Here is a 42,352-nt window from a genome sequence, read left to right on the forward strand (position 1 = left end):
CGGTCGAGCGACAGCAAACAGGCCAGCAACGCCCCCAGCCAAAGAACACCGGGGGCGATGGTCGAAAGCAGCGAGGATTGTGGCCCAACAGCAAACGGTACCATCACGGTCACGATCAGAAAAAACGCCAGTCCCAGTCCAAAACCGCCGCCTGCACGGAAGGCCAGTTTCAGGTCGCGCAGTAAAAGGGCGATCACAGGAAGCCTCCGTCGAAATCGTCAATGGGTTTGGGTTTGGCTTTGTTGGGTCCCACGTCCAGAACCTCTCCGTCCAGGCCAAGATCGATATGGGTCGCAATAAGGGCCGACCCACCCTGTCCCAGATGGGCCCGCACCGCATCGGCAAACATCTGCACCGCGTTTTTGTCCAACGACACGGTGGGCTCATCCAGCATCCAGATCGGTCGTCCAGTCACCAGCATCCGGGCAAGCCCCAGCCGTCGCTTCTGACCAGCTGATAGATTACCGGCATGGCGATCGGCCAACTCGTTCAGATCAAACGCATCCAATGCGTCTTGTATACCGCTTGTCCCAAAGACCGAGGCCCAGAAGGTCAAGTTCTCGGTCACCGTCAGTGTCGGTTTCAACCCGTCCGAATGCGCCGCATAGGCAATTTGATCTTCGGCACCCTCAATGGTTCCTGCAAGCGGTGGCTGCAAACCTGCCAAAGTGCGCAGAAGGGTCGTTTTGCCGATCCCGTTCGGCCCACGCAAGATCAATGCCTTACCGGGCGGCAGTTGAAAGCTGAGACCTTCCAGCACTGGAATGCCCCCACGCGTGATCGACAGGTCGGATACAGTCAGAGTCATGAAACCCGCTTAGCGGATTGTTTGCAGGGGCAAAAGGCAAGATTTGCCGCAGGGTCGTCGCGACTTTGCCGAGTGGCGATGCCAAAAGGGGAGCCTGTCAAACAGGTATCAACGCAAGCGCGATCCGACGGCCTTCCGAAAGCAACACATTATAGGTGCGGCAGGCGGCAGGTGAGTTCATGATTTCGACACCGATTCCGGCGTCCTCCAGATCGGCACGCAGAGTTTGCGGAATGTGGGACACGTCTTTACCAGTGCCGATAAACAGGACGTCGATATCATCGGCGAGGTTCAGAAGCGATTGAACATCGTCATAGCCGCTCCAGCCCACAGGCCCTGCCGGGCCGGTCAGAACGGCACCTTCGAACACCTCTCCGCCAATACGAAAGAACCCGGGGCCGTAACCGTCCACTGGTTTTGCATCGCTAAAGGTCACTTGGTTCAGACGCATGTCGTTCCTCCGTCAATCCAGGATCGGCAGTCCGGACACCACCGCGATCAAAATGACCGAATAAGCCGCCACGCGATAGATGCGTTCCAGTTTGGGATCAAACACGGCTTTACCGATAAGCGTGGTGATCAGATAGGGCACCCCCAGCAAAAGGACAATCCACAGGATCGACATATCCGCCGCGCCTCTGATCAGGATGTTGAAGACAATCGCAATATCCAGCAATGCCAGGAAGATGATTGTATTGGCGCGAATTTTACGCACGTTCGTTGAACTGGCCAAATAGAAGACAATGACAACCGGGCCGGTCAGGCCAGTCATTCCGCCAACCACCCCAGCGCTGGCTCCGATGGCAAGTCGACCGGGCAGGCCCAGCCGCCCTTCCCAACGCCATCCGGTTATGACAGCAAACAGGGTCAGGCCGATGATACCGCAAGCAATCCAGCGCAGAATGATCGTGTCCACCTGCGCCATAATCCACAGCCCCAGCGGTACGGTAATGGCTGCCGCAATACCCAAAGTGCTGATTTCTGATTTGTCACATTCACGCCAAGCCTGCGGTGCCAGCGCACAGGTCGAAACAATACCTGTCGCTGCCATCAAGAACACCACATCTGCAATTGGCAGGAACTGAGTTGCGACCGGGACAAAGATCATCGCTGTCCCAAACCCTGTGAAGCCGCGGACAAGGCCCGCGGCTCCGATGGTCAGGATTAGCCAGTTCAGGCCCGGCAATGCCAGGGCCTGCTGTAATGCGTCAGGCATCAATGTTGGCAAACTGGTTGCCCGCCGTGTTCGACGGTTTGGACCAGTCGCGCTTGACCCCCAGCCACAACAGGATCGTCGAAGCGACGAAGACCGACGAATAGGTCCCGACGATAACACCCCAGATCATCGCAAAGACGAACCCTCGGATTACGTCTCCACCCAGCACGTAAAGTGAAATCAGCGCCAACAGAGTGGTGACCGAGGTCATGACTGTCCGGCTGAGGGTTTCGTTGATCGAGATGTTCAGAACCTCTTTGAGATCCTTTTTCTTATATTTGCGCAGGTTTTCCCGCACGCGGTCGAACACAACCACCGTGTCGTTCAGCGAATAGCCCACGATGGTCAGAAGCGCCGCGATAATCGCCAGATCGAACCGGATTTGCAGTTCCGAAAAAATGCCGATGGTCAGGATCACGTCGTGCACAAGGGCAGCCACGGCCCCCAGCGCAAATTGCCATTCGAAGCGCAGCCAGATGTACACAAGCACCGCGCCGATAGCCAGCGCAACGGCAATAACCGCAGTCTGGATCAACTCACCAGATACCTTTGGCCCGACCGACTCCACCGAGACAAACTGAATGTCAGGCACAACGGTTTGCAGTGCGCCCTCGACGGCGGTGATCGTGGAGGCCTCAACCGCTTCTGCATCCGCCTGCGCCTGAATTCGGATCATGGCGACGTTTTCGTCCGGGCCGAAGGTCGGATCGAAAATCTCGGTGATCGTCACATCACCCAGCTCCAAAGGCGCAATCGCGTCGCGGTAGAGCCCCACATCAATCGGTTGCGCGCTTTCCGTACGGATCGTTGTACCGCCACGGAAGTCGATACCGAAGTTCAAGCCCTGCAACATGAAAGAAGCAAACGCCACAACCATCATCAGGCCCGAAATGCCCAGCCAGATTTTCCAGCGGCTGAAGAAATCGAACGAGGTGTTCTGGGGTACGAGTTTCAGTCTCATGTCAAACCTCGATCATTTTCGGACGGCGGCGTTCGAACCACATGACGACCATCAGGCGCGTCACGAAGATCGCGGTAAAGACTGAGGTCAAAATGCCCAGCCCCAGCGTAATCGCAAAGCCACGCACCGGACCACTGCCCATGGCAAACAGGATGGTTGCAGTGATGAATGTGGTGACGTTGGCGTCTAAAATGGCCGACAGCGCCTTTTCATAACCCAGCTCAATAGCCCGCGCCGGGCCTTTGGCAGATTTCAGTTCCTCTCGGATCCGCTCAAAGATCAGCACATTGGCATCCACCGCCATACCGACTGTCAGAACAATGCCAGCGATACCCGGAAGGGTTAGCGTGGCTCCGATCAGGGACAGCAACCCGAACAGCAGGCCTACGTTGATGATCAGGGCGATGTTAGCAAAGATGCCAAACAGCCCATAGCTGAGGCCCATGAAAACCAGCACAGCCGCAAATGCCACGATGGTGGCAACTTTACCTGCATCAATACTGTCTTGCCCCAGCTCGGGACCAATGGTGCGCTCTTCCAGGAACTCCAGCCCGGCAGGCAACGCACCCGCCCTAAGCAGGATGGCCAGGTTGGTGCTTTCCTCAACGCTGAAGTTGCCGGTGATGATACCAGACCCGCCCGGGATATGGCTTTGGATCACAGGGGCGGAAATCACCTCGTCATCCAGCACAATGGCAAAAGGCGCGCCGATATTGTCGCGAGTATAGTCGCCAAACTTGCGCGCACCCGAGGTATTGAACCGGAAGCTGACCGCAGGGCGTCCATTCTGATCAAACGAAGGCTGTGCATCCACCAGTTCCTCACCCGTCACAACCGGAGCGGATTCAATGGTGTAAAACACGCCGTTTTCGTCAATCGAAGGCACAACCTCTTCACCGATCCCGACAGAGGCGTCCGGGTCGCTTCCACGTCCAGCGACAGGATTAAAGGTCAACTGAGCCGTGGTTCCGATAATTTCCTTAAGCTCTCCGGCACTGCCGATGCCCGGCACCTGGATCAGGATACGATCCGACCCCTGGCGCTGAATGGTGGGTTCGCGTGTACCCACCTCGTCAATCCGGCGGCGGATGATTTCAAGCGACTGACGCACGGTCCGGTCGTCCGACGCCAGCTTTTCCGCATCGGACAGTTGAACCACAATAGTGTCGCCGTCTGCGCGGGCCTCAATATCCGTGGCTCCGACACCGGTCAGGGTTTGCACCTGACGGGCCAGTCCGCGTACCACTTCCAGTGCGCGGGAGATCCCTTCGGGCTGGCTGATCCGAACACGAATCTCATCCGGGGCCGAGTCCTGACGGCGGACTGTGCCAACCGTCGCCCGTTCGTCACGCAGGGCATCCCGGATTTCGGGCCACATGGCCTCCATCCGGGATTCGTAAACGTCCTGCACCCGGACTTCAGCCAAAAGATGCGCCCCGCCGCGCAAATCCAGACCCAAATTAACCAGAGATGACGGCAGCCATGTGGGCCATTCCGCCGCCTGAGCTTGCATCTCGGGCGTGTCGTTGCCCAACTCGATGGCAACTTTTGCGTCGTTGGATTGTTCGACCCGCGTGTAGAACGCGTTTGGCAGGGCCATGAGCAAGCCGGTCACGCAGACCAGCCAGATCAGAACCCGCTTCCAGGTATCAATTTGCAGCATTACCCTGCCTTTTCAAGGGATTGTCGCGCGAACTTACTTCGCAGGTTCGGTCTTGTTCAGAACCTGAGCGATGGTCGATTTAACCACGCGGATCTTGACGCCCTCGGCGATCTCGACCTCGATCTCGTTCTCACCTTCCTTGACCTTGGAGACTTTGCCAATCACCCCACCCTGAGTAATCACCTGATCACCCCGGCGCACGGCTTCGACCATGGCCTGGTGTTCTTTCATTTTCTTCTGCTGCGGACGGATCAGCAGGAAATACATGATCGCGAAAATCAGGATCAGCGGGAGAAACTGGGCGATTGCGCCACCTTCCATGGGATATTCCTTTGTTCAGATCTTGCGGTACCGTTCCGCAAATTTGGCCGGAACCTATGCTTTGAAATGCCTGTTTGCAAGCAAAGGCGGTCATGTGTCCCACCTTAAACCGTCCAAGCCGCGACAACCGCAGACAAAGCGTTGCAGATATGTCCTATGCAGGTGCCCCTAATTGGCTATAGTCAGGTCTTAGGGGGGACAATGAGAGTTCGTTACAAGCCTTTCCAATCGTTGACGCTTTTGCTGTCCTTGCTGACCATTATTTTGTGGTTGGCAGCGCCACTAAAGGCTCAGGAAACACCTGCTGAAATAGCCGAGCCCGAGTCGGAAGAAACAGACAGTTTCAAAGCGCCGGTCATCGTGGACGGCGACATGTTGTTTTTCCTGCGCGGTTCCAGCGCCCTACCCGCGCCAGAGCGTGCAGAAAGCGTTCAAAACAAGATCATTGAGGTGGCCGAATCCTCGGAAAACCCTGCGGTTGATATCTCTTTCGAAGACACCGATTTGGGTATACGTATCCGTGCCGACGGCGTGATCGTTTCAATTGTGACTGTCGCAGATGCAGAGCTGGACCAGATGGAGCTGGATGTTCTCAGCTTCCTTCATGGTCAGGCGATCGAAGAAGCCATCCTCAACTATCGTTCTAATCGCACAGAGCAGGCACGCGTGTCAGGTGCGATTGAGGCCGCGGGATGGACCTTAGGATTTGTCGTCTTTGTGCTGGTTATACTGTGGCTGCACCGGCGGATCAGACGGCGCACTCTGAAGTTGGTAAAGCGGTATTTGAAGGACGTAGAAACCGCCACCGCGAAAAGCGTTCAAGCAGAGGCAATCGCCGCCCTGGTCCGGTACGGACTGAACTTCGTTTTGCTGGTGATCTTCTTTCTGGGTTTCTACTACTATCTATCCTTTGTGCTGTTGGCTTTTGCCGAAACACGCTATTTCGCGCAGCTTCTTCTTACTTACCTGACAGAACCTGTCCTTCTGATCTTCAAAGGCATCCTCAGCTACATACCCAACATGATTATGCTGGGCCTGATCACATGGGTCACGATGTACGTAATCAAAGGGATGCGCGTGTTCTTCGATGCGGTTGAAGCGGGCTCGTTCGATATGGGCGATTTCGAGAAACACTGGGTCAACCCGACATTCAATATCACCCGTGTCATCGTGATTCTGATCGCGCTGGTTTTTGCTGTCCCCTACATCCCCGGCTCGGACTCGGCGGCGTTTCAGGGGCTGACCATTCTGGTCGGTGCAATGCTGTCGCTGGGCGCTAACTCGGTCGTGTCCAACATGCTGGCGGGATTGTTCGTAATTTACCGAAGATCCACCTCAATCGGCGACCGGATCCAGATCGGAGATCACATCGGAGACGTGGTGCAGATCAAACTCATGGAAACGCATTTGAAGTCGATCAAGAACGAATTGATCTCGATTCCAAATGCGCAACTGATGAATTCAGACGTAGTGAATTTTTCAAAGAAGACCGATGGCAGCGGGCTGTTGCTGCACACAACGGTCGGCATCGGGTATGAAGAGCCGCCCGAAAAGGTCGAGGCGATGCTGATCGAGGCTGCCAATCGCACAAAAGGCATCAAGGCCAAGCCCGAACCATTCGTGTTGTGGACCGCGCTGGCCGACTACGCGATCAACTATCAGATCAACGGCTACACAACGCGCGGCAGTATCATTCCGAAAATCCGCTCGGACCTGCATCGCAACATTGTGGCCGTATTCAACGAGAATAACGTGCAGATCATGACGCCGTCTTACATGGCCGACCCGCCGGAACCAAAGATCCCGACAGAAGAATGGGATGGGCACTTGGCGCATGAAATCCACGACGGGGACGATAAGTCGTAACCGGTGCTACACCCTGCCCGACAGATGGTGCATAAGCGTTTTCAGTGATTCACGCATTTAAGGATCTGAGACATGCACGACATCCGCGCCATTCGCGAAAACCCTGCCGCCTTCGACGCCGCCCTTGCGCGCCGTGGGGACGCGCCGGTGTCGTCAGACCTGCTGCGGCTGGACGAAAGTCGCCGGGCCAAGATTCTGGCCGCCGAGACCGCGCAGGCTGAACAGAACAAAGCCAGCAAAGAGGTCGGTGCAGCCAAAGGTCGCGGTGACGAGGTAGAGTTCGAACGCCTTCGCGCGCTTGTCTCCCAAAAGAAGGCCGAGATCGCCCAGATGCAGACCGAGGCAAAGGATCTCGACGCGCTGTTGACCGATCAACTGGCCCGCATCGCCAATCTGCCTGCCGATGACGTGCCTCAAGGTGCGGATGAGGACGACAATGTCGAGGTGAATCGTTGGGGCACCCCGCGCACGTTCGCCTTTGCCCCGAAAGAGCATTTCGAAATCCCAGCCGTTGCCGCCGCGATGGATTTTGAAACGGCCGCCAAGACCAGCGGCAGCCGCTTTGTGAACCTGTCAAAGGGCGTCGCGCGCATCCATCGTGCGCTGGCCCAGTTCATGCTGGATACTCATATCGACAAGAACGGGCTGACCGAGATGCAGACCCCGGTTCTGGTTCGCGATGAGGCGATGTACGGGACAGACAAGCTGCCAAAATTCGGTGATGACAGCTATCAGACAACCAACGGCTGGTGGCTTATCCCGACGTCTGAGGTGACACTGACCTATTCGGTCGCAGGTGACATTCTGGATGAAGCTGCCCTGCCCATCCGCATGACGGCGCACACAGCTTGCTTTCGCTCCGAAGCCGGTAGCGCGGGCAAGGACACGTCAGGCATGCTGCGTCAGCACCAGTTCGAAAAGGTTGAAATGGTCTCGGTCACGCATCCCGACAAGTCGGATGACGAACAAAAGCGCATGCTGCGCTGCGCCGAGGACCTGCTGGAGCAATTGGGCGTTCCCTACCGCACCGTTGTTCTTTGCACCGGAGATATGGGTTTTGGTGCACGCCGTACATTCGACATCGAAGCATGGCTGCCCGGTCAGAACACGTATCGTGAGATCAGCTCGGTCTCGACCACCGGAGCGTTTCAGGCACGCCGCATGAACGCCCGATTCCGTCCCGAAGGTGGTGGAAAACCGGAATACGTTCATACGCTGAACGGCTCGGGTCTGGCCGTTGGGCGCTGCCTGATTGCTGTGTTGGAAAACGGCCAGAACGCGGACGGCAGTGTAACCCTTCCGCAAGCTCTCAGCCCTTATCTGGGTGGCAAACTGACGCTGCAACTGGACGGCACATTGGCATAAGAAAACCGACGCCCCATAAGGCGTCGGTCGCATATGATGAAAAGGCGGAGAAGACTTATTTCTTCGCCTTTTTCTTATCCTTTTTCTTGTCTTTCTGCTTACCGTCTTTTTTGTCGCCCTTTTTCCCGGCGTCTTTCTTTTTGTCGTCCTTCTTGGACTTCTTGCCCTTTTTGGACTTGGCTTTCACCTTGTCCTTGGCCTTGGAAAACGCAGCTTCCATTTCGGCGCGTTTCTTGGCAGCTTTCTCAGCCTTCGCTTTGGCCTTGGCCTTTTTGCGGGCCTTTGCCTCGGCGGCTTCAGCGGCTGCTTTTTCTTCTGCTGCCTTCTTCGCCGCCTCTTCGGCGCGTTTCTCGGCGGCGGCGGCTGCAACGGTCTTGCGGGCGGCCGTGCGTCGTGCCGCAGGCTTACGCGCCGCAGGTTTTTGAGCAGCAGGTTTACGGGCCGGAGCCCGGCGCGCAGCGGGTTTAGTGGGTGCGGGTTTAGCGGCAGCGGGTTTTGAAGCAGTAGCCTCTTTTGCCGCAGCTATGAGCACCGCAGCACGCGCCAGACCAATCCGGGGAACCTTGACCAGATCTTCGGGCTTGGCCTTGGCAATCGCCTCGGCTGTCTTAAAGCCGTTGGTGGACAAAGCCGTGGCAAGCGCTTCGCCCACACCTTTAACATCGGTCACTGCGGTCATTCCGGATCCTTTCTCTTTCTCCCTGCATTAACGTATATACACAAGATATACGCCACTTCAAGCCGCGGGTCCAAACCGCGCGACTCTGTTTAACTATGGGCCAAGTCCGCCGTGCGCCCTTTCTTTGGGAACGGCACCAAACGTTTGGCGTCCTCATCCCAAAGCTTGAGGTTCAGCGCTGCGACCGCCTCGGGGAACTTGATCCGACGCGGAGTATACTCGGGTGGCAGATTGTAATGGCAGGCACGCAGGCGATAAGACGGGATGCGTGCGTTGAAATGGTGAATGTCGTGCAAGGTGATGCAGGCCACTGCGGTGTCGAACCACCAGCCAAAATCCAATGCGGACGAGCCTTGCAGCGCCGCAAGTTGCGGATCCAGATCCGGGCGACGATCCCAGTAGGTGTCCTCGAAGTTGTGCTGAAGATAGACAAGGAACACACCCAGCATCCCACCCAGAAGTGAGAAAACAAGCCAGACCAGAATGCCGGTACTGCCGGCAATCAAATAAAGCAGCCCCAGAAAAACAACGATCGAAAGATTGTGCAGCAACACGCCTTTCAATCCGAACCGCATGGTGTTCTTGGGCCAGCGATACCGGATGAAATAGGTGAATAGTGCCCCAACCGGCACCAGGACAAAGGGGTTGCGATAAAGCCGATAGAAAAGGCGTTTGCTCCAATCGGCCTCGTTCCATTCGCGCAGGGTCATCGTGTGAATTTCGCCCGTCTCGCGATGTTCAAGATTGCCGATCCCTGCGTGGTGCAGATTGTGGTTCTGCTTCATCACCTCAAAGGGGGCAAAGGTAAACGGTGACAACCCATGCCCCGCCCATTCATTCTGCTGGCGCGTCTCGAACAGCGAATGATGGCCGCAATCATGTTGTAACACATAAAGCCGCACCGCCGAGAAGGCGAAGACCACACCCGCAGGAACCATAACATACCAGCGATCCACATATCCGATCGCCAGCGCCAGCGATGCAAAATACACCGCGAAAGTTCCAAAATAGCTCAGCGCTGCAAGCCTGTTGTCCTGAACAGCGTATTGCCGCGTATATTCCCTCAGATCCATCCAGCCCTCTCCCACGATGGCCTGTTAAATTTGAACTAAAAATATGACCTGGTTGAACAGGTGCAAGCAGCGCACACAAAAACAAATGCACGCAAGCGAATGCTAGCGTGCCGAAAAGGCGCTGTCACGTCTTTGCGCCGAAAATGCTGAAAATTGGCGCAGTTACGCGCGCCCCTTCAGATGCTTGGCCAGCGCGCCTGCGTTTTTCTTGCGGCGTCCTTTGTAGGGGTTCTTGTCCCCCTGCCCGCGCAGGGTCAAACGAATTGGGGTGCCCGGCATGTCGAAATCTTCACGCAATCCGTTGACCAGATAGCGTGTGTAGCTGGCCGGCATCTTGTCGGGGTGCGAGCACATCACAACAAAGCCCGGCGGGCGCGTTTTGGCCTGCGTCATGTAGCGCAGCTTGATCCGACGTCCTTGTGGCGCTGGAGGCGGGTGCTGCTCCAACATCGCAGTCAGCCAGCGGTTCAGTGCAGCGGTCGGCACCCGGCGGTTCCAGATGTCATGGGCACGCAGGATCGCTGCGCGCAGTCTTTCGAGGCCTCGGCCAGTCTTGGCAGACACAGTGATCAAAGGCGCGCCGCGCAATTGCGGCAGCAGACGGTCAAAAGACTCTTTGAGTTCGCGCAGTTTTTCCTGCTTGTTTTCTTCAACGTCCCATTTGTTGACTGCAACGACAACGGCCCGGCCCTCGCGCTCGGCCAGATCGGCGATGCGCAGGTCCTGTTGCTCAAACGGAATGGCCGCGTCCAGCAAGACCACGACAACCTCGGCGAATTTCACGGCGCGCAAACCGTCCGAGACCGACAGCTTTTCCAGCTTTTCCTGCACCTTCGCCTTTTTACGCATCCCCGCTGTATCGAAAATACGCATAGGCGTGCTTTCGCCATCCGGATCGGCCCAATCAATCCGCAGACTGATCGCATCGCGGGTGATCCCTGCCTCGGGTCCAGTCAGCAGGCGATCTTCACCGATGATCTTGTTGATCAACGTCGACTTCCCCGCATTCGGCCGCCCGACGACAGCCACTTGCAACGGCTTGGCAGAGGTGATCAGAGGCGTTTCACCCTCGCCCTCTTCATCCAGTTCAATATCGGTTTCCGGGGCTTCTTCGGCCTGTGTTTCTTCGGCCGCATCTGCCAGAGGCATAAGCTGGGCGTAAAGGTCCGTCATGCCCTCGCCGTGTTCGCCAGACAGGCGCACGGGTTCACCCAGACCCAGATTATAAGCTTCCAGAACCCCCGCGTCCGCAGCAGAACCTTCGGCTTTGTTGGCCGCCAAGATCACATGCTTCGAGCGCTTGCGAAGAATCTCGGCGAACATCTCGTCCGTTGGGGTCAGCCCTGTGCGCGCATCGATCATGAACAGGCACACATCGGCCATGTCCACCGCGCGTTCGGTCAGGCGGCGCATCCGCCCCTGAAGGCTGTCATCGGTTGCGTCCTCAAGACCCGCCGTGTCGATCACGGTAAAGCGCAGATCGCCCAGACGCCCTTCGCCTTCGCGCAGGTCGCGTGTCACGCCGGGTTGGTCGTCGACCAGGGCCAAGCGTTTGCCCACTAGGCGATTGAACAGAGTGGATTTGCCCACATTCGGGCGCCCCACGATGGCGAGGGTCAGCGACATGATACTCAACTTTCAAGACTCAAGATGCGCCCTTTAACGCATCTTTCCGTCAACGGAAAGCGTGTAGATCACCCTTGGTCGAAACGACATACAATGTTTGACCCGCCACAACCGGCGCCGTTGTGGCGCCTCCGGGCACTTCGACCTGATGAACCAGCGTTCCGTCGACCGGATTGAAGAACCGCAGATATCCGTCATTGGATGCAATCACAATACGGCCACCGGCGAGGATCGGACCGTAATGCGCAAAGATCGGGCCACGACGACCACGTTTGTCTTTCACAAAGCCCGGAAGATCCTGCGCCCAGACAACCGAGCCATCTGCCGCGTTCAGACGCACCAACTGGCTGCGGTCGCTGATCAGGAAAATGCTGTTGCCAGCAGGCCATACGGCGTCCACGGCCCCTTCGTCAGCTGTCCAACGGCGTTCGCCCGTTGCAACATCAAAGGCGACAGTCCGGCCCGAATGGTTACCAATATAGATCGTGTCCCCGGACACCATAGGACCGCCGGTCACATCGACAATTTGCGCGGCGGCCCGTCCTCGGCGCCCACCGGCAACCGATGCGTTCCAACGGCGAATGCCACCCCGACGGAACGTGGCGGCAACATCGCCCGAACCAAAAGCAAATACCGCCAAATCCGAGGCGATCACAGGCGCAGGTGCACCAAGTACGTTACCGACGCTGGGCGTGCCTTCGATTTGCCAGGCGATACGGCCATCCTTGGTTGCAATGGTCCATCCGGTTTCATCCCCGGCCACCAAATAGAGCAGACCGTCGTTGACAAGCGGTGCACCGCTTCCGGTGGCTTGCAAACGTTTCTGCCACCGAACAGCACCCGTTTTTGCATCAAGCGCAGTCAGGCGACCATAGCCAGACGAGACGTACAGAACGCCGTCGGCATAGGCCATGCCGCCACCTGTAGCATCGGAATCCCCGTCACTTGAGGGGATCAAATCCGTCTCCCAGGCAACCTGCCCCTGAGGCGTTACGGCTGAAACGATTGCTCCGGCATCCAGGGTATAGATCAACCCTCCCGCCACAACCGGCTCGGCGGTGATGCGTTGCTTGCGAGAGTCACCCTGACCGATCGAAGTGGACCAGATCCGCTGCGGCGTCGCGCGCAGTGCCGCATTTGTTGTACGGTACGCGGGCGTTCCCGGACTTTGCGACCAGCTGGCATTCGCCTGCTGTGATGGAAGGCTGATCGGCTGAGAGCCGCTTTTTTCGACTGTCTCCAAATCTGACAAGGGCCGGATGTCTTCGCGCTCTCCGGGGAGAATGGGCTCGGGTTCTTCACAGGCGGCCAATGCGGTCAAAGCCAGCGCCGCGACCGGCAGTCCCACGCGGGAGAATAGTCTAGTTACCATGATATTCCGAACTCGCCTGTCAAAATGTCTTTATTCACCGCCCGATCAGCCTTGTTGCGCCACCAGCGGTTCTGGTTCGCCGCCCAGCGCCACAATCAGTTGCGCTGCACGCTGTTGCAGGTCAATTCCAACCTCGGCATCCTGCCGCAGCGACTGCAACCGATCCAGCGCCGCCTCGACATTGCCCTCGGACACGTCGATCAATGCCAGTTGCTCTTCCGCAAGCAGACGCAGCGGGGCGCCAGGTGCCGCAAGCGCTTCGAACTGCTGCCGACGATCTGCTGCGGGTAACGTGTCGCTTTGCAGCAATAAGGCTTTAAAGCTTGCGATGGCACGGTAGATCTCGGGCAGATCGCCCTGAACTGCAATTGCATTCAGGCTGTTGACCGCATCTTCGCGCGATCCGGCGTTAATCTGCGCGGTTGCAAGCAACATGTTCAATACCGCGTCACCGCCGGGCGATACCGTCTCAATGCTCTGCAACTCAGAGGCCCGCCCATCGGATTCATTCTTGGTCAGAGCAGCAAGAATCGAGTCGCCCAGATCCTGTGCCTGCGCCGCATCCCGGGATTTGCGATATTCATTAAAGGCCGCACCGCCGACGATCAGCACAACGGCAACCACACCGACCCAGCCCCAGCGGCGCAACAGCAGATACATCCGGTCGCGGCGTACCTCTTCCGTGACCTCATCAATGAAACTGTCTGTGTCGCTCATTCCCTGCCCCCTGGGCTGTATGTCTTGTCTTGGTGCGCCATGTCATACCCCGGCACCAACGCCAAGCCAAGGGTCCGAATTTGTACATTTTCACCCTCAGGCATCACTCTTGCGAAAAAAAGTGAACCAAACTATTCAGTTCAGTGTAGAAAAGACATAGGCAAAGCCCCATTTCAAGGCATGAACGTCTCGTGTTCTTGGGCAAAGAATTCTAGGAGAATCCCCGTATGCGTTTGATTTCATTCATCAACGCCATTCTGGTCATTGTTGCTTTGTATTTTCTTGTGTTCGAGCGTGATGCGCTGTTTGCCTTCGCCGGACGTGGTGAGGGCGAAGAAACCGCGCAAAGTGAAGCCGCGGCAACCGAGACTTCTGAAATCGCGGCGGTGGGTGTTGTCGCCCTGCGTTCGCAGGCCCGCGAGATCGACAGCGCGGTCTTGTTGCGCGGTCAGACCAAAGCAAACCGGCAGGTCGAGGTTCTGTCGGAAACAACGTCGACCGTGATCTCTGAACCCAAGCGCAAAGGTGCTTTTGTCGAAGCCGGGGACATTCTGTGTGAACTTGATCCCGGCACGCGCCCCGCCCAACTGGCCGAAGCGATGGCCGGCAAGCTTGAGGCCGAAAGCCGTATTCCCGAAGCCGAAGCCCGCCTGCAGGAAGCCCATGCGCTGGTGGCCGAGGCCGAGATCAATCTGACCGCGTCACGCAAATTGGCGGAAACCGGCTTTGCGTCGGAAACCCGCCGGATTTCCAGCGAAGCCGCGATGAGTACCGCCAAAGCCGGGGTAAAGTCGGCCGAGGCCGGTTTGGAAGCCACCCGTGCCGGGATTGAAGCCGCAGCCGCAGCCGTTGAGGCCGCACAGCGCGAGGCCGGTCGCGTGATCATCACCTCGCCTTTCAAGGGCCTGCTGGAAAGCGACACCGCAGAACTGGGCAGCCTGATGCAGCCCGGATCGCTCTGCGCGACGGTCATTCAGCTGGATCCGATCAAGCTGGTGGGCTTTGTGCCCGAGACCGAGGTCAACCGCGTGGTTGTCGGTTCCGAAGCATCCGCGACGTTGGTCACAGGGCGGCAACTTAATGGGCGGGTGACGTACCTAAGCCGTTCAGCCGATGAGACAACGCGGACGTTCGAGGTAGAGATCACTGTCCCCAACCCGGATCTGACCATCCGTGACGGCCAGACCGCAACCATTCAAATCGCCGCCGAAGGCGCCAAGGCGCATCTGCTGCCGCAGTCCGCGCTGACGCTCAGCAATGAGGGTCAATTGGGGGTTCGCACGGTAGGCGCAGGCAACATTGTCGACTTCAAGCCCGTCCAAATTCTGCGCGACACTGCAGAAGGTGTCTGGATCGGCGGGCTGCCGGAAACGGCTGACATCATCGTGGTCGGGCAAGAGTTTGTGACCCGCGGCGTCACTGTGAAACCCACCTATCGGGAAGCATCACAATGACGGGTGTTGTTGCTTGGGCCGCGCATCGAGCCCGTATGGTCCTGGCGTTTATCGCCATCTCGTTGGTCATCGGCGGGTTTGCCTATGTCTCATTGCCGAAAGAGGGTGAGCCGGATATTGAAATCCCTGCCCTGTTTGTCTCGGTGCAGTTTCCCGGCATTTCGGCGGAAGATTCCGAAAACCTTCTGATCAAGCCGATGGAGACCGAACTGGCGGATCTCGATGGCCTCAAGGAAATGACGTCGACTGCCGCCGAAGGCTATGCGGGGGTCGCGCTGGAGTTTGATTTCGGCTGGGACAAAACCGCGATCATGGCCGACGTCCGCGACGCGATGAATTCGGCGCAGGCGGATTTTCCTGAAGGCGCGGAACAGTATTCGCTGACCGAGATCAACTTTTCAGAATTCCCCATCGTCATTGTTAACCTGACCGGCGCAGTTCCTGAACGCACAATGGCGCGCGTTGCCAAAGACTTGCAGGACGAGCTTGAGGCGCTGGATTCAGTGCTTGAGGCTGGTATAGCAGGTAATCGCGACGAGATGCTCGAGGTTGTCATCGATCCCTTACGGCTTGAGGCGTACAGTGTCACAGCAGATGAGCTGATCAATGTGGTTCGGAACAACAACCAGTTGATTGCAGCAGGTGAAGTTGAAACCGCGCAAGGCACGTTCTCGGTCAAGATTCCGTCGTCGTTCAAAACCGCGCAGGACGTGTATGGCTTGCCGATCAAGGTCAATGGCGACCGGGTTGTGACTCTGGGAGAGTTGGCGCAGATCAATTACACCTTCGAAGACCGCGCCGGCACGGCCCGGTTCAACGGTGAACCAACTGTTGCCCTGCAAGTGGTAAAGCGTAAGGGCTTCAACCTGATCGATACAGTTGCTCAGGTCAAAGAGACCATCGAGCAAGCCAAAACAAAGTGGCCACCTGAACTTCAGGCCGCCGTCGATCTGGGCACGTCCAACGACCAGAGCCGCATCGTGGGTTCGATGGTCAGCCAGTTGGAAGGCTCGGTTCTGACCGCGATTGCACTGGTGATGATCGTGGTGCTGGCCTCGCTGGGCACGCGGGCTGCGTTGTTGGTGGGTTTCGCGATCCCCACCTCATTCCTTCTGTGTTTTGCTTTCCTGGCGGTCATGGGCGTCAGCATTTCGAATATCGTGATGTTCGGTCTTATTCTGGCGGTCGGTATGCTGGTGGACGGTGCCATTGTCGTCGTGGAATACGCCGATAAACGCATCAAGCAGGGCGTCGGACCGATGCACGCCTATGTTGAGGCGGCGCAGCGCATGTTCTGGCCCATCGTGTCGTCGACTGCGACAACGCTTTGCGCCTTCCTGCCCATGCTGTTCTGGCCCGGCGTACCGGGTGAGTTCATGGGTATGCTGCCCGTCACGCTGATCTTTGTTCTGTCAGCTTCGCTGATCGTGGCGCTGATTTACCTGCCGGTCATGGGCGGTGTGTCAGGGCGGCTAAGCCGCGTCTTCGACCGCTCGTCGATCTGGTTGCGCGGGCGTACGCCTTGGTGGCTGCGGGCTGTGCTGGTGCCTCCTTCGCTGTACATGATCTTTCTCGGCGCGATGCAGACCCTGAACCCGGATTACCTGTTACCCGGCGGTTCAATCGCTGGTGCGCTTCTGTTCCTGTTCGGGGCCTTTGCAGGATCCGTGACCCTGAGCGCGGCCAGGATCGAACGCAAAGTGGAAGAGCGCGTTCACACAGCCGATGAACACACCCCATTTGGCCATGTGGTCAAGTTCCTCGTTGGCAATCCGATCATGCCCATCGTGTCGTTGGCCGCAGTGTTCTTTGCGGTCTATTCGGTGGCCTTCGTCTGGTTCCCGCAGGAATCCAGAGGCGTCGAATTTTTCGTGGAAAGCGAACCGGAACAAGCCACCGCCTATGTCCGCGCGCGGGGGAACATCTCGCTTGCGGAAAAAGATGGCATGGTCTTGGCAGCAGAGGATGTGATCGCCGCCCACCCGGCCGTGATCAACGTGTTCTCGTTCGCGGGTGAAGGCGGTCTGAACCAGAACAACGGGGGCGCTCAGGAACCTGCCGATACGGTGGGTCGTGTTCAGTTCGAGATTATCCCTTGGGAAGACCGACCCAACGTCTCGGAATCTGTTCTGTGGGGCCTGTTTGATCGTCACTTTGTTGCGCCTGAATTTGACGGTGACTTCGTGATTGACGAACTTAACGCGCAACTGGCTGAGATCCCCGGCATCGTTGTCGAGATCCTGCCATTGGAACAAGGCCCGGCCTCGGCCAAGCCCGTGCATCTGCGCATAAAGGGTGATGGGTGGGAGGATCTGACCTCGGCGACGCTCACCGCGCGCGAGGTTTTCGACACCACGCCGGGACTGATCAAGATCGAAGACACCCTTCCCTTGCCCGGCATCGACTGGCAAATCGATGTGGATGTCGCCAAGGCCGGTCGGTTCGGAGCTGACGTGGCCACGGTTGGAGCCATGGTACAGTTGGTGACACGCGGTATTCTGCTGGGCGAGATGCGCCCGGACAGCAATGATGAAGAGATTGAAATTCGCGTCCGCCTGCCAGAAGAAGATCGCGTGCTATCGACTTTGGACACACTCAAGGTTCGTACCCCGGACGGTTTGGTGCCACTGTCGAATTTCGTAAGTCGTAAGCCCGTGGCCAAACTGGCCGAGATAAACCGGGTTGACCAACAACGCTACTACGACGTCAAAGCAGATGTTGAACCAGGGTTAAGCAAGGTTACGACCGAAGGCCCCGACGGTGAACTCATCCGTCTTGCCGTGGTTCGGGAAGTTGCCGAAGGTTACACCCCGACTGGCACGGTCCTCAACAGCGGGGGCGGCAAGTCTTATGAGTTGGTTCACCTGACCGGCGCCGATAGCGTGGATCAACTCATCAGCACGGTTGAGGGCGGAGACGCACAGTTCGCGTTGATCAATCCAAATGAACGGATTGCGGTTCTGACCGAATGGCTTGAAACGGGTCCGTTTGCCAATTCGATCAGTTGGGAATGGACGGGCGATCAGGAAGAACAGGCAGAATCAGGCGCTTTCCTGGTAAACGCCTTCATGGGCGCGCTGGGGCTCATGTTCGTGATCCTGCTGGCCCAGTTCAATTCGTTCTACAATTCGGTGCTGGTGCTGTTGGCGGTTGTTCTGTCCACCACCGGGGTTCTGATCGGCATGATCGTGATGGAACAGCCGTTCTCGATCATCATGACAGGTACAGGCATCGTGGCTTTGGCGGGAATCGTGGTGAACAACAACATCGTTCTGATCGATACCTATCAAGAATACAGCACGTACATGCCCCGGATCGAAGCGATCATTCGAACTGCAGAATCGCGCATTCGTCCAGTTCTGCTGACCACCCTCACGACAATGGCCGGTCTGACGCCCATGATGTTCGGACTGTCGCTGGACTTTATCAATGGCGGCTATTCCATAGACAGCCCCACTGCCCTGTGGTGGAAGCAGTTGGCGACGGCGGTGGTCTTTGGTCTGGGTATTGCGACGGTTCTTACACTTATTGTGACGCCATCGCTTCTGGCGTTGCGGGTTTGGGTGACGACCTATGCCGTGTGGCTCAGCCGCTTGTTGGCGCGTGTCACCGCTGGCAGGTCTAGCCAGATTGCGCAGGATATGGCGATTGGCCGCTCTGCCCGCCAAATGCAGGCAACCGAGATTGTGTGGGGAGACATAGACAGTATCCCATCTTCCGAAGATCCGGACGCGGATGTTTCAGAACCACACCCACCAGGGCACCCCCTGAAGGCTGCTGAATGAGAAAAGGCGCGCCCACCGGCGCGCCTTTTTCAAAGGTGATGACCAACGGTTCAGATCTTCGTTCCAATAACACCGCCGTTTGACAACCCAAAAAAGAACGGGCGCTTAAACCCGGATGTTTTGAAAAACTCATCCGTTGCCTTGCGCGCGCCTTTCCAGTGCCCGTAGTCATCAATAATGACGATACCGCCGGGGGACAGGCGCGCGTACAAGGTTTCCAGCTCAAGCTTGGTTGATTCGTGCCAATCCGTATCCAGCCGAAGCACCGAAATCGTCTCAGGCAGGTTGGCCTCGTCTTTCAGCGTCTCCAACACATCACCCTTCCGGTAGACGAACATGTCAGGGTTCAGGTCAAAGGCCGTCACATTGGATTGGACATCTTCCAGCGAAGCCATGCACCAGGTTGAACCTTCTTCTGTCTTTTGACGCTCGAATTCCACAATCGCAGCCTCACCGTTCGGCCCGATATCCTCGGCAGTCGGTTCCGTCATACCGGCAAAAGTATCGAATAAATGGCAGGTTCGCACGTCATTGCGTTGCATGAAAACGCGCGCGGCAATAATGACGTTCCCGCCACGCCAAACGCCACACTCGACGAAATCACCTGGTATCTTTTGGTCCACCACATGCGCCGCAGCATGTGCAGTGGCAAAAGCACTTTGGCGGCCGACCATGGTCAGATGTTCTCGGCACACCCGACGCACAGTTCTGATTTCGGGCCGAGCAAGTTCCGATCCTTCCATTAATCCTCCTGTCTGCTGTTTCAGGCCTATCCGTTTTATGTTGATCAGCTTCAAACCGGATCAAGCCGGAATGCGCTACCCTCAAAGGTAAACAACCGGTCAGGATGCCAAGGCGTCAGCTTGTTGACGGCTCCAAAGCTGGGCATAGCGGCGCCCGCGGGCCAGTAACTCGTCATGCTTACCCTGTTCGATGATCTCGCCGGCCTCCAGAACCACAATCTGATCGGCCTCGGCGATGGTGCTCAGACGATGCGCGATGGTGATCACCGTCCGCCCCTCACCCGCGCGTGCCAGGGCATCTTTGATGTCCTGCTCAGTATCCGTATCCAGCGCCGAGGTCGCCTCGTCCAACAGCAGGATCGGTGGGTTCTTCAGCAAGGTACGTGCAATTCCGACACGTTGCTTTTCACCACCCGAAAGCTTCAGGCCACGCTCGCCCACCTTGGTGTCATACCCTTCGGGCAGTGAGGAAATGAAGTCGTGAATCTGTGCTGCCTTGGCCGCTGCTTCAACCTCGTCCATAGAGGCACCGTCGCGGCCGTAGGCAATATTGTAGCGGATCGTGTCGTTGAACAGCACCGTGTCTTGCGGCACGACACCGATGGCGGCATGCAGGCTGGTCTGGGTCACGTCGCGAATGTCCTGACCATCGATCTTCAGCGCCCCTTTGGTCACATCGTAGAACCGGAACAAGAGCCGCCCGATGGTCGATTTACCCGACCCTGTCGCCCCCACAATGGCCACGGTTTTTCCAGCCGGGACAGTCAACGACACGCCCTTGAGGATTTCACGCTCGGGATCATAGCCAAAATGCACGTCCTCAAGCGTGACTTCGCCGCCATTTACCTTCAGGTTCGGCGCGCAGGCTTTGTCTGTAACTTCGGCGGGTTGTTCAAGCAGGTCGAACATTTGCCCCATATCGACCAAGGATTGCCGGATTTCACGGTAGACCGTCCCAAGGAAGTTCAGCGGTACGGTAATCTGGATCATGTAAGCATTGACCATGACAAAATCGCCCACAGTCAGGTTGCCGTTCTGTACCCCGATTGCGGCCAGAACCATCACACCAATCAGACCGCAGGTGATTAGGAAGGATTGTCCGAAGTTCAGAAATGCCAATGAATAGGCCGTCTTCAGCGCGGCCCCCGCATAGGCCTTCATCGACACGTCGTACCGTTCAGCTTCGCGGGTTTCGGCGTTGAAATACTTGACGGTTTCAAAGTTCAGCAGGCTGTCGATGGCGCGCTGGTTGGCCTCGGTGTCCTGATCGTTCATCTCGCGCCGCAGCTTCACGCGCCATTCGGTCACGGCAAAAGTGAACCAGATGTAAAGGCCAATGGTGACGGCAACGACAACCAGATACCACACGTCGAACAGCCACATCAGGATGATGGCGACCAGCAACAGCTCCAGAATAAGCGGCCCGATCGAGAACAGCAGGAACCGCAGCAGGAACTCAACCCCTTTGACGCCCCGTTCGATGATACGGCTCAGCCCGCCAGTGCGACGCGTGACGTGATAGCGCATCGATAGGTTGTGGATGTGCTGAAACGTCTCAAGCGCCAGCGCCCTCAACGCGCGTTGTCCGACGGGGGCAAAGGCGGCATCCCGCAATTGCTGAAAGCCTACCGTCATCATTCGCGCCACACCGTAAGCCACAGTCAATCCAACTGCGCCCAGCGCCAATGGCGGCACACCCTCACCCGCCAGCGCGTCAACAGCGCCCTTGTACAGAATGGGCGTATAAACCGCGATCAGCTTGGCCAGCACAAGCATACCCATGGCGATGACAACGCGACGCTTTACCCACGGTTCGTCGTCGGGCCAGAGATAAGGGGCAACCTTGCGGATCGTCCGCCAGCCCGAGCTGCGTTCGTCATCCGACACCATGTCATCTGAAGTCCTAGGAGATGTGCGTCTCATCACGTGCCTTGTCTGCGGTCAGAGTTAGACCTCTGCCCATAAAAGGCCAGAAGGGCTGATTATTCCGGGATTGTAAAGATTTGCCCGGGATAGATCAGATCCGGATCGCGGATCAAGTCACGATTGGCTTCAAACAGTCGCACATATAAGACCCCGTCGCCAAACCGATCACGTGAGATGGCCCATAGCGTATCGCCCTGCTGCACCGTGACAGACCGGATTGCAGGAGTCGCTTGAGGCGTATCTGCCTGAGCCGTGCCCGTTGCAGCCTGAAGAACGTCAAGTGGTTCGCGTTTGAACGGAGTTTCGACCCGGCTAAGGACCGTCCCATCCGTGTTTACCGCATCTACCCGAAGCGTGTAGACACCAGGATCAATGCCTTCCAGATCGCTGCGCCAGGATCCATCTTGTTCCGGGGCAAGATCCGCGACCAGTCGGTTGTTCAAGTACAGCCGAATGGCGGCCCCATCCTGAACCCGCCCTGTCAACTGTACGTCGCCGGTGTCAGAATAGCCGATCGTGTCCAGGGCGACCTGCTCGGGCGGTGTGTCGCGTACGACTGGAGGCTGGACAAGTTCAACACCCTCTTCCCCTGATCGCAGCACCGCAACCTGCTGGTCCTGCTCTGGCGTTTCGGCGGGCAGATCAGCGGTTTCTACTGCCTCAGCCTCGGGTTCTGAAGTTTCAGGTTCCGCAACCTGTGCTGTGGTATTCGTGTCGGACTCGGTTTCATCAACCTCTGCGACCTGTTCTTCGTTCGACGTGCTCTGTTCGGGTTCGGGCGTTGCCTCGGCAACAGGTTCTTCTTCAATTGGCTTGGGCAAGGCGGCAATCAGATAATCATCGGATCGCGTCGCTTGCGTCCCGTCTGTGCTTTGCAAAACAAGTCCCTGCGCGGTGTCGCTGAAGGGGATTGTCACAAACTCAGCAAACTGACCGCTGCCATCCACGGTGAAGGAATGTGCGACTTCGCCGTTCAGTAGAACCTCTATCCGACTGCCGGGTTCTGCATCGCCCGACAACAGCGCAGTTCCGTCTGTTTCAACAAAAATCTGATCAAGGACCGGAGGCGTGGCTGGCGTGGGCGTAGTTTCTTCCTCTGCAGCCTCAGTCGTCTCGGCTTCTACCGGTGCTTCTACCTGCTCAACCGTATCTTCCTTGGGCGAAGAGGTTTCCTCGGTCTTCTCGAGGTCCGGCTCAGACGGTTCGGTGACTGCGGCCTCTTCCGTCACCTCAGCCTTGTCCGGCGCCGGTTCTGACGGTTCCGAAACAACAGGTGCAGAAGCTGTTTCTTGCGGCGCACTCTCCTCAGGTTGTGGCGCAGTGGTGAAGACACCCGAAAGATACAGGCCCCCCGCACCCAATACCGCAACAAGACCTGCAATCACCCCCCAGATGAAATTGCCCGAGCTTCCGTTTCCCGACTTGGCGTCCATTCTTTTCCTTTCGCGCCGCCGCACAAAAACTTTACGTTAAAAAGCTTTCCGGCGGACAGTTGAGGCAATCTATCAATCCCGCTATCACGGGTCAAAACCTCTGACACAACCCCGGAGCCCATGTTTGATGTCTCAGAAATCAGTCTGTGTGTATTGCGGGTCACGCAATGGTGCCGAGAAGTCTTATTCTGAAACCGCGCGGCAGTTCGGCATGCTGCTGGCACAGGAAGGCTGGCGGCTGGTTTATGGCGCCGGGGATGTGGGATTGATGGGCGAAGTGGCCCGTGCCGCGCAAAATGCCGGTGGTGAAACCTTTGGCGTCATTCCGGTGCATTTAGTTCAGCGTGAGGTCGGAAAGACCGATCTGACCCATTTCGTGATCACCGAGACGATGCACGAGCGCAAGAAGGTCATGATCATGAACGCCGACGCGGTGGTCGTTCTGCCCGGAGGGCCGGGCTCATTGGATGAATTGTTCGAAGCACTCACTTGGCGTCAGTTAGGGCTGCACGACAAGCCCATCGTCGTGGTGAACGTGAATGGCTATTGGGACGCGCTGCAGACGCTGCTGGGTCAGGTGATCGGACAAGGCTTTGCCGACGCGTCGCTGGCAGATTTCATCACATGGGTAGAAGATGCCGACGCGGCCATGGTCGCCTTGCGGAACAAGCTGAACTGACACCAGAAACGGTGCGGGCGGCAAAACCGCCCGACTTGTTGATCAGGCCAGTCGGGCCTTGGGTTGCAGGCTGTGGCGCACAACCTGCTCGACCTTGTGCAATGGGTGATTGGTCAGGGTCTTGTTGACCTCGGCCACGACCTTGCCCAGCACTTCGCTGTGCAAACGGCGGCGCAGCAGACCCAGAACATGGGGGCTGGCGACCAAAACCAACCGGTCATAAGCGCCTTTCAGCCCTTTGCGATTTAACAAATTCGCCAGATCCTGCACAAACAGGGACTTTGCATGGGTCTTCCACGTTGGGTCCTCTAAGGCTGATTTCTGCTTTGGCCCGCCGTCGTTGCGACGACCAGCGCGGTCAGTCGGCTTTGAGGCTGGGTTGTCCTGTTCCTCGACAGCGACGACGACAAGATTGGGATCGTCCGCATCGGTGATATTCTCCATCACCAACGCTTTCTCACCGTCTGCAACAATAACCCAAGTTCCCTGTGTAAGTGCGACCATTGCGATCTCCTGTTAAGGTTGTTCTCTGGGTATCCCTCGACCTGCCGGGCATACGGGTTCGTTGACGCACCAGCGGTGCGCAGCCCGGTCGTTGATTGAATTGGTGTGCGGTTCTCTCCCTCCGCCCTACAAAGATGTGCATTGCGGAACGGCAAACAAGATGCGGTTGTGCCGAAAAGAAACCCGTCGGCGGGTTTTCACCGGCGGATCATCATTCCTTTAGGCCGACATCTCTACGACAGTGATTTCGGGCGTCACGCCGAAACGCACCGGCAGGATCGAACATCCGATCCCCCCCGACACCACCAGATCACGCGCACCTTCGCGCACATGGCCATAAGCGAACCGGTTGCCAAACTTCGACGGCACCACAGGCGACCACCCAAACAGGCGCACTTGGCCGCCATGCGTATGCCCCGAAAGTGTCAGGGCCACCCGGTCTGGCACCTTAGGGAAAACATCCGGTTCATGCGCCATCAACACAACCGGGGAATCGTCGGTGATCTGTGCTATAGTTCCCTCCAGATCGTCCAGCCCCTTCGGTTTACCGTTGCGCCAGATCGCCAGTTGATCCTCAAGCCCTGCCAGCCAGATGCCGGGGGCTTCGAGTTTCACGGCGGTGTTAGACAAAACCGAAATGCCGTTCTGTTCCAGAGTCTCGGTATAGCGATTGGGCCCCGCCCCGCGACGCTGTGCTGGCTTGTCATCCCACCAGTCGTGATTGCCCAGCACGGCAAAGACACCGTTCTTTGCCTCTAAACCTGCCAATACAGGTGCCAGATCCTGCATCTCGACGGTTTCAGAGACCCCTTTGTGGCTTGCGAAGAAATCGCCCAGCAGCAGGACAACATCAGGTGCCAATGCGTTTGTACGGCGCACAACCTGCCTTATGCGATCCAGACCTACATAGGGTTCGCCCACGTGCAAATCGGACAGCACCGCAATCCTGAGCGGTGGCGCCGTCCAATCATCCCGTTTCACGCGCCATTTACGCACGCGCAGCCGCACTGCGGGTTCGATGAAAAACCCGTAGGCTGACGTGACAAGACCTGCCAGCGTCACCGCCAGCAGGCCCTTTATAAACCGACGTCGGTTCAATTCATTACATCCGCGATGCGACGTTTTCCCAGTTCACCAGATTGTCGAGGAAGTTCGACAAGTATGCCGGGCGCTTGTTGCGGAAGTCGATGTAGTACGAGTGCTCCCACACGTCGCAACCCAGCAGTGCGGTCTGACCGAAGCACAGCGGGTTCACGCCATTCTCGGTCTTGGTCACGGCCAGCGAACCGTCGGCGTTCTTGACAAGCCACGCCCAGCCCGAGCCGAACTGACCGGCACCAGCCGCGCTGAACTGCGACTTGAATTCGTCAACCGAGCCAAAGCTTTCGGTCAGCGCTTTTTCCAGCTCACCGGGCATCGCGTTGTCGCCAGGGCCCATCATTTCCCAGAACTGGTTGTGGTTCCACAGCTGGCTGATGTTGTTGAAGATACCGTTTTGCGCCACTGCGTTTGCGTCATAGGTGCCAACGATGATCTCTTCCAGCGACTTGCCGTCCCATTCGGTGCCGGCGATCAGCTTGTTGCCGTTGTCGACATAGGCTTTGTGGTGCAGGTCGTGATGATATTCCAACGTTTCCGCGGACATACCCTTGGCTGCCAGCGCGTCATGTGCATAAGGAAGATCAGGAAGTTCAAAAGCCATGTCGGCCCCCTGTTAAATTAAAGTTGCGGTTCCCAACGGTTAAATGCTGTGGCAGCCGCCGCAGGTCAAGGGGCGAGGCAATAAAACCCGGAGGTCCGCGATGCTGACACAGGCGCGCAAGATGTTTTACCGCGCCCGCGGCTACTATGAAGGTTCGTTGAACGGCGAGCCATTTCGCCTAGACCCCTACCATTCGAAATTCTGGCGCAAAGCCTCTGCTGGCGCTTGGGAACCGGAGACCTTTGCGGTGCTGGATCAGTTCCTTTCCCAAGATAGCGATTATCTGGACATCGGGGCTTGGATCGGTCCCACCGTCCTTTATGGCGCACGAAAAGCACGGCATGTGTGGTGCTTCGAACCCGACCCCACCGCGTACAGGCATCTGGCCTGGAACCTGGATCTGAATGACGTTCACAATGTCTCGGCCTTTGGCGTCGCCCTGTCCGACAACTTTGGTGTGGCCCGCATGGCGTCCGTTCGGGGCGAGCCGGGGGATTCCACCAGCTCGCTTCTGCACGACGGAGCGCATGGGTCTGACGCGTTGACCATCGCGTGGGATCAGTTCGCGTCTATAAATGATCTGTCCGGCGTGTCGTTGGTTAAGATGGATATTGAGGGGGCAGAGTTCTTTGTCTTACCAACCCTCGCCGCGTGGCTCAGAGAACATCGCCCCGCCCTGTTTTTGTCGCTGCACGCTCCTTTGCTGCCCGAGGCTGAAAGACATGACCGGGTGGCTGGGTTGTTGGAGGCGCTGGACTTCTACCCCTCTCTCTCGGATGACAAGATGCAACCGCTGAAAACGGCGGAGCTTTTGAACCCGGAGGGGTTAAACCGGTATCGTACAATCCTTTTACAATAAAGAAACACCGGGGCCGGTATTCTACAAACTTCAACGAATTGACCTTGCATCTTCTGGATGTGTTGGGTTGTTTGCACTCATCCGAAACCAAAAATAACTGGATGAAATGAAAAGATTTTTATTGACGATTGCCGCGCTTGCATTTGCACAAACCGCAGCGGCCGAAACCGTTACTTATGTATGTAAGATGACAAAACAGGACGCCCACGGCTGGATCGCGCCAGAGTATGGGTTCAAGATTGATACAGCCCAAGCGTCGGCACAGGCAGCCAGCTCTTACCAGGAATGGGAGGCGGCACAATTTAAAGATCGAGGCGCGAAAGGCTATCGTGTTGTCTGGAACCTAGATCAAACCATGGCCGCAGGCGGAAACGTTCGTGTTCGCTATCAGGCCAACCTCAAACCTTCCGATAAGTCCGTTACTGTGCGCATGGCCTTTTTGCATGGTAACTTTGCGAACAAGCCATTTGGTGTTGGCACTTGTAGTGTCCAAAGCTGAGAAAAGCCCCGGATGATCCGGGGCTTTTAACTTTCTATCAATAAACGCCAACCTCACTGCCCGGCTGCGCGGCAACCTTCAGCAATTTAAAGACGTAGTCCGCAGCGGAGCGGAAGCACACAACGCGGAAGGTCTGATCGTCGTCCATCCAGAATGCGCCAGCCACCTGCGCCAGACGCGAGCGACGGATTTGGCCGGGTTGGAAGGCTTCTGCCGACAGCTCAACCGGGGCCAGCTTGCCCAATACTTCACGCGCGCTGGCACCCGTGATGCTGAATACCGCACGCGCATCCGAGACGTTGACCGCCAGAGCATGCGTGCCGCTGAGCGCGTTGGTCATTGCGGCCAATTTGGCCTCGACCTCGGCGTAAGGCACCAGCACCAGCAATTCATCGGTAGACATCCAAGCCACGCCGGTGTCGCCCTTGACCAAAGCCTCGCGCTGACCCGGCACTTTCTGCCCGGTTGCGTCCTTGACGGCTTTGGCCAGCGCCTTGTCGGACAGATCACCGCGCAGGGTGATCATGCCTTGCAGGCCACATTCCGCGATCTTGGCGATCCCGTCATAACTGGCGTGGTTCAGTGCGCTGATGGGTTCAGACATTCTGCTTCTCCCCGTCCTTGTCGAAGAAGATCGGGTCCACGATCTTGGCTTTGTAGGTTTTACCGTCGGTGCCCGGGAACTCGACAATCTCACCCATGCGATCCGGGCCGTGCTTGATCAAGCCCATGGCGATGCCTTTGCCCAGATTGGCCGAATAATAGGTCGAGGTCACGCGCCCGATCATGTTGCGCTGACCGTTGGCGTTGACGCCTTCGCCCACCGCATAAGCACCGTCGGGAATGACAGAACCATCCACAGTCTCAAGACCGACCAGTTTCCAGCGCTCTGGATCGGTCATATGGCTGCGCGAATGGGCGCGTTTGCCCAAGTAGTCGTCTTTCTTTTTCGACAAGGCCCAGTGCAGCCCCAGATCCTGCGGGATCACGGTGCCGTCGGTCTCATCACCGATCATGATAAAGCCCTTCTCGGCCCGCAGGATGTGCAGACATTCGGTGCCGTACGGCATCACTCCGAATTCTTTACCCGCCTCCATCAAGGCATCCCAGAACGCCTGACCTTGGCTTGCAGGAACAGCGATCTCATAGGACAGCTCACCCGAGAACGAGATGCGATAGGCACGGCAATCGAAGTCACCGATCTTGCCATCGCGCCATTCCATGAATGGCAGCGCCTCTTTGCTGACATCCATGCCGCCCAGCTTCTCAAGCACCTTGCGCGCGTTCGGTCCGACCACGGCGACTTGCGCATATTGCTCGGTCACATTGGCGACGTAGACTTTCCAATCCCACCATTCGGTCTGCAGCCATTCTTCCATGTGACCATGGATGCGCTCGGCCCCGCCGGTGGTGGTGTGGCACAGCCAGGTGTCATCGTCGATCCGGGCGACAACGCCGTCGTCGATCAGGAAGCCGTTTTCCGAACACATCAGGCCATAGCGGCATTTACCGACCTTCAGCGTGGACATCATGTTGGTGTACATCATGTCCAGGAACTTGCCTGCATCAGGCCCTTTGACGATCAGTTTGCCCAGTGTAGATGCGTCCAGCAATCCGAGGTTTTCGCGGGTGTTCTTCACCTCGCGGTTCACTGCGTCATGCACGGATTCACCGGGACGAACATAGGCATATGTTCGGCGCCAGTGACCGACCGGCTCCCAATCGGCACCGTTCTTGTCATGCCAGTTGTGCATCGGAGTCTGACGGATCGGTTGGAACACTTCACCGCGCGCCTCGCCCCCGATCGCACCCATCGAAATGGGCGTATAGGGCGGACGGAAGGTGGTGGTGCCGACCTTGGGAATCTCTGACTCAAGTGCATCAGCAAGGATCGCCAAGCCGTTGATATTGCTAAGCTTACCCTGATCGGTCGCCATGCCCAGCGTGGTGTAACGCTTGGTGTGCTCGACGCTTTCATAGCCTTCGCGCGCCGCCAGCTGAACGTCCGAGACTTTGACGTCGTTCTGGAAGTCCAGCCAGGACTTGGCCCGCAGTTGGATTTCAGCATTGGCAGGCATCAGCCAAACAGCTTCCATCGGTGCCTCGGCGGTGGTTTCACCAACCGGGGCTTTGGTGCGTTTGGGCGTATGACCAACGGCCTTGCCCGCTGCTTTGCCTGCTGCGTCTGCGTCTTTCAGAACATCTGCCAGAGCCAACGGACCATTCGAGCTGCCAGCAGCAAGAACAAAGCCTTCACCATCAGCACCCAGCGGTGGGCGATCGGGATCGGGGCGGAAATGCGCGTGCGCCTCGTCCCAGATCAGTTTGCCGCCGCAGTGCGACCACATATGCACAACCGGAGACCAGCCGCCTGACATGGCGACCGCATCGGCTTCGACCTCCTCGCGCGCGCCGCCGACACCCTCTTGGTTACAGATGGCAACTTTCTTGACGCGCTTGCCGCCTTTGACCTTCGCGATGGCCTTGCCGGGATCAACGCGGATACCAAGGTCCCGCGCCTCTTGCGCCAGAGGGCCAGCAGATGCACGGGCGTCAACCACGCGCAGAACATCAACACCGGCCTGTTTCAACAAGATCGCGGTGCGATAGGCGTCGTCGTTGTTGGTGGCAACAATTACGCGCTCACCGGGTGTTACACCCCAGTTCACAACATAGTCGCGCATCGCAGATGCCAGCATCACGCCCGGCACATCGTTGCCCGCGAATGACAACGGACGCTCAATTGCGCCGGTGGCGGTGACAACCTGCTTTGCGCGGATACGCCACAACCGATGGCGCGGGCCTTGAATGCCCGGAGTGTGGTCTGTCAGACGCTCATATCCCAGTACATAACCGTGGTCATAGACGCCCGCGCCCATGCAGCGTGCACGCATGGTAACGTTGTCCATTGTTTCGAGTTCGGAAACTAATTGTTCCACGAACTTATCCACAGGCTCGCCATTCACCGTACCACCGTCAACCGGAGCGCGACCACCCCAATGCGCCGTCTGCTCGATCAGCAGAACCTTTGCACCGGATTGCGCAGCCGTTTTGGCGGCCTGCAGCCCGGCGACACCACCGCCGATCACCAAAACATCGGTGAAGGCGTAGAAGTGTTCATAGGTGTCCGCATCGCGGCTGTCTTTGTCAGGCGCTTTGCCCAGACCGGCAGACTGGCGGATGAAGGGCTCGTAGACGTGTTTCCAGAACGGTTTCGGATGGATGAACGTCTTGTAATAGAAACCGGCGGGCAGGAACCGCGCCAACGCCGTGTTCACTGCACCGATGTCGAACTCGAGGTTCGGCCAGTGGTTCTGAGAGATCGCGTTCAGACCGTTGAACAACTCGGTTGTTGTCGCGCGCTGGTTCGGCTCGAAGCGATTGCCCTGCCCCAAACCAACCAAAGCGTTCGGTTCTTCCGCACCGCTGGCAACGACGCCACGCGGCCGGTGGTACTTGAAGGAACGGCCCATCATCATCTGATCGTTGGCCAGCAGCGCCGAGGCGAGCGTATCGCCTTCATAGCCCTGCATCGCAGTGCCGTTGAACGTAAATGTGACCTTTTTCGACCGGTCAATCAGCCGGCCCTGTTTTGCGAGACGGGTGCTCATGGTGCGGACCTTTCGCAGGTGGAGGCGTCAGAGCCTCCGGCGGGAGTATTTTTGAAAACGTGAATCATACGGAGAACTCTCTCCATGACCATCCGGGGCGCTTGGCGGTGATGGCGTCCTTGATCTCTTGCGGTGGCTCGGTGGTCTGGGCCGGATAGGTGCCGAAGACTTCGAGCGTTTGTGTGCAGCGCGCGGCGTGGAACCACTTGCCGCAGCCGTTGGCGTGGCGCCAGCGTTCAAAGTGAACACCTTTGGGGTTTTCACGCATAAACAGGTAGTCGTGGAATTCATCATCCGACGAACCGGGGCCATAGCGCTTCAGATGCGCTTCGCCACCGGCTGTGAGTTCGGTTTCTTCGGCATCGACGCCGCAGTATGGGCAGTTCAGGATCAGCATGTTGTCATCCTTTTGGCGGTTGGCCGGCGCGGAAGCCGACCTGAATTCTGTTGTTTGGCAACCCTGGGCAGACGCTTTAGTGCGCCACCCCAGCAGCGACGCTTTCGTCGATGAAGCGGCCCTCTTTGAAGCGATCGAGAGTAAAGGCTTCGGTTAGCGGCGAATGGCCGGTGGCCATCAGCTGTGCCATGCCCCAGCCGGACCCCGGGATCGCCTTGAAGCCGCCAGTCCCCCAACCACAGTTGATGAAACAGCCACCCAGCGGTGTCTTGGACAAAATCGGGGACCGGTCGCCGGTCATATCCACGATCCCACCCCATTGACGCAGCATTTTCAGGCGCGAGATCATGGGGAAGGTCTCGACCAAAGCGCGGACGGTTTCCTCGATGTGATGGAACGAGCCGCGCTGGGTGTAGTTGTTGAACCCGTCGGTGCCGCCACCGATCACCATCTCACCCTTGTCGGACTGAGACATATAGCCGTGCACGGTGTTCGCCATCACGACCACATCCATGCAGGGTTTGATCGGTTCCGACACCAGTGCCTGCAATGCAATCGCTTCTAGCGGCAAACGGAAACCCGCCATTTCGGCCAGCTGCCCGGAATGGCCGGCAACGACGATGCCCAGCTTGTCACAATCGATGGCGCCTTTGGTGGTGTCGACGCCAACCACTCGGCCGTTGTCCGAGCGCACGCCGGTGACTTCACACTGTTGGATGATGTCCATCCCCATGGCCGAACAGGCACGGGCATAGCCCCAGGCCACGGCATCGTGGCGCGCGGTGCCGCCGCGTTCCTGCCACAACGCGCCCAGAACCGGATAGCGCGGACCGTCCAGATTGATGATCGGCACCAGTTCCTTGACGCGCTCGGGCGTAATCCATTCAGTTTTCACGCCCTGCAAAGCGTTGGCATGGGCCGTGCGTTGATAGCCGCGAATCTCGTGCTGTGTCTGCGCCAGCATCATCACGCCACGCGGGCTGAACATGATATTGTAGTTCAGGTCCTGGCTAAGATCCTCGTAGAGGCCCCGCGCCTTTTCATAAAGGGCTGCCGAAGGGTCCTGCAGATAGTTGGACCGGATGATCGTGGTGTTACGGCCGGTGTTGCCACCACCCAGCCAGCCTTTTTCGATCACCGCGACATTCTGAATGCCGTAGTTCTTGCCAAGGTAATACGCAGTCGCCAGACCGTGCCCGCCTGCGCCAATGATGATGACGTCATATTTCTTCTTGGGTTCGGGTGAACGCCAGGCGCGTTCCCATCCGGTGTGATAGCGCAGCGCTTCCCGCGCCACAGCAAAGGCTGAATAATGTTTCATGTGCGAATCCATCCGGTTCGGTGATTGGGCGCAGATATGCCGTGTACGCGCAGTTTACCCCTGCCGTGCAACGCCGCAATATCGCACTATTGCGACATGTCGTTCATTCGCGGCCATTTGTCCCTTTTGTCGGGCGGCGCGTAGGTCTAAGTCAGGACAGCATCTTCGGAGGGACCATGACGTTCTGGGTTCTGATTTTCATTGTCGCGCTTCTGATTGCGGCTTTCCTTTGCTTTACCCTGCTGCGAAACCGCCGCGCGGAAAAGCCTGCAGCCGCATATGACCTTGAGGTATACCGCGAACAATTGGCGGGGGTTGATAAAGACCTTGCGCGCGGCGTGATTGGCGAGGCAGACGCCGAACGGGTTCGCACCGAAATCTCTCGTCGCATTCTGGCTGCGGACGAGAATTTGAAAAAGGGCGGTGCCGCGTCTGGCCCGTCGCGGGCTGTGTCCATCGTCTCGGTGGTGGTGATCGCGCTGATCCTGATCGGTGGAGCGATGGCGCTGTATGATCGCACCGGTGCCGTCGGTTTGCCGGACATGCCACTGACGGCTCGGTTGGAGCTTGCCGAAGATGTCCGGGCCAACCGACCACCCCAAAACGCCGCCGAGCAACTGGCGACTCCGCCCCAGCCTGCACAGCTGGACGAAAGCTATGCGGCGCTGCTGAAACAACTGCGAGATACAGTCGCCAACCGTCCAAATGATCTGCAGGGCCAGATGCTGTTGGCACAACACGAAACAAATGCAGGTAATTTCAAGGCGGGATATACCGCACAGCAAAAGGTAATCGAACTGTCCGGTGATGCGGCAACTGCGGACGCTTATGCCGATCTTGCCGAAATGATGATCCTTGCGGCTGGCGGCTATGTCTCGCCCGAAGCGGAACAAGCCCTGACCGAGGCATTGAACCGAGATCCAAGCCACGGGCCCGCCCGGTATTATTGGGGGCAAATGCTGGCGCAGGTCGGACGGCCCGATCTGGCCTATCGCATGTGGGTGCAAACCTTGCAGGAAGCCCCAAGCGGCGCGCCCTGGGCCGGGGCCATTCGGGCGCAACTGGATGAACTTGCTTTCCGTGCAGGAGTCTTCAATGCACCGGACCTGAGTGCAGCGTCAGGTCCAAGCCAGGACGACGTGAATGCCGCCGCCGAATTGACCCCTGAAGAACGGCAAGAGATGATTCAGGGAATGGTGAACCAACTGTCTGACCGACTGGCAACCGAAGGCGGCGCGCCCGAAGAGTGGGCTCGCCTGATCGCAGCCTTGGGCGTTCTGGGTCAGGGCCAGCGGGCCATCGACATTCACAAAGAGGCCATGCAAGTATTTGCCGGGAATTCCGAAGCGCTTGAAATCCTTGACGCAGCCGCGTTGCAGGCCGGGATTGCCCAATGATCCATGACGTCTTTGAAGAGTTCGCTGCGGCGTTGTCGCCGATGACCGCATTGATGGGTCTTGATCTTGGCGAAAAGACAATCGGTGTTGCCGTCTCTGACCGGATGCGCGGCGTGGCCAGTCCGTTGGAAACTGTTAGGCGCAAGAAATTCACCTTGGATTCCGCTCGTCTGATTGAGATTGTGACCGACCGGGAGATCGGCGGCATACTGTTGGGATTGCCGAAAAACATGGATGGGTCCGAAGGCCCACGTTGCCAGTCAACGCGGGCTTTTGCGCGAAACTTGTCGCGTTTGACTGATCTGCCAATCGGTTTCTGGGACGAACGACTGAGCACGGTTGCGGCAGAAAAAGCACTGCTTGAGGCGGATACGACACGAAAACGTCGCGGACAGGTTATTGATCACGTTGCTGCCGGTTATATCTTGCAAGGGGCGCTGGACAGGCTGCGCTTTTTGTAACGATGTCGGAGACCGTCAATGACGAATATGGTGTGGAAACGGAATGAGGTCGAAAGCCCTTGCGTCCAAATCTGCGTTGTTCATCCGACCGAACGCATCTGCACGGGTTGCTATCGCACGATTGACGAAATCACGCGCTGGTCCAAAATGGACAGCTCCGAACGTGCCGACATCATGGACGATCTGCCCTCGCGCAAACCACGGCTTGCCAAACGGCGCGGCGGGCGAGCAGCCCGATTGAACGGCTCCTGAGCTATCAGCCCACTTTTTTTCGCGCTTTGGATTGAGCGTGCCCGCCCCTGACCGGAATCGGTTTGCGCAATTCCTTGCGGAACAAAACAGTCATCTCTGATCGCGTCGCCTTGTCGTGCCGAACAGCTTCGCGTTTTTGTGTCACGCGCCAATTGTCCGACGTGCTGCGGTTAAGAAATCTTCCTATCAGACCTTTAAGTGCCATTTCAGAATTCCCGCTTAAAAAACAATGTCGCTGCGGGTCGAGTTCGAGCTCCGAGGGTTCAAGCTCTTGAACGTGACTGTTCTACGTGAGTGGTGACCCGCAGCGACAAAGCGTGGCTAAAGGTGTTTCCCGTAAAAATTAGGGGGAAAACACGTGGGTTTTGATCTTTTTTGACGCCCTGATCAATAAAAACCCAATATGACGCAAAATTCCCTAACGTCATAATTTGGCTCAGCCGACGTGGCAAAAGGCGAATAATCCGCGCGATCCCGGAAAAACCGCCTGTGGATTGCGAATCGTAACGGAGTTTGCGGGCAAAAAAGCGGTCAAAAGTTGACCGCTATCTTTTGAATCCCGCCAGAAACTAACCTGTCGCCAGCCAGTTCTTCGCGTTGTCGAACTCTTCAGACGAGAAGAACTGAGTGCGTGTGCCCAGAACATGACTGGCAACCTTCTGGGCCATATGCTGCCAGCTTTTGTCCCCTACAATGGCCGCCCGGTCCAACAGACCGATATGGCGGCTGGCCAACCGAAAATGCGCAGCCAGGGCAGACAACCCCTGCCAGCCGTCAAATTCCCGCAGGTCAATCAACAGGCGAAAACCGGCGCGATCCTGAAGCAATACGTCCAGATCACGCTCTGCCTGCTTGTACTCCTCGGGGTCCAGCTTGCCCAACAGACTGATCTGCACACAAGGTCCGCCCAGATCTGTCAGGTGTATTGATCCCAGCGACTCGCGCATCCAACGGCGGGCTGCTTCCAGATCGGCCAGGTCAAATAATTGCACAGGGCACGGCAAGATCGGGGCTGCCAGTCGAATACTGGTCTGCACCCATCCCTGATCGGCAACTACGGCGATCCGGTCAAAGCCACGCCAATGACTTAGACCCAGCTTCGTGTCAGACCATGCCGCACCCAGATCATATCCTTTGAACTCGGGCTGCACGATGGCCAGCAAACGCACCGAGTCATGCTCGGCCATCGCGGCTTCAATCGCGGGGACCAGAGTGTTGGTGTAGTCGGCACTTGTAACCTGCCCCGACAACTCGACCTCAATCAGTGCGCCATCTGAATTCGTATGGACCGTAATCATCCGTCAATGCCTCCAAAGCCAAATAACGACAGGAGGTTAGGCAGATTCGATCCATTCGGCTACACCCCCGGCACATTCGGGGCGGAAATAGGCAATCATCCGTCCATCTGGCCCTGCCGTCGCGGCGTCGGCCCAAGGTGCAACACCGTGCAAACAGTGGCGATGCAACAGATAGGCTTCGCCGGGTTTGGCGGGCAATTCAATCCGTGGACAAGTCTCGAACACCTCGCGACGCGCGGCCTGGTAAATGTCGGTTACATCAACTTCGTGCAGCGCCTCGTTTGACGTGCCATTCAGCGCATCCCTGAACGCAGCGCCCAGAATGTGGTGGCTGCCTTCCCACAACACCATAGGCGATGCATCCGGGCTGACCTCTGTCAGGGGAATGCCCAATATCCACGCATGAGGCTCATCCACGCGTCGGCGACGATCTGGTCCCATCGGACGCAAACCATCCACATGGGCCGCATCCCGGTTCCGGCGATACCGGGTCGCGGCCTCATTTTCACCACGACGCGGGCGCGGGTAACCCGGATAAATAACCGACACCTGCCCTTTATGCAGGGGTAAATCACCATAATGTTTGCGAATAAACGACACGGCTTGCCCAGATAAAGGCGCAGACTGACCAACCCTACCCTGCGTGTCGTTGGGCAGTGCATCTACGCCGATGAACCATGTCCCTTCACAGTCTAACCATTCCGCATGAGCCGGGTCTGAAGTCGAGGCGCGGGCTGCGGGCAACGCATGGCTGACCCACTCGGCCAGCGATGGGTCACAGGCAAACTTTACCCAGCCCTTGGCCCAAAAATCACTCATAGGCCAATTGCCTTCCGAAGCATGTTCAGCGCCACCAGCGTCAGAAACACGGCGAAGACCCGCTTTAGGGGTTTCGGATCCATCGCGTGCGCCAGTTTCACACCCAAGGGTGCGGTCATCATCGTCATCGCAACAACAACGGCAAAGGCCACAAGATTGACCGCCCCGATGGTCAACGGAGGGCGGTGTTCGGGCGCAATTTCGAGAAACAGAAAGCCAATAACCGACGGCACTGCGATGATCACACCAAAGCCTGCCGCTGTTGCGACCGCACGGTGGATCGGGGTGTTATAAAGGCTCATCAGCGGAACGCCAAAACTGCCACCCCCGATTCCCATCAGAACCGAAAGAAAGCCCACCATGGGCGACAGAACTGCCCTTTTGATCCCCCCCGGCATGACATCGCCCAGCCGCCATTCAGCACGGCCCAGCCCAAGATACGCGCCGATCACCATACCCAGAACGCCAAACAAAGCCTGCAGGGCCTCGGTCCGCAGGGCAGATGCGACCAGAACACCGATGACCGCACCGATGACGATACCCGGGCCCCAGCCACGCAATATATCCCAATCCACTGCACCCTTTTTGTTATGCGCCATTACTGAACGAACCGATGTCACAATGATCGTGGCAAGCGACGTCGCCAAACACAGCTGCATCAGTTGCGGGCCGCCATAGCCAAGGGTTTGGAACGCGTAGAAGAACGCGGGGACAAGGACGATACCTCCGCCGACCCCCAGCAACCCGGCCAGAACGCCTGCAAGCGCCCCGATCACAAGCAAAAGGCCCAACATCTGGGCCAGCAACATCGTTTCGGGCATTGTTCCCCCTTCTTGTTACGCCTCTGCCATCGGCGCAACGTGGTTCAGCGCCTGCAACATCACTTCTGGCCCGGCCCCTTTGTGAACGGCCCCTTCGGACAAGGCGCGCCGCCACGCGCGGGCGCCGGGGCGACCGGCAAAAAGACCCAGCATATGACGCGTGATCTGGTGCAAGCGTCCACCTTTGGCAAGGTGCTGATCGACATAGGGCACCATTTGTTGAACGATCGCAATCGGATCCCGCGCGCCTCCAACGCCAAAGATACGCGGGTCGGCCTCAGACAGGATGTCTCCTGGTTGGTGATAGGCGGCACGTCCGATCATCACCCCGTCCAGACCTGCATCCAAATGAACCTTCGCCTCGTCCAACGATGATATGCCACCGTTGATTGAGATATGAAGGTCGGGAAACGCCGCCTTCATCCGATGCACCAGATCATAGTCCAAAGGCGGAATGTCCCGGTTTTCTTTGGGGCTGAGCCCTTGCAACCAGGCCTTACGCGCGTGAATAGTCACTCTTTGGCACCCCGCACTGCGGATCTGGTCCAAAAACGCAGGCAAAACCTCCTCGGGGTTTTGGTCGTCCACACCGATGCGGCATTTGACGGTCACGTCTACATCCACCGCCGCGCGCATAGCGGATACGCAATCGGCAACACGACCGGGATCCTTCATCAGAACCGCGCCAAAGGTGCCCGATTGCACCCGGTCCGACGGGCAACCGCAATTGAGGTTGATCTCATCATACCCAGCCTCGGCCCCCAGCCGCGCCGCTTGCGCCAGCTCTTCCGGGTCTGACCCGCCCAATTGCAAAGCCACGGGATGTTCGTCTTCGGAATACTCTAGCAGATGCATCGCCCCACCCCGCACAAGTGCCGGGGCCGTCACCATCTCGGTATACAGCAAAGTCTCGGCGCTGAGCAGACGATGAAAAAACCGACAATGTCGATCGGTCCAGTCCATCATAGGTGCCACGCTTAAACGCGCTGCTTTTTGTGCGTTATTTTTCAAAGCGCTAGCTCCACACAGCTTTGAACTTCTTTGTGTACAAGCTCCTTGGTTTTTGCTGTGTTTCCGCAAACTGTCCAAGGATCTCGATTCGAGTGTCCTTGGGGTGTAGCACATCCAGAAGGCGCGAACAGCAGACGGATAGCTGCTGAGTCGCGGCCCTTTTGATTGGCCTTGCTTTTGAGACGTATCTGGAACCGCCACCAAACTGCTATGGTGTTTCGGGTTCGATCAAGTCAATCCGTAAGCCTTTGCCCACAGGAACTGTGTGGGCAAAGCTCTTTATTCGGTGCCACTTAATCTTCGGGCGCGTTCAAATGCCCCTTGTTCTTGTTTTGAATTTTCTGCAGCAGAGTTTTGATCGGAAAGCTCTTCAAGTCTCAAACCGTACGTCGCCGGAACAAGTTGACCCGCGCGTTTCATGCCTTTGAACCGGGCATACATGGATCGCTTTTTGGTGACCTGATGAGGTTGGGTTTTGTTCATGTAGTCTATGTCGACCTCTCCCCCAGCGGTCAGAAACCCATCAGCAATTGCAGCCTGCAACAGCGCTTCACCCCGAACGCTTCGAGTGATGATGGAATTGGTACCGGGATCGGTTTTTGAAACTTCGCGATCCGGTGTGGCAACGGGCCATGTATCGGCGGCGGCAATGTCTGCGGCCTCACCAATACCATCCGGGCAAACCTTGCACCTAAATGGCAGTGACCAACAACTTTCATCCTCACCCCAGAAATCGAGATAGTGGAAATCGCGCGTGTCGCCATCTGCGGTCTTGATCGTCGTCGGCCCAGGACACCCGCGCCCGCGATAGCGCAGCCCGGTCACCTGCTCACGCTCAATCCCGTTGTCGGCTAGAAACCGACCCATCGCCTGATCCGGCATGAAACCACCACAGACCATCGCCATCATGTATTTGATCAGCCGGTTCACACGCGCGTCCTCGTGCGCGAGATTGCGGATCGCGTTCAGATCACAGGGCTTTGCCACAACAGCAAAAGGCTCTTCACAGTCCAATGCAGCCCCTAACCCGATCAGCGGCGCTGTTGGGCCATACCGAGACCCTGCCCCGCCCAGCACCTCTTCCACGGTTGTGGAAATCGTCGCCATACCAAAGGTCGGCTCGTCTTCCGAGGCTTTGACATGCAGGATGAACGAAACCCGACCCGAGTGCAGGAGGTATTGCGCCAGCGCGGTTAACACACCGGCTGTTGAGCCTTCATACCTGGTGTTGGCCTCGGACGCCCAAGCAAGCGACAGGCTGTGATATGGTCCCCAGACCAGATCATGGTGCGGTGCTGCCTTTGCGTCTTCGGGTGGAATAGCCTCACAGCGCGTTCCGGGGCAAATGTCGTACACAAGGTCGACATCCGCGTTGGACAGCTCCCCTTGGATCTTGGGGCGCAGTTCACCATCCCGCGCCTTCTCCATTTGCAGTTTTTCTGACCCGAGCACGGATTGGCACAGACCGCAGCCGATGCACAAACCGTCCTTCAGGATCTTGTCGAAACGTGTGTTCGGGTCGGTGTTTGTCATTCAAGCCCACCCCAAGCCACGAACGGGCCATTGCGGTAGTCCGTTTTGCCGAATGTGAAATCGGTTTTGTCCGGGTTGGTGACACGTCCGCCTGCGGCGGCCAGAACCGCGTGACCAGCGCCCGTATCCCATTCCATCGTCGGCGCGAAGCGGGGATAGACGTCCGCTTCACCCGCTGCCACCAGACAGAACTTGAGCGACGATCCGATCGAGGTAGTCTGGTCGATCCCATGATCGCTCAGCCAGGCGTCGGTATCGGCATCCCGGTGCGAGGCGCTGGCCACTGCAACGGCTCCGCTTTCCGGCACGTTACGCACACTGATTTTACGCGTCACTCCGCCACTGGTTTCCTCGGCCTCGTGTCCGACGATACCAACAAACATACGATCCAGCGCCGGAGCATACACAACGCCAAACACCGGACGGCCCTTTTCGATCAGCGCAATATTCACCGTGAAGCTGCCCTTGCCATCGCGTTTGAGGAACTCTTTGGTGCCGTCAAGCGGATCGACCAGGAAAAACGTCTCGGGGGCGGTCAGCGCATGGCTGGCCGCGTTTTCTTCCGAGATCACGGTGATGTCCGGGGCGGCGGCGTGAAGCGCTGGGAGTATGATCGCCTCTGCCGCCGCGTCCGCCTCGGTGACCGGAGAGCCATCGCCCTTGTATTCAGCCTCGGCGGGTTTCTGATAGACCTCCATGATCTTCGTCCCCGCTTCGCGGGCAACTGGAACCAAAGCGGCCTTCAATACATCCAGATCCATCGCCTGTCCTCTCACCAGCTGCCCGAGATCAGGCCCATCTGTTCCAGCTTCAGGATCACCTGATGGGCGCAGTTGTCCACATCTGTGCCCTGAGTCTCGATGCGCAATTCCGGGTTCTCCGGCACGTCATAAGGATCTGAGATTCCGGTGAATTCCTTGATCTTGCCCTCGCGCGCCAGCTTGTACAGACCCTTGCGGTCACGGCGTTCGCATTCCTCGATGCTGGTGGCCACATGGATCTCGACAAACGCACCAAAAGCTTCGATGTCCTCACGCACGGCCCGGCGGGTGGTGGCATAAGGGGCGATTGGTGCACAGATGGCGATGCCACCGTTCTTGGTGATCTCGGACGCCACATAGCCGATGCGGCGGATGTTCAGGTCGCGGTGCTCTTTCGAGAAACCCAGTTCCGAGCTGAGGTTCTTGCGGACCAGATCCCCATCCAGCAGGGTCACCGGGCGGCCGCCCATCTCCATCAGCTTGACCATCAGCGCGTTGGCGATGGTTGATTTGCCCGAGCCTGAAAAACCGGTGAAGAACACGGTAAAGCCCTGCTCGGCTCGCGGCGGTTTGGTTTTGCGCAGTTCCGCAACCACTTCGGGGAAGCTGAACCATTCAGGAATCTCCAGACCTTCGGCCAGACGGCGGCGCAGTTCGGTGCCGCTGATGTTCAGGATCGTCACCTTGTCCTTGTCTTTGATTTCGTCATTTGGCTCGTATTGCGCGCGTTCCTGCACGTAAACCATGTGCTTGAAATCGACCATTTCACAGCCGATCTCGCTCTGATGCGTGCGATACATATTTTGCGCGTCGTACGGCCCGTAAAAGTCCTCGCCTTGGCTGTTCTTCCCCGGACCGGCATGGTCGCGCCCGACGATGAAGTGCGTGCAGCCGTGGTTGGCGCGGATCAACCCGTGCCAGACCGCCTCGCGCGGGCCCGCCATGCGCATCGCCAGGTTCAACAGCGACATTGAGGTGGTGGATGCCGGGTATTTGTCCAGAACGGCCTCATAACACCGCACGCGGGTGAAGTGATCCACGTCTCCGGGCTTGGTCATGCCGACCACAGGGTGGATCAGCAGGTTGGCCTGTGCTTCCTTCGCGGCGCGGAAGGTCAGTTCCTGATGCGCACGGTGCAGCGGGTTGCGGGTCTGGAAGGCGACGACCTTTTGCCAGCCAACTTTACGAAAATAAGCGCGCAGCTCGTTTGGCGTGTCGCGACGTGCTTTAAAGTCGTAATGCACCGGAGGCTGGATGCCTGTCACCGGACCGCCGAGATAGACCTTGCCAGCCACGTTGTGCAAGTAGTTGACTGCGGGGTGCGCGTCGTCGTCCGCGCCGAACACCTTCTCGGCCTCACGCGCCTTGTCCGGCGTCCAGCGGTCGGTCACGGTCATGGTGGCAAGGATCACGCCTTCC

At 57.7% G+C, this 42,352-nt stretch carries 39 protein-coding genes (1 of these 39 running past the window's edge); 10 read left to right on the plus strand and 29 right to left on the minus strand.

The genetic code is table 11. The annotated features are described in order from the left end of the window. From ccmB to yajC, 7 genes are all read right to left on the minus strand, one after another. On the minus strand, positions 1–197 hold the 5' portion of the coding sequence (gene ccmB, locus GOV90_RS04535; RefSeq protein WP_171090771.1) for a heme exporter protein CcmB. The gene continues 460 nt to the left of window position 1, outside the view; only the first 197 of its 657 coding nucleotides appear in the window; its start codon is at positions 195–197; its stop codon lies off the left edge, out of view. Then, a complete protein-coding gene (ccmA, locus tag GOV90_RS04540) occupies positions 194–808 on the minus strand; it encodes a heme ABC exporter ATP-binding protein CcmA (protein ID WP_171090773.1) in 615 nt (204 codons plus the stop codon). The genes ccmB and ccmA overlap by 4 nt, the downstream gene beginning before the upstream one ends. Positions 809–905: 97 nt before the next feature. Beyond that, positions 906–1,259, minus strand: a complete 354-nt coding sequence (locus GOV90_RS04545; RefSeq protein WP_171090775.1) for an Mth938-like domain-containing protein — start codon at positions 1,257–1,259, stop codon at positions 906–908. A gap of 12 nt (positions 1,260–1,271) precedes the next feature. Then, positions 1,272–2,024 carry a sulfite exporter TauE/SafE family protein gene (locus GOV90_RS04550; protein WP_171105292.1) on the minus strand — a complete coding sequence of 251 codons (753 nt, stop codon included), beginning with the start codon at positions 2,022–2,024 and terminating at the stop codon, positions 1,272–1,274. Next, on the minus strand, positions 2,017–2,985 hold the full coding sequence (gene secF, locus GOV90_RS04555) for a protein translocase subunit SecF (protein ID WP_171090779.1): 969 nt from the start codon (positions 2,983–2,985) through the stop codon (positions 2,017–2,019). Before secF ends, GOV90_RS04550 begins: the two co-directional genes overlap by 8 nt. A gap of 1 nt (position 2,986) precedes the next feature. Next, complete coding sequence (gene secD / locus GOV90_RS04560; protein ID WP_171090780.1) at positions 2,987–4,648, minus strand: protein translocase subunit SecD; 1,662 nt, start codon at positions 4,646–4,648, stop codon at positions 2,987–2,989. A 33-nt stretch (positions 4,649–4,681) separates the two neighbouring features. Continuing rightward, positions 4,682–4,969: a preprotein translocase subunit YajC gene (gene yajC / locus GOV90_RS04565; protein WP_171090782.1), complete on the minus strand. Its 288-nt coding sequence runs from the start codon at positions 4,967–4,969 to the stop codon at positions 4,682–4,684. 201 nt (positions 4,970–5,170) lie between these two features. Between yajC and GOV90_RS04570 the strand changes: the two genes are divergently transcribed. Continuing rightward, positions 5,171–6,835, plus strand: a complete 1,665-nt coding sequence (locus tag GOV90_RS04570) for a mechanosensitive ion channel family protein (protein ID WP_171090784.1) — start codon at positions 5,171–5,173, stop codon at positions 6,833–6,835. A 72-nt stretch (positions 6,836–6,907) separates the two neighbouring features. Beyond that, positions 6,908–8,200 carry a serine--tRNA ligase gene (gene serS / locus GOV90_RS04575; RefSeq protein ID WP_171090786.1) on the plus strand — a complete coding sequence of 431 codons (1,293 nt, stop codon included), beginning with the start codon at positions 6,908–6,910 and terminating at the stop codon, positions 8,198–8,200. A 55-nt stretch (positions 8,201–8,255) separates the two neighbouring features. Here the strand turns inward: serS and GOV90_RS04580 are convergent, their stop codons facing one another. The 5 genes from GOV90_RS04580 to GOV90_RS04600 all read right to left on the minus strand — a co-directional run bounded on the left by GOV90_RS04580 (position 8,256) and on the right by GOV90_RS04600 (position 13,667). Continuing rightward, positions 8,256–8,879, minus strand: coding sequence for a helix-hairpin-helix domain-containing protein (locus GOV90_RS04580; RefSeq protein ID WP_171090788.1), 624 nt, complete (start codon positions 8,877–8,879; stop codon positions 8,256–8,258). Between the two features lie 89 nt (positions 8,880–8,968). Next, the gene (locus tag GOV90_RS04585) at positions 8,969–9,952 is read right to left on the minus strand and encodes a fatty acid desaturase (protein ID WP_171090790.1); all 984 of its coding nucleotides are present in this window, start codon (positions 9,950–9,952) and stop codon (positions 8,969–8,971) included. 162 nt (positions 9,953–10,114) lie between these two features. Next, positions 10,115–11,578 (minus strand): ribosome biogenesis GTPase Der, encoded by a 1,464-nt coding sequence (gene der / locus GOV90_RS04590; protein ID WP_171090792.1) that lies wholly within the window; start codon positions 11,576–11,578, stop codon positions 10,115–10,117. A 49-nt stretch (positions 11,579–11,627) separates the two neighbouring features. Next, positions 11,628–12,950: a PQQ-like beta-propeller repeat protein gene (locus tag GOV90_RS04595; protein ID WP_171090794.1), complete on the minus strand. Its 1,323-nt coding sequence runs from the start codon at positions 12,948–12,950 to the stop codon at positions 11,628–11,630. A 45-nt stretch (positions 12,951–12,995) separates the two neighbouring features. After that, entirely contained in the window at positions 12,996–13,667 is a 672-nt protein-coding gene (locus tag GOV90_RS04600) for a hypothetical protein (RefSeq protein ID WP_171090796.1), read from the minus strand. 227 nt (positions 13,668–13,894) lie between these two features. Between GOV90_RS04600 and GOV90_RS04605 the strand changes: the two genes are divergently transcribed. Next, on the plus strand, positions 13,895–15,121 hold the full coding sequence (locus tag GOV90_RS04605; protein ID WP_171090798.1) for an efflux RND transporter periplasmic adaptor subunit: 1,227 nt from the start codon (positions 13,895–13,897) through the stop codon (positions 15,119–15,121). Beyond that, entirely contained in the window at positions 15,118–18,906 is a 3,789-nt protein-coding gene (locus GOV90_RS04610) for an efflux RND transporter permease subunit (protein WP_171105294.1), read from the plus strand. Before GOV90_RS04605 ends, GOV90_RS04610 begins: the two co-directional genes overlap by 4 nt. A 50-nt stretch (positions 18,907–18,956) precedes the next feature. On the opposite strand, the gene GOV90_RS04615 is transcribed toward GOV90_RS04610, so the two are convergent. From GOV90_RS04615 to GOV90_RS04625, 3 genes are all read right to left on the minus strand, one after another. Continuing rightward, on the minus strand, positions 18,957–19,649 hold the full coding sequence (locus GOV90_RS04615; protein ID WP_171090802.1) for a TylF/MycF/NovP-related O-methyltransferase: 693 nt from the start codon (positions 19,647–19,649) through the stop codon (positions 18,957–18,959). A gap of 99 nt (positions 19,650–19,748) precedes the next feature. After that, positions 19,749–21,539 carry an ABC transporter ATP-binding protein/permease gene (locus GOV90_RS04620; protein WP_216602325.1) on the minus strand — a complete coding sequence of 597 codons (1,791 nt, stop codon included), beginning with the start codon at positions 21,537–21,539 and terminating at the stop codon, positions 19,749–19,751. 92 nt (positions 21,540–21,631) lie between these two features. Next, a complete protein-coding gene (locus GOV90_RS04625) occupies positions 21,632–23,008 on the minus strand; it encodes a LysM peptidoglycan-binding domain-containing protein (RefSeq protein ID WP_171090805.1) in 1,377 nt (458 codons plus the stop codon). A 127-nt stretch (positions 23,009–23,135) separates the two neighbouring features. Here GOV90_RS04625 and GOV90_RS04630 point away from each other — a divergent pair, with 127 nt between their 5' ends. Next, on the plus strand, positions 23,136–23,687 hold the full coding sequence (locus GOV90_RS04630; RefSeq protein WP_171090808.1) for a TIGR00730 family Rossman fold protein: 552 nt from the start codon (positions 23,136–23,138) through the stop codon (positions 23,685–23,687). A 42-nt stretch (positions 23,688–23,729) separates the two neighbouring features. On the opposite strand, the gene GOV90_RS04635 is transcribed toward GOV90_RS04630, so the two are convergent. From GOV90_RS04635 to GOV90_RS04645, 3 genes are all read right to left on the minus strand, one after another. Next, complete coding sequence (locus tag GOV90_RS04635; protein WP_171090811.1) at positions 23,730–24,191, minus strand: host attachment family protein; 462 nt, start codon at positions 24,189–24,191, stop codon at positions 23,730–23,732. Between the two features lie 219 nt (positions 24,192–24,410). Then, on the minus strand, positions 24,411–25,289 hold the full coding sequence (locus GOV90_RS04640) for a metallophosphoesterase (protein ID WP_171090814.1): 879 nt from the start codon (positions 25,287–25,289) through the stop codon (positions 24,411–24,413). A gap of 4 nt (positions 25,290–25,293) precedes the next feature. Further along, positions 25,294–25,893, minus strand: a complete 600-nt coding sequence (locus GOV90_RS04645; RefSeq protein ID WP_170704218.1) for a superoxide dismutase — start codon at positions 25,891–25,893, stop codon at positions 25,294–25,296. 100 nt (positions 25,894–25,993) lie between these two features. On the opposite strand from GOV90_RS04645, the gene GOV90_RS04650 reads away from it, so the two are divergent. Both GOV90_RS04650 and GOV90_RS04655 read left to right on the plus strand, forming a co-directional pair. Further along, positions 25,994–26,752, plus strand: a complete 759-nt coding sequence (locus GOV90_RS04650) for an FkbM family methyltransferase (RefSeq protein WP_171090816.1) — start codon at positions 25,994–25,996, stop codon at positions 26,750–26,752. Positions 26,753–26,858: 106 nt separating this feature from the next. Next, positions 26,859–27,251: a hypothetical protein gene (locus GOV90_RS04655; RefSeq protein ID WP_171090818.1), complete on the plus strand. Its 393-nt coding sequence runs from the start codon at positions 26,859–26,861 to the stop codon at positions 27,249–27,251. A 37-nt stretch (positions 27,252–27,288) separates the two neighbouring features. On the opposite strand, the gene GOV90_RS04660 is transcribed toward GOV90_RS04655, so the two are convergent. The 4 genes from GOV90_RS04660 to GOV90_RS04675 all read right to left on the minus strand — a co-directional run bounded on the left by GOV90_RS04660 (position 27,289) and on the right by GOV90_RS04675 (position 32,580). Further along, positions 27,289–27,855, minus strand: coding sequence for a sarcosine oxidase subunit gamma (locus tag GOV90_RS04660; RefSeq protein WP_171090819.1), 567 nt, complete (start codon positions 27,853–27,855; stop codon positions 27,289–27,291). Further along, a complete protein-coding gene (locus tag GOV90_RS04665) occupies positions 27,848–30,862 on the minus strand; it encodes a sarcosine oxidase subunit alpha family protein (RefSeq protein ID WP_171090821.1) in 3,015 nt (1,004 codons plus the stop codon). The genes GOV90_RS04660 and GOV90_RS04665 overlap by 8 nt, the downstream gene beginning before the upstream one ends. A gap of 64 nt (positions 30,863–30,926) precedes the next feature. Further along, complete coding sequence (locus GOV90_RS04670; RefSeq protein WP_171090823.1) at positions 30,927–31,259, minus strand: sarcosine oxidase subunit delta; 333 nt, start codon at positions 31,257–31,259, stop codon at positions 30,927–30,929. Between the two features lie 76 nt (positions 31,260–31,335). After that, positions 31,336–32,580, minus strand: coding sequence for a sarcosine oxidase subunit beta family protein (locus GOV90_RS04675; RefSeq protein ID WP_171090825.1), 1,245 nt, complete (start codon positions 32,578–32,580; stop codon positions 31,336–31,338). Positions 32,581–32,756: 176 nt separating this feature from the next. Here GOV90_RS04675 and ccmI point away from each other — a divergent pair, with 176 nt between their 5' ends. From ccmI to GOV90_RS04690, 3 genes are read left to right on the plus strand one after another with little or no spacing between them, the layout of a single operon-like run. Next, positions 32,757–33,977 carry a c-type cytochrome biogenesis protein CcmI gene (gene ccmI / locus GOV90_RS04680; RefSeq protein WP_171090827.1) on the plus strand — a complete coding sequence of 407 codons (1,221 nt, stop codon included), beginning with the start codon at positions 32,757–32,759 and terminating at the stop codon, positions 33,975–33,977. Next, the gene (ruvX, locus tag GOV90_RS04685) at positions 33,974–34,438 is read left to right on the plus strand and encodes a Holliday junction resolvase RuvX (RefSeq protein ID WP_171090829.1); all 465 of its coding nucleotides are present in this window, start codon (positions 33,974–33,976) and stop codon (positions 34,436–34,438) included. Before ccmI ends, ruvX begins: the two co-directional genes overlap by 4 nt. Positions 34,439–34,456: 18 nt before the next feature. Continuing rightward, the gene (locus tag GOV90_RS04690; RefSeq protein WP_171090831.1) at positions 34,457–34,690 is read left to right on the plus strand and encodes a DUF1289 domain-containing protein; all 234 of its coding nucleotides are present in this window, start codon (positions 34,457–34,459) and stop codon (positions 34,688–34,690) included. Positions 34,691–35,259: 569 nt separating this feature from the next. On the opposite strand, the gene GOV90_RS04695 is transcribed toward GOV90_RS04690, so the two are convergent. The 7 genes from GOV90_RS04695 to GOV90_RS04725 all read right to left on the minus strand — a co-directional run. Continuing rightward, positions 35,260–35,988 carry an STAS/SEC14 domain-containing protein gene (locus GOV90_RS04695; protein ID WP_171090833.1) on the minus strand — a complete coding sequence of 243 codons (729 nt, stop codon included), beginning with the start codon at positions 35,986–35,988 and terminating at the stop codon, positions 35,260–35,262. Between the two features lie 36 nt (positions 35,989–36,024). Then, a complete protein-coding gene (locus GOV90_RS04700; RefSeq protein WP_171090835.1) occupies positions 36,025–36,807 on the minus strand; it encodes a hypothetical protein in 783 nt (260 codons plus the stop codon). Beyond that, positions 36,804–37,628, minus strand: coding sequence for a sulfite exporter TauE/SafE family protein (locus tag GOV90_RS04705; protein WP_171090837.1), 825 nt, complete (start codon positions 37,626–37,628; stop codon positions 36,804–36,806). The genes GOV90_RS04700 and GOV90_RS04705 overlap by 4 nt, the downstream gene beginning before the upstream one ends. 15 nt (positions 37,629–37,643) lie before the next feature. Next, on the minus strand, positions 37,644–38,639 hold the full coding sequence (gene dusA / locus GOV90_RS04710) for a tRNA dihydrouridine(20/20a) synthase DusA (protein WP_256367912.1): 996 nt from the start codon (positions 38,637–38,639) through the stop codon (positions 37,644–37,646). Positions 38,640–38,918: 279 nt separating this feature from the next. After that, entirely contained in the window at positions 38,919–40,172 is a 1,254-nt protein-coding gene (locus tag GOV90_RS04715) for a Coenzyme F420 hydrogenase/dehydrogenase, beta subunit C-terminal domain (RefSeq protein ID WP_171090839.1), read from the minus strand. Further along, a complete protein-coding gene (gene cysQ / locus GOV90_RS04720) occupies positions 40,169–40,933 on the minus strand; it encodes a 3'(2'),5'-bisphosphate nucleotidase CysQ (RefSeq protein ID WP_171090840.1) in 765 nt (254 codons plus the stop codon). Before cysQ ends, GOV90_RS04715 begins: the two co-directional genes overlap by 4 nt. Before the next feature lie 11 nt (positions 40,934–40,944). Beyond that, positions 40,945–42,352 (minus strand): bifunctional sulfate adenylyltransferase/adenylylsulfate kinase (locus GOV90_RS04725; RefSeq protein WP_171172817.1); only part of this gene is annotated, 1,408 nt, incomplete at its 5' end.

Origin of the sequence: Ruegeria sp. HKCCA5929 (assembly GCF_013034525.1) — a bacterium.
Lineage (GTDB): Bacteria > Pseudomonadota > Alphaproteobacteria > Rhodobacterales > Rhodobacteraceae > Ruegeria.

What these genes read in the sequence shown, in the direction of transcription:
- ccmA (WP_171090773.1), bottom strand. Translation starts at nt 808, where the DNA reads ATGACTCTGACTGTATCCGACCTGTCGATCACGCGTGGGGGCATTCCA.
- GOV90_RS04545 (WP_171090775.1), bottom strand. Translation starts at nt 1,259, where the DNA reads ATGCGTCTGAACCAAGTGACCTTTAGCGATGCAAAACCAGTGGACGGT.
- GOV90_RS04550 (WP_171105292.1), bottom strand. Translation starts at nt 2,024, where the DNA reads ATGCCTGACGCATTACAGCAGGCCCTGGCATTGCCGGGCCTGAACTGG.
- secF (WP_171090779.1), bottom strand. Translation starts at nt 2,985, where the DNA reads ATGAGACTGAAACTCGTACCCCAGAACACCTCGTTCGATTTCTTCAGC.
- secD (WP_171090780.1), bottom strand. Translation starts at nt 4,648, where the DNA reads ATGCTGCAAATTGATACCTGGAAGCGGGTTCTGATCTGGCTGGTCTGC.
- yajC (WP_171090782.1), bottom strand. Translation starts at nt 4,969, where the DNA reads ATGGAAGGTGGCGCAATCGCCCAGTTTCTCCCGCTGATCCTGATTTTC.
- GOV90_RS04570 (WP_171090784.1), top strand. Translation starts at nt 5,171, where the DNA reads ATGAGAGTTCGTTACAAGCCTTTCCAATCGTTGACGCTTTTGCTGTCC.
- serS (WP_171090786.1), top strand. Translation starts at nt 6,908, where the DNA reads ATGCACGACATCCGCGCCATTCGCGAAAACCCTGCCGCCTTCGACGCC.
- GOV90_RS04580 (WP_171090788.1), bottom strand. Translation starts at nt 8,879, where the DNA reads ATGACCGCAGTGACCGATGTTAAAGGTGTGGGCGAAGCGCTTGCCACG.
- GOV90_RS04585 (WP_171090790.1), bottom strand. Translation starts at nt 9,952, where the DNA reads ATGGATCTGAGGGAATATACGCGGCAATACGCTGTTCAGGACAACAGG.
- der (WP_171090792.1), bottom strand. Translation starts at nt 11,578, where the DNA reads ATGTCGCTGACCCTCGCCATCGTGGGGCGCCCGAATGTGGGCAAATCC.
- GOV90_RS04595 (WP_171090794.1), bottom strand. Translation starts at nt 12,950, where the DNA reads ATGGTAACTAGACTATTCTCCCGCGTGGGACTGCCGGTCGCGGCGCTG.
- GOV90_RS04600 (WP_171090796.1), bottom strand. Translation starts at nt 13,667, where the DNA reads ATGAGCGACACAGACAGTTTCATTGATGAGGTCACGGAAGAGGTACGC.
- GOV90_RS04605 (WP_171090798.1), top strand. Translation starts at nt 13,895, where the DNA reads ATGCGTTTGATTTCATTCATCAACGCCATTCTGGTCATTGTTGCTTTG.
- GOV90_RS04610 (WP_171105294.1), top strand. Translation starts at nt 15,118, where the DNA reads ATGACGGGTGTTGTTGCTTGGGCCGCGCATCGAGCCCGTATGGTCCTG.
- GOV90_RS04615 (WP_171090802.1), bottom strand. Translation starts at nt 19,649, where the DNA reads ATGGAAGGATCGGAACTTGCTCGGCCCGAAATCAGAACTGTGCGTCGG.
- GOV90_RS04620 (WP_216602325.1), bottom strand. Translation starts at nt 21,539, where the DNA reads ATGGTGTCGGATGACGAACGCAGCTCGGGCTGGCGGACGATCCGCAAG.
- GOV90_RS04625 (WP_171090805.1), bottom strand. Translation starts at nt 23,008, where the DNA reads ATGGACGCCAAGTCGGGAAACGGAAGCTCGGGCAATTTCATCTGGGGG.
- GOV90_RS04630 (WP_171090808.1), top strand. Translation starts at nt 23,136, where the DNA reads ATGTCTCAGAAATCAGTCTGTGTGTATTGCGGGTCACGCAATGGTGCC.
- GOV90_RS04635 (WP_171090811.1), bottom strand. Translation starts at nt 24,191, where the DNA reads ATGGTCGCACTTACACAGGGAACTTGGGTTATTGTTGCAGACGGTGAG.
- GOV90_RS04645 (WP_170704218.1), bottom strand. Translation starts at nt 25,893, where the DNA reads ATGGCTTTTGAACTTCCTGATCTTCCTTATGCACATGACGCGCTGGCA.
- GOV90_RS04650 (WP_171090816.1), top strand. Translation starts at nt 25,994, where the DNA reads ATGCTGACACAGGCGCGCAAGATGTTTTACCGCGCCCGCGGCTACTAT.
- GOV90_RS04655 (WP_171090818.1), top strand. Translation starts at nt 26,859, where the DNA reads ATGAAAAGATTTTTATTGACGATTGCCGCGCTTGCATTTGCACAAACC.
- GOV90_RS04660 (WP_171090819.1), bottom strand. Translation starts at nt 27,855, where the DNA reads ATGTCTGAACCCATCAGCGCACTGAACCACGCCAGTTATGACGGGATC.
- GOV90_RS04665 (WP_171090821.1), bottom strand. Translation starts at nt 30,862, where the DNA reads ATGAGCACCCGTCTCGCAAAACAGGGCCGGCTGATTGACCGGTCGAAA.
- GOV90_RS04670 (WP_171090823.1), bottom strand. Translation starts at nt 31,259, where the DNA reads ATGCTGATCCTGAACTGCCCATACTGCGGCGTCGATGCCGAAGAAACC.
- GOV90_RS04675 (WP_171090825.1), bottom strand. Translation starts at nt 32,580, where the DNA reads ATGAAACATTATTCAGCCTTTGCTGTGGCGCGGGAAGCGCTGCGCTAT.
- ccmI (WP_171090827.1), top strand. Translation starts at nt 32,757, where the DNA reads ATGACGTTCTGGGTTCTGATTTTCATTGTCGCGCTTCTGATTGCGGCT.
- ruvX (WP_171090829.1), top strand. Translation starts at nt 33,974, where the DNA reads ATGATCCATGACGTCTTTGAAGAGTTCGCTGCGGCGTTGTCGCCGATG.
- GOV90_RS04690 (WP_171090831.1), top strand. Translation starts at nt 34,457, where the DNA reads ATGACGAATATGGTGTGGAAACGGAATGAGGTCGAAAGCCCTTGCGTC.
- GOV90_RS04695 (WP_171090833.1), bottom strand. Translation starts at nt 35,988, where the DNA reads ATGATTACGGTCCATACGAATTCAGATGGCGCACTGATTGAGGTCGAG.
- GOV90_RS04700 (WP_171090835.1), bottom strand. Translation starts at nt 36,807, where the DNA reads ATGAGTGATTTTTGGGCCAAGGGCTGGGTAAAGTTTGCCTGTGACCCA.
- GOV90_RS04705 (WP_171090837.1), bottom strand. Translation starts at nt 37,628, where the DNA reads ATGCCCGAAACGATGTTGCTGGCCCAGATGTTGGGCCTTTTGCTTGTG.
- GOV90_RS04715 (WP_171090839.1), bottom strand. Translation starts at nt 40,172, where the DNA reads ATGACAAACACCGACCCGAACACACGTTTCGACAAGATCCTGAAGGAC.
- cysQ (WP_171090840.1), bottom strand. Translation starts at nt 40,933, where the DNA reads ATGGATCTGGATGTATTGAAGGCCGCTTTGGTTCCAGTTGCCCGCGAA.